The 56,951-nt window shown below is 66.2% G+C and carries 54 protein-coding genes (2 of these 54 running past the window's edge); 35 read left to right on the top strand and 19 right to left on the bottom strand.

All coding sequences use genetic code 11. From position 1 onward, the window contains the following. The 4 genes from LZC94_07130 to LZC94_07145 form a co-directional block, all read left to right on the top strand. Positions 1 to 92, top strand: partial view of a penicillin-insensitive murein endopeptidase gene (locus LZC94_07130; protein WXB17039.1) — the 3' portion only. The gene continues 955 nt to the left of window position 1, outside the view; 92 of the gene's 1,047 nt are visible here — the last part of the coding sequence; its start codon lies beyond the left edge, outside the window; it ends in the stop codon at positions 90 to 92. Between the two features lie 86 nt (positions 93 to 178). Continuing rightward, positions 179 to 2,944, top strand: a complete 2,766-nt coding sequence (locus LZC94_07135; protein ID WXB17040.1) for a tetratricopeptide repeat protein — start codon at positions 179 to 181, stop codon at positions 2,942 to 2,944. 172 nt (positions 2,945 to 3,116) lie between these two features. Continuing rightward, the gene (locus tag LZC94_07140) at positions 3,117 to 3,971 is read left to right on the top strand and encodes a DJ-1/PfpI family protein (protein ID WXB17041.1); all 855 of its coding nucleotides are present in this window, start codon (positions 3,117 to 3,119) and stop codon (positions 3,969 to 3,971) included. Positions 3,972 to 4,110: 139 nt separating this feature from the next. Then, a complete protein-coding gene (locus LZC94_07145; GenBank protein WXB17042.1) occupies positions 4,111 to 4,752 on the top strand; it encodes a peroxiredoxin in 642 nt (213 codons plus the stop codon). 153 nt (positions 4,753 to 4,905) lie between these two features. Here LZC94_07145 and LZC94_07150 read toward each other — a convergent pair whose 3' ends face one another. The 3 genes from LZC94_07150 to LZC94_07160 form a co-directional block, all read right to left on the bottom strand. Beyond that, entirely contained in the window at positions 4,906 to 5,502 is a 597-nt protein-coding gene (locus LZC94_07150; protein ID WXB17043.1) for an adenine phosphoribosyltransferase, read from the bottom strand. Between the two features lie 90 nt (positions 5,503 to 5,592). Next, positions 5,593 to 6,444 (bottom strand): 5'/3'-nucleotidase SurE, encoded by an 852-nt coding sequence (surE, locus tag LZC94_07155; protein WXB17044.1) that lies wholly within the window; start codon positions 6,442 to 6,444, stop codon positions 5,593 to 5,595. Further along, the gene (locus tag LZC94_07160; GenBank protein WXB17045.1) at positions 6,441 to 7,013 is read right to left on the bottom strand and encodes a hypothetical protein; all 573 of its coding nucleotides are present in this window, start codon (positions 7,011 to 7,013) and stop codon (positions 6,441 to 6,443) included. The genes surE and LZC94_07160 overlap by 4 nt, the downstream gene beginning before the upstream one ends. Before the next feature lie 304 nt (positions 7,014 to 7,317). On the opposite strand from LZC94_07160, the gene LZC94_07165 reads away from it, so the two are divergent. The 4 genes from LZC94_07165 (at position 7,318) to LZC94_07180 (ending at position 12,752) form a co-directional block, all read left to right on the top strand. Beyond that, a complete protein-coding gene (locus tag LZC94_07165) occupies positions 7,318 to 9,378 on the top strand; it encodes a prolyl oligopeptidase family serine peptidase (protein WXB17046.1) in 2,061 nt (686 codons plus the stop codon). Positions 9,379 to 10,030: 652 nt separating this feature from the next. Continuing rightward, positions 10,031 to 10,378 carry a hypothetical protein gene (locus LZC94_07170; protein WXB17047.1) on the top strand — a complete coding sequence of 116 codons (348 nt, stop codon included), beginning with the start codon at positions 10,031 to 10,033 and terminating at the stop codon, positions 10,376 to 10,378. A 6-nt stretch (positions 10,379 to 10,384) separates the two neighbouring features. Next, entirely contained in the window at positions 10,385 to 10,846 is a 462-nt protein-coding gene (locus LZC94_07175) for a hypothetical protein (protein ID WXB17048.1), read from the top strand. Positions 10,847 to 10,907: 61 nt separating this feature from the next. Then, entirely contained in the window at positions 10,908 to 12,752 is a 1,845-nt protein-coding gene (locus LZC94_07180) for a DNA mismatch repair protein MutS (protein ID WXB17049.1), read from the top strand. 90 nt (positions 12,753 to 12,842) lie between these two features. Here LZC94_07180 and LZC94_07185 read toward each other — a convergent pair whose 3' ends face one another. From LZC94_07185 to moaA, 4 genes are all read right to left on the bottom strand, one after another. Beyond that, a complete protein-coding gene (locus tag LZC94_07185; GenBank protein WXB17050.1) occupies positions 12,843 to 13,184 on the bottom strand; it encodes an AzlD domain-containing protein in 342 nt (113 codons plus the stop codon). Continuing rightward, a complete protein-coding gene (locus tag LZC94_07190) occupies positions 13,181 to 13,918 on the bottom strand; it encodes an AzlC family ABC transporter permease (GenBank protein ID WXB17051.1) in 738 nt (245 codons plus the stop codon). Before LZC94_07190 ends, LZC94_07185 begins: the two co-directional genes overlap by 4 nt. Before the next feature lie 217 nt (positions 13,919 to 14,135). After that, the gene (locus tag LZC94_07195; GenBank protein WXB17052.1) at positions 14,136 to 14,981 is read right to left on the bottom strand and encodes an AraC family transcriptional regulator; all 846 of its coding nucleotides are present in this window, start codon (positions 14,979 to 14,981) and stop codon (positions 14,136 to 14,138) included. Beyond that, positions 14,981 to 15,982, bottom strand: a complete 1,002-nt coding sequence (gene moaA / locus LZC94_07200; GenBank protein WXB17053.1) for a GTP 3',8-cyclase MoaA — start codon at positions 15,980 to 15,982, stop codon at positions 14,981 to 14,983. The genes LZC94_07195 and moaA overlap by 1 nt, the downstream gene beginning before the upstream one ends. A gap of 87 nt (positions 15,983 to 16,069) precedes the next feature. On the opposite strand from moaA, the gene LZC94_07205 reads away from it, so the two are divergent. From LZC94_07205 to LZC94_07220, 4 genes are read left to right on the top strand one after another with little or no spacing between them, the layout of a single operon-like run. After that, positions 16,070 to 16,576: a MogA/MoaB family molybdenum cofactor biosynthesis protein gene (locus tag LZC94_07205; protein WXB17054.1), complete on the top strand. Its 507-nt coding sequence runs from the start codon at positions 16,070 to 16,072 to the stop codon at positions 16,574 to 16,576. A 7-nt stretch (positions 16,577 to 16,583) separates the two neighbouring features. Next, the gene (moaD, locus tag LZC94_07210; protein ID WXB17055.1) at positions 16,584 to 16,835 is read left to right on the top strand and encodes a molybdopterin converting factor subunit 1; all 252 of its coding nucleotides are present in this window, start codon (positions 16,584 to 16,586) and stop codon (positions 16,833 to 16,835) included. Between the two features lie 54 nt (positions 16,836 to 16,889). Then, positions 16,890 to 17,096: a hypothetical protein gene (locus tag LZC94_07215; GenBank protein ID WXB17056.1), complete on the top strand. Its 207-nt coding sequence runs from the start codon at positions 16,890 to 16,892 to the stop codon at positions 17,094 to 17,096. Continuing rightward, complete coding sequence (locus LZC94_07220; protein WXB17057.1) at positions 17,093 to 17,320, top strand: hypothetical protein; 228 nt, start codon at positions 17,093 to 17,095, stop codon at positions 17,318 to 17,320. The genes LZC94_07215 and LZC94_07220 overlap by 4 nt, the downstream gene beginning before the upstream one ends. A 3-nt stretch (positions 17,321 to 17,323) precedes the next feature. Here the strand turns inward: LZC94_07220 and LZC94_07225 are convergent, their stop codons facing one another. From LZC94_07225 to LZC94_07255, 7 genes are all read right to left on the bottom strand, one after another. Next, the gene (locus LZC94_07225; GenBank protein ID WXB17058.1) at positions 17,324 to 17,869 is read right to left on the bottom strand and encodes a molybdenum cofactor biosynthesis protein MoaE; all 546 of its coding nucleotides are present in this window, start codon (positions 17,867 to 17,869) and stop codon (positions 17,324 to 17,326) included. Positions 17,870 to 17,871: 2 nt separating this feature from the next. Further along, positions 17,872 to 18,300 carry a cyclic pyranopterin monophosphate synthase MoaC gene (moaC, locus tag LZC94_07230; protein WXB20358.1) on the bottom strand — a complete coding sequence of 143 codons (429 nt, stop codon included), beginning with the start codon at positions 18,298 to 18,300 and terminating at the stop codon, positions 17,872 to 17,874. Positions 18,301 to 18,419: 119 nt separating this feature from the next. Beyond that, positions 18,420 to 19,631: a molybdopterin molybdotransferase MoeA gene (locus LZC94_07235; protein ID WXB17059.1), complete on the bottom strand. Its 1,212-nt coding sequence runs from the start codon at positions 19,629 to 19,631 to the stop codon at positions 18,420 to 18,422. A gap of 34 nt (positions 19,632 to 19,665) precedes the next feature. Further along, complete coding sequence (gene genX, locus LZC94_07240) at positions 19,666 to 20,628, bottom strand: EF-P lysine aminoacylase GenX (protein ID WXB17060.1); 963 nt, start codon at positions 20,626 to 20,628, stop codon at positions 19,666 to 19,668. Continuing rightward, positions 20,625 to 21,260 carry a TetR/AcrR family transcriptional regulator gene (locus tag LZC94_07245; GenBank protein ID WXB17061.1) on the bottom strand — a complete coding sequence of 212 codons (636 nt, stop codon included), beginning with the start codon at positions 21,258 to 21,260 and terminating at the stop codon, positions 20,625 to 20,627. The genes genX and LZC94_07245 overlap by 4 nt, the downstream gene beginning before the upstream one ends. A gap of 75 nt (positions 21,261 to 21,335) precedes the next feature. Further along, positions 21,336 to 21,593, bottom strand: coding sequence for a type III secretion system export apparatus subunit SctS (sctS, locus tag LZC94_07250; GenBank protein WXB17062.1), 258 nt, complete (start codon positions 21,591 to 21,593; stop codon positions 21,336 to 21,338). A 54-nt stretch (positions 21,594 to 21,647) separates the two neighbouring features. Next, positions 21,648 to 22,019 carry a hypothetical protein gene (locus tag LZC94_07255; GenBank protein WXB17063.1) on the bottom strand — a complete coding sequence of 124 codons (372 nt, stop codon included), beginning with the start codon at positions 22,017 to 22,019 and terminating at the stop codon, positions 21,648 to 21,650. 114 nt (positions 22,020 to 22,133) lie between these two features. Between LZC94_07255 and LZC94_07260 the strand changes: the two genes are divergently transcribed. Continuing rightward, on the top strand, positions 22,134 to 22,925 hold the full coding sequence (locus LZC94_07260) for an SDR family oxidoreductase (GenBank protein WXB17064.1): 792 nt from the start codon (positions 22,134 to 22,136) through the stop codon (positions 22,923 to 22,925). A gap of 3 nt (positions 22,926 to 22,928) precedes the next feature. Here LZC94_07260 and grxD read toward each other — a convergent pair whose 3' ends face one another. Then, on the bottom strand, positions 22,929 to 23,237 hold the full coding sequence (gene grxD, locus LZC94_07265; GenBank protein WXB17065.1) for a Grx4 family monothiol glutaredoxin: 309 nt from the start codon (positions 23,235 to 23,237) through the stop codon (positions 22,929 to 22,931). Between the two features lie 274 nt (positions 23,238 to 23,511). On the opposite strand from grxD, the gene LZC94_07270 reads away from it, so the two are divergent. From LZC94_07270 to LZC94_07280, 3 genes are all read left to right on the top strand, one after another. Beyond that, positions 23,512 to 24,987, top strand: a complete 1,476-nt coding sequence (locus tag LZC94_07270) for a hypothetical protein (protein ID WXB17066.1) — start codon at positions 23,512 to 23,514, stop codon at positions 24,985 to 24,987. A 31-nt stretch (positions 24,988 to 25,018) separates the two neighbouring features. Further along, positions 25,019 to 26,677, top strand: coding sequence for a class I SAM-dependent methyltransferase (locus LZC94_07275; GenBank protein WXB17067.1), 1,659 nt, complete (start codon positions 25,019 to 25,021; stop codon positions 26,675 to 26,677). Between the two features lie 146 nt (positions 26,678 to 26,823). Then, positions 26,824 to 27,771: a hypothetical protein gene (locus LZC94_07280; protein WXB17068.1), complete on the top strand. Its 948-nt coding sequence runs from the start codon at positions 26,824 to 26,826 to the stop codon at positions 27,769 to 27,771. 6 nt (positions 27,772 to 27,777) lie between these two features. On the opposite strand, the gene LZC94_07285 is transcribed toward LZC94_07280, so the two are convergent. Both LZC94_07285 and LZC94_07290 read right to left on the bottom strand, forming a co-directional pair. Continuing rightward, entirely contained in the window at positions 27,778 to 29,301 is a 1,524-nt protein-coding gene (locus LZC94_07285) for an oligopeptide:H+ symporter (GenBank protein ID WXB17069.1), read from the bottom strand. Positions 29,302 to 29,434: 133 nt separating this feature from the next. Beyond that, entirely contained in the window at positions 29,435 to 30,958 is a 1,524-nt protein-coding gene (locus LZC94_07290) for an amino acid permease (protein WXB17070.1), read from the bottom strand. A 104-nt stretch (positions 30,959 to 31,062) separates the two neighbouring features. Here LZC94_07290 and LZC94_07295 point away from each other — a divergent pair, with 104 nt between their 5' ends. After that, complete coding sequence (locus tag LZC94_07295) at positions 31,063 to 33,054, top strand: peptide MFS transporter (protein ID WXB17071.1); 1,992 nt, start codon at positions 31,063 to 31,065, stop codon at positions 33,052 to 33,054. Between the two features lie 619 nt (positions 33,055 to 33,673). On the opposite strand, the gene LZC94_07300 is transcribed toward LZC94_07295, so the two are convergent. Beyond that, entirely contained in the window at positions 33,674 to 35,221 is a 1,548-nt protein-coding gene (locus tag LZC94_07300) for a sigma-54 dependent transcriptional regulator (protein WXB17072.1), read from the bottom strand. Between the two features lie 1,154 nt (positions 35,222 to 36,375). On the opposite strand from LZC94_07300, the gene LZC94_07305 reads away from it, so the two are divergent. The 14 genes from LZC94_07305 to LZC94_07370 all read left to right on the top strand — a co-directional run bounded on the left by LZC94_07305 (position 36,376) and on the right by LZC94_07370 (position 51,042). Further along, on the top strand, positions 36,376 to 37,611 hold the full coding sequence (locus tag LZC94_07305; GenBank protein ID WXB17073.1) for an aminotransferase class I/II-fold pyridoxal phosphate-dependent enzyme: 1,236 nt from the start codon (positions 36,376 to 36,378) through the stop codon (positions 37,609 to 37,611). Beyond that, on the top strand, positions 37,608 to 38,669 hold the full coding sequence (locus tag LZC94_07310) for an NAD(P)H-quinone oxidoreductase (protein ID WXB17074.1): 1,062 nt from the start codon (positions 37,608 to 37,610) through the stop codon (positions 38,667 to 38,669). Before LZC94_07305 ends, LZC94_07310 begins: the two co-directional genes overlap by 4 nt. After that, positions 38,666 to 39,559 (top strand): hypothetical protein, encoded by an 894-nt coding sequence (locus LZC94_07315; protein ID WXB17075.1) that lies wholly within the window; start codon positions 38,666 to 38,668, stop codon positions 39,557 to 39,559. The genes LZC94_07310 and LZC94_07315 overlap by 4 nt, the downstream gene beginning before the upstream one ends. A gap of 34 nt (positions 39,560 to 39,593) precedes the next feature. Further along, positions 39,594 to 40,118 carry a MaoC family dehydratase gene (locus LZC94_07320; protein WXB17076.1) on the top strand — a complete coding sequence of 175 codons (525 nt, stop codon included), beginning with the start codon at positions 39,594 to 39,596 and terminating at the stop codon, positions 40,116 to 40,118. Between the two features lie 60 nt (positions 40,119 to 40,178). After that, entirely contained in the window at positions 40,179 to 41,054 is an 876-nt protein-coding gene (locus LZC94_07325) for a CoA ester lyase (protein ID WXB17077.1), read from the top strand. Beyond that, positions 41,051 to 42,211, top strand: coding sequence for a 2-isopropylmalate synthase (locus LZC94_07330; protein WXB17078.1), 1,161 nt, complete (start codon positions 41,051 to 41,053; stop codon positions 42,209 to 42,211). The genes LZC94_07325 and LZC94_07330 overlap by 4 nt, the downstream gene beginning before the upstream one ends. Positions 42,212 to 42,228: 17 nt before the next feature. Then, a complete protein-coding gene (locus LZC94_07335; protein ID WXB17079.1) occupies positions 42,229 to 43,164 on the top strand; it encodes an alpha/beta hydrolase in 936 nt (311 codons plus the stop codon). After that, positions 43,161 to 44,072: an isopenicillin N synthase family oxygenase gene (locus tag LZC94_07340; GenBank protein ID WXB17080.1), complete on the top strand. Its 912-nt coding sequence runs from the start codon at positions 43,161 to 43,163 to the stop codon at positions 44,070 to 44,072. The genes LZC94_07335 and LZC94_07340 overlap by 4 nt, the downstream gene beginning before the upstream one ends. Further along, a complete protein-coding gene (leuC, locus tag LZC94_07345) occupies positions 44,069 to 45,535 on the top strand; it encodes a 3-isopropylmalate dehydratase large subunit (protein ID WXB17081.1) in 1,467 nt (488 codons plus the stop codon). Before LZC94_07340 ends, leuC begins: the two co-directional genes overlap by 4 nt. Beyond that, the gene (gene leuD / locus LZC94_07350; protein WXB17082.1) at positions 45,532 to 46,152 is read left to right on the top strand and encodes a 3-isopropylmalate dehydratase small subunit; all 621 of its coding nucleotides are present in this window, start codon (positions 45,532 to 45,534) and stop codon (positions 46,150 to 46,152) included. Before leuC ends, leuD begins: the two co-directional genes overlap by 4 nt. Continuing rightward, entirely contained in the window at positions 46,149 to 46,694 is a 546-nt protein-coding gene (locus LZC94_07355; protein WXB17083.1) for a 2OG-Fe(II) oxygenase, read from the top strand. The genes leuD and LZC94_07355 overlap by 4 nt, the downstream gene beginning before the upstream one ends. A gap of 312 nt (positions 46,695 to 47,006) precedes the next feature. Next, on the top strand, positions 47,007 to 48,341 hold the full coding sequence (locus LZC94_07360) for a hypothetical protein (protein ID WXB17084.1): 1,335 nt from the start codon (positions 47,007 to 47,009) through the stop codon (positions 48,339 to 48,341). 41 nt (positions 48,342 to 48,382) lie between these two features. Beyond that, the gene (locus tag LZC94_07365; protein ID WXB17085.1) at positions 48,383 to 49,543 is read left to right on the top strand and encodes an MFS transporter; all 1,161 of its coding nucleotides are present in this window, start codon (positions 48,383 to 48,385) and stop codon (positions 49,541 to 49,543) included. A 194-nt stretch (positions 49,544 to 49,737) separates the two neighbouring features. Then, complete coding sequence (locus LZC94_07370) at positions 49,738 to 51,042, top strand: agmatine deiminase family protein (protein WXB17086.1); 1,305 nt, start codon at positions 49,738 to 49,740, stop codon at positions 51,040 to 51,042. 8 nt (positions 51,043 to 51,050) lie between these two features. Here LZC94_07370 and LZC94_07375 read toward each other — a convergent pair whose 3' ends face one another. After that, entirely contained in the window at positions 51,051 to 52,205 is a 1,155-nt protein-coding gene (locus LZC94_07375; protein ID WXB17087.1) for a hypothetical protein, read from the bottom strand. A gap of 966 nt (positions 52,206 to 53,171) precedes the next feature. On the opposite strand from LZC94_07375, the gene leuB reads away from it, so the two are divergent. The 4 genes in view from leuB to LZC94_07395 are tightly spaced (at most 12 nt apart) and all read left to right on the top strand, a layout consistent with a single transcriptional unit that may run on beyond the window. Further along, a complete protein-coding gene (gene leuB, locus LZC94_07380; protein WXB17088.1) occupies positions 53,172 to 54,284 on the top strand; it encodes a 3-isopropylmalate dehydrogenase in 1,113 nt (370 codons plus the stop codon). After that, entirely contained in the window at positions 54,281 to 54,826 is a 546-nt protein-coding gene (locus LZC94_07385; protein WXB17089.1) for a 2OG-Fe(II) oxygenase, read from the top strand. The genes leuB and LZC94_07385 overlap by 4 nt, the downstream gene beginning before the upstream one ends. A gap of 12 nt (positions 54,827 to 54,838) precedes the next feature. Further along, a complete protein-coding gene (locus LZC94_07390; protein ID WXB17090.1) occupies positions 54,839 to 56,176 on the top strand; it encodes an aldolase/citrate lyase family protein in 1,338 nt (445 codons plus the stop codon). Beyond that, positions 56,154 to 56,951: the 5' portion of a M14 family metallopeptidase gene (locus LZC94_07395; GenBank protein WXB17091.1), read on the top strand. 717 nt of this gene lie beyond the right edge of the window; 798 of the gene's 1,515 nt are visible here — the first part of the coding sequence; its start codon is at positions 56,154 to 56,156; its stop codon lies beyond the right edge, outside the window. The genes LZC94_07390 and LZC94_07395 overlap by 23 nt, the downstream gene beginning before the upstream one ends.

Below are 56,951 nucleotides of genomic sequence, written 5' to 3' on the forward strand. Positions count from 1 at the left end.
CCTGGTGGGATCCGCCCCCCGCGGTGCTCTCCACGCCGAGCGGCCCCGCCGATCCGGTCGACCCCATCGACGATGCGGACGGGGACCTTTAGCGCGAAGGTTCGGCGCCCGAGCTCCTTTCGAACCCGCTATCCCGCGCAAGCGCCGTGGTAGACTTCGCAAACCTATGGCAGAAACGTTGAGTTTTGCCTCATCCCAGAGTTTCGCGTCCAACGAGCATCGGGCCACCTTGGTCGGACGCGCAGCCGAGATGCACGAGCTGCACGACGCGCTCCGCAATGTGCGCGACAAGGGCCGCGCGCGCACGGTGACCATCCTCGGCGCCGCCGGGATCGGGAAGACCCGGCTGGTGCGCGACTTCTTGAGCAAGATGCGCGGCCCGCACGACAGGGCGCCGCGCGTGTTTCGCGGCAGCGCGCGCGCGGTCGACGCGGAGTTCGGGATCTTTGCGCGCATCCTCCGCGCGCGTTTTGGCTTGGTCGATGGGATGGACCCCGAGGCCGCGATGGCCCAGCTGCGGAGCCAGGTCACCACCGTCCTCGGCGACACGAATGTCGGCGACATCTGTTACTTCCTCGGCAAGCTGGTGGGCCTCGATTTTCCGCCCTCGCCCTTGATCCATGCCGTCGAAGCGGCGCCGGGCGAGGGCACGTCGGGCGCGAGCCTCTTGCGCCGCGCCATCGTCAAGCGCTTCCTCGAGGCCGACGCCGGCGCCAATGGCTCCTCCGGTCCGGCCTCGGGCGGTTCGTCAGGTGGCTTTTCGGGTGGGCCCGGCGGGCGCGCGCCCATCGTCTTGGTGTTCGACGATCTTCATCATGCGCACGACGCGTCGCTCGATCTGCTCAGTTACTTGATCGACCATCTGCAGGCGCCGATTCTCGTCTTGTGCATGGCGCGGCCCGAGATCCTGGCGCGCCGCGACACGTGGTTCTCGCACGGGAGCGGGCGCCATCACTGGATGGAGCTCGCGCCGCTCTCCGAGGCCGACGCGCAGTCGGCCATGAACGATCTGCTCTCGCCCTCCGGCGACGATCCGGCGCGCCCGGAGCTGGTGGAGGCCGCGTGCAACCTGGCCGGCGGCAACCCTGCGCTGCTCGATCAGATGGTCCGCATCTTCCTCGATATGGGCGTGCTCGAGGCGGAGGACGAGCTGGCGGAGGAGGAGCGCTGGCGCATCCACGTCGATAAGCTCGAGGACGTGCGCCTGCCGCTCACCGTGGAGGACGCCGTTCAAGCGCGCATCGCCGCCTTGGCGCCGGCCGAGCGCGATCTGCTCGAGCGGGCGGCCACCATGGGCGCGGTGTTCTGGCTGGGGGGGCTCTTGGCCATCCACCGGCTGGAGCAACCCACGCCGGAGTTCTGGGCGGCGGGCGACTCCGAGGAGATCCTCGCCATGCGCCAGGTCCTGCGCGATCTGACGGAGCGCGATTACATCCTCAAGCTACCCGACAGCACCTTTCCGCATGACGAGGAGTACGTCTTCAAGCACAACCTCGAGCGCGAGGCGCTGGTGAAGCTCATCCCGCCTTTGACCGCGCGCCGCTACCACGCGCAGCTGGCCGACTGGCTCTCGTTCAAGGCGCAAGTGCATGCGCACGAGGAGACCATGGGCATGCTCGCGCGCCATCGGGAGGCGGCGGGCGCGCCCTCGCAGGCCGCGGCGGCGTTTCTGGAGGCGGGGGACGTGGCCCGCGCGCAATATGCCAACTCCAAGGCGGTGGAGTACTACGCGCTCGGCCTCTCGCTCTTGAGCGGCGCGGGCATCGAGGCCAACCCCGATCAGCGCATCTTCGGGCTGCACCACTACGGCGACGTGCTCCAGGCCCTCGGCCGCAACGAGGACGCGCTCAGCGCCTTTCGCGAGATGCTCACCCGCGCCCACCGGCTCGATCTGCGCGCCCGCGGCGGCGCCGCCCACGGCCGCATCGGCCGTCTTTACCGCGACACGGGGCAGCTCGACGAGGCCAAGCGCCACCTCGACACCGCCCTCGCGCTCTTCGCCGAGTCGGAGGACGAGCGCGGCATCGCCAGCACGGTCGACGACATCGGCAAGCTCCACTTCCTGCGCGGCGACTACCACCGCGCGCTGGAGTACACGGGCCGCGCCTTGGCCATGCGCCGGCAGATCGGCGATCGGCGCTCCATCGCGCTGTCCTTGAACAACTTGGGCAAGGTCTATCAAGACTCGGGGCAGTTCACGCGCGCGCTCGAGTGCTTCGAGCAGGCGCTGCAGATCCGCCGGGAGATTGGCGACTTGGTGGGGGTCGTCATCAGCTTGAACGATCTCGGCATGGTGGCCGAGGAGCAGCACGACGATCACCGGGCGCTGCCCCTCTACCACGAGGCGTACGAGGTCGCCAAGGGCATCGCCGATCGCAACCGCATGGCGCTGGTGCTCACCAATTTGGGCAAGACGCTCAATCGGGTGGGCGAGGTCGAAAAGGCCATTTTCTATTTGAAACAAGCCGAGGAGCTGGCCGACGAGCTGGGCGACAAAGTCGGCCTGGCGGAGGCCGTCCGCGGCCTCGGTCGCGCCTATCTGGCGCGGCGCGAGTACACGAAGGCGCGCGAGTGCATGCTGCGCGCGATGGAGATGTTCACCGAAGTTCAAAACAAGGTCGAGGTGGGGATCGCGCTGCGCGCGCTGGCCGAGGTGAGCGCCGAGGGGAGCGCGGGCGGCGAGTGGCAGGAGAACGCGCGCGCCTATGTGCTGCAGTCGATCGAGGTGTTCGAGGAGATCGGCAACGACGTGGAGCTCGCGCGAAGCTGCCGCGCCTACGCCGCCATGCTGCACCTCGCCGCCAAGGCCGAGGGCGATCCGAACCTCGCCGCCGAGGCGGATTCGTATGCGCGCCGCGCCGAGGAGATCTTCGAGAAGCTCAACATCCGCGCGTTCGGCATCGATCCCGATGCGTTCTTCGCCAGCCGCCAACAGGGTTCGTGACGACCGGCGCCTGAGTCGTCACGCAAACGGCACGTGGACGTGCTTTGCGGTTTCCCACGGCGGTCGATGCAGGCGTGAACGATCCCGGCGCCGCGACGATGTGTCGCATGGTCGTGCTCGGGTCTCGCTTCTAATCATCGAGGCTCGAACCTCGCAGAAGGGAGCATGCGGCATGATCGTGGGTCGGCGTAGCTTCAGTGCAGGAATTTCGGCTTTTTTGGCAGGGTGTGCGCTCGATGCAAAGGACGGCGAGGCGCCGAAGGAGACGACGGCGCCTCTCGGCGCGCCCGACGTGGACGCGGACGCGGACGAAGGCAACGATGCGGCAGATGGGTCGAGCGGCCCGCTGCAAATTGGGATGTTGCTGTATCCCAACTTCACGGCGCAGGACTTCGTGGGCCCGCAGTTGATCTTCGCGGGCCTCGGCGATGTGAAGCTCCATGTCCTGTGGAAGGACACGAAGGTGGTGGTGAGCGACAGCGGGCTTGGCATCCAGGCCACCACCCCGCTGCACGCGTGCCCCAAGCGCCTCGATATCTTGTTCATCCCCGGCGGCCACGGCACCGCCGATGCGATGCTGGATCGGGAGCTGGTCGCGTTCGTGGCGCACCGTGGAAGGCGCGCCCGCTATGTGACCAGCGTGTGCACGGGCTCGCTCTTGCTCGGCGCCGCGGGGCTCCTCTGCGGTTACCGGGCTGCGACCCACTGGGCCTACCGTGACATCTTGCCGATCTTGGGCGCGACCCCGGTGTCCGAGCGCGTGGTTCGCGATCGCAACCGCATCACGGGCGGGGGCGTGACGGCCGGGATCGATTTTGCGCTGACCATCTCCGCCCAGCTGCGCGGCGACGACTACGCGAAGCTGCAGGAGCTGATGTTCGAGTACGCGCCCGAGCCGCCGTTCGATACGGGCACCCCCGAAGCTGCCGGCCCCGAGCTGACGAGCCGGGCGCGCACCCTCGCCGCCCCGGGGGTCGAGAGGACGCGCCGGGCGGCGTTGGCCCACGCGCCGCATTGCCGGACCTGAAGGTTTCGCGCGATGCTCCGCGGATCGGCCATCGCCGGATGGCGCATGGGGAGCGACTTTGCAAGGCCGCGCTTGTCGGCAGAGGCATCCGTTATTATAGAGGGTGCTCTAGTATAGCGGAAAGCTCAAGGAGTCAGCCATGGCCACCATTCGCATTGGAAGCATCGCGCCTGATTTCACGCAGTCGTCGACCGAGGGAGACATCTCGTTTCATCAGTGGATCGGAAGCAGCTGGGCGGTGCTCTTCTCGCACCCCAAGGACTTCACGCCCGTGTGCACCACGGAGCTGGGCACCGTGGCCAAGCTCAAGCCCGAGTTCGAAAAGCGGAACGTGAAGGTCATCGCCGTGAGCGTCGACGACGTCGATTCGCACAAGCGCTGGACGGGGGACATCGAGGAGACGCAAAAGACGAAGCTGAATTACCCGATCCTCGGGGACTCCGACCGCAAAGTCGCCACCCTCTACGACATGATTCACCCGGAGGCGAACGACACGCTCACCGTCCGCTCCGTCTTCATCATCGACCCGAACAAGAAGGTCCGCGCGACCATCACCTACCCGGCGAGCACCGGCCGCCACTTCGACGAGGTGTTGCGCGTCATCGACTCGCTGCAGCTCACCGACAGCCACTCCGTGGCCACCCCCGCCAACTGGACCCAGGGCAACGACGTGGTGATCCTGCCGTCGATTCAGGATCCCGACGTCATCAAGCAAAAGTTCCCCAAGGGCCACACGGTGCTGAAGCCGTACCTTCGCATCACGCCGCAGCCGAACAAGTAAGGTCGGCCGGGGCGGTGCTCGAAACCGCCCCTGAATCAAACCGCCAGGGCGCCAGGGTCGCAAACGCGAGAAAACAAGAGCAAACGAGAAGAGCCGAACTCACACCAAAACCCTGGCGCTCCTCGGGTCCTGGCGGTTGGCGCTCTCTCTCTTTCAATACTGAATTACGCTCTCGACTTTGACGGGCATGAGCCGATCGCGGCCGCCGAGGAACGACAGCTCCACGACGAAGGCGTATGCCACCACATAACCGCCTTGCTTGCGCACCAAATCGGCCGCCGCTTTGGCGGTGCCGCCGGTGGCGAGCAGATCGTCCACCACGATGACGCGCGCTTCTTCGGTCACCGACCCTTTGTGCATCTCGAGGGTCGCCACGCTGTACTCGGTCTCGTAGGTGACCTCGTCGCACGCGGCGGGGAGCTTGCCGGGTTTGCGCGCGGGCACGAAGCTCGCGTTCAGGCGCGCGGCGAGGGCGCCGCCGAAGATGAATCCGCGCGCTTCCACGCCCACGATGGCGTCGATGTGCTCTCCGATGAAGCGCTCCGCGATGGCGTCGAGCACGATGTGGAAGGCGCGCGGGCTCGCGAGCAGCGGGGTGATGTCCTTGAACAGGATCCCAGGCTTTGGAAAGTCCGCGATGTTGCGGATTTTGGAGGCCGCGAAGCTGAGTGCATCGCGCGGCACGGTAAGCTCCGCAGCTTCCCCCTCACGCCGAGGAAAATCCGAAGGCGTCTTTTTCTTGGCTCCCATCGTTCCCGCTCCCTTCGATATCGACCTACGACGGGCTGCTCGTGCGCGGCGGCCCGACCGTCGATGATGGCATGAACGCCGCGCGGTCGATCAAGAATCGACTTGGTCTTCGCCGGCGCTCCCCGTGGTCCGATCGGCGCCGGCGTCGCGCGCCAACGTGCTCGTCAGCGTGCCGCGCGTGGTGTCGGTCAGATCGAGCATCAACGCGGTCAGGGTAGCGTAGCCGCGATCGAAGGCGTCGGTGTCGGTACCCGGGCTCTGCTCGTGGGTGACCCCCGGACCACCCAGCCAGAAGTACTCACGGCCCCGCGGATCCTGACGAAAATCGACCAGCTCCTCGTAGATGCGCATCCCCAGCCGCGCCGGTTCCACCTTGCCGTTCCAGTCGCGCGGAACGTTGACCGAAAGCAGCGGCGCGGGCTCCGCGACCTGCCGCGCGCCGCTCGTCATGACCGCCTTCGACGCGTGTTTTCGGCCGGAACAGGCCTGATGCAAGCCGAGCGCGAGCCGCGCGCACAGCCGCGACGCGGCGGCGAAATCCGCCTGGGTATGGGCGCTGGTGGCCAGGGCCGGGATGCCCTGCAGGGCGCCCTCGCGTGCGGCGGCCACCGTGCCGGAGTAAAAGACGTCTTGGCCCAGGTTCAGCCCGTGATTGAGCCCCGAGACGACCAAGTCCGGCCGGCGCGGGAGCACGCGCCCGCCCGCGTGCAGCGCCACGTAAATACAGTCCGCCGGTGTGCCATCGACGGCGAAGATGCCTTCTTCGACCATGCGCAGCCGCAGCGGGCGATGCAACGTGAGCGCATGGCTCGACGCACTTTGTTCGCTCTCGGGCGCGATGAGGACCACGTCCCCGATTTCCAGGAGCGCATCGCGCATCGTTCGGATGCCGCGGCTCGAATATCCATCGTCGTTGGCCAGCACGATCAGAGGTCGCGTCACTTTTCGCCTTTCTTGTGGGAGGAGCGGCCCTCGTGGCTTCGATGCCGGTGCTCTTTCGACTTCGACTCGGCATCCGAGCTGCCCGATCCGGCCGGTGCCGCGTCGGCCGATGCATCCGGCGCGCCGCTCTGCGGGCTGGGAAGAGGGAGCTTGGCGAGGGTGTCGCGCGCCCGCGTCTTGTAGGGAGGGTCGACCACGTTGGAAGCCACCACCTCTTCCAACACTTTTCGGCGCGCGGCAAGGTCGGGATCCGTCTGCGCCCCCGCAATGGCGGCCTCGGCCCAACGATTCTCGAGGCTCTTGAACTCCGCGGACTGCCGAAAGGGCGCGCTGGGTGGGAGGGCCATTTGGATGCGATCGTGCGCCGTCAGGCAGTCGCCGGCCGCGCAAAGCTTGGTCGCTTCGTCGATGGACACCTGCTCGGCGGACACGGGCGCCGCCGGGGTGGCCGCGTTGGCGTGCCCCGGTGCGTCTTTGGCGCTTTCGTCGGCCCGAATCCCGAGCTTGCTGCAGGGATCGAGCAAGGTCCCCAGGGCCAGAAAAATGGCTCCGCGAAGTACGAAGGACATGGACGGAATCTTCGTTGAGAAGCCAGCAAAGGTCTACACTTGCATCGAAGAGGTCGCTGCCACCACCGGCCTAACGCGCCAGGAGGTGCCTGCTGGGGTCGACAAACGCGAGCGGGGTGGGCGAGGATGGCAGGCCATGCGTTTTTGGGATCTGGTCTCGCGCCTGTCATTCAAGCCGAGCCACCTTCAAGTCGCGCTCCTTCTCGGTTGTGCTGTCATGGGTTGCGGCGGTGAGTCGCACCCGACGCGCCACCCGATGGGCGTCGCGGAGCGTGGAGACGCATCCACGGAAAGGAATGTTCGCTTGCCGAAACCTGGAGCTGTGACCGAGACCCTGCACGGCGTGACCGTCGAAGATCCCTTTCGCTGGCTCGAAGACGGCGACGCCCCCGACGTGAAAGCGTGGACGGATCAACAGAACGAGAAGACGCGCAAATTCCTCGAGCTCGCCCCGTCGCACGAGGTGCTCCGGCGTGAAATCTCCGAGCTGCTCCATGTGGGCGTGGTCGGCGCGCCGTTCGTGGCCACACCGGCCCCCGGGCAGCGCCGCTACTTCCATATGAAGCGCGAGGGCGAGCAGAACCAGCCAACCCTGTACGTTCGCGACAAGGTGGACGGTCCGGACCGGGTGCTCATCGACGCATCGGCCCTCTCGGCCGACGGTACGAGCGCCATCGACTGGTGGTACCCGTCACGCGACGGCAAGTTCGTCGCCTGGGGCCGCAGCGAGGACGGCAGCGAGGACAGCACCCTCTTCATCCGCGACGTCAAGACGGGCAAAGACCTGCCCGATCGCATCCCGTACGCCCGCTACGCGTCGGTGGCGTGGGAGCCTGGAAACAAGGCCTTCTACTACACGCGCCACCCCGAGCCGGGCTCCGTGCCGCCGGGCGACGAGAAGTACTACTCCAAGGTGTTCCGCCACGTGGTGGGCGCCGATCCCAAAGACGACGTGCTCGTCTTCGGCTCGGGCCGCGAGAAGACCGACACGCCCGGCGTGGTGCTGTCCCCGAACGGGCGCTGGCTGGTGGTGTCCGTGCACCAGGGGTGGGCCAAGAGCGAAGTGTACATGCAGGATTTGCACGCGAAGGGCGCGGGCACGAACGCGAACAAGTGGACGGAGGTGGCGGTGAGGACCGAGGCCCTCTTCGATCCCATCGTGCGCGACGATCGCATGTACATCCTCACCAACGACGGCGCGCCGCACTACCGTCTCTTTGCGGTCGACTACAAGCAGCCGGATCGCACGCACTGGAAGGAGCTGATCGTCGAAGGGCCCGACGTGCTCACCGGGGTGGACATCATCGGCAAGACCATCGTGGCGACGTACCTGCACGAGGCCTCCACCCGCATCGAGCGCTTCGATCTGCAGGGCAAGGCCAAGGGGCCGATTCCGCTGCCCGGCATCGGCACGGCCATGGTGAGCGGCGCGCACGACGGGGACGAGGCGTTCGTCGAGTTCTTCTCGTACGCCACGCCGCCCACGGTGTCGCGCGTCGACCTGAAGAACAGCGCCAGCAAGCCCGAAATTTGGGATCGGGTGGGCGAGAAGTTCGCGAACGAGAAGATCAACGTGAACCTCCTGCACGCCACCTCGAAGGACGGCACGAAGATCCCGATGTTCGTCGTCTCCGGCGAGGGCTTCACCAAGAACGGCGAGACGCCCACCGTCCTCTGGGGCTACGGGGGCTTCAACCAACTGATGACCCCCACCTTCAGCGCCCGCACCCTGGCGACCGTGCGCCACGGCGGCGTATGGGTGTTCACCATTTTGCGCGGGGGCGGGGAGTTCGGCGAAGAGTGGCACAAGGCGGGGATGCTCGCGAACAAGCAAAACGTGTTCGACGACTTCATCGCGTGCGCGGAAGAGGTGATCGCGCAGAAAATCACCAACCCGTCCCGTCTCGCCATCGGGGGCGGCTCCAACGGCGGCCTCCTCACCTCGGTGGCGGCCACCCAGCGGCCCGAGCTCTTTCGGGCAGGGCTCTCGCTGGTGCCGCTCACCGACATGGTGCGCTACACGCACTTCCGCATCGCCCAAGCGTGGATCCCGGAGTACGGCGATCCGGCCAACCCGGAGCAGTTCAAGGTGCTCTACGCATACTCGCCCTACCACCACGTGAAGGACGGTGTGCGCTACCCCGCCATGCTGTTCACCAGCGCCGAGAGCGATGCGCGCGTCGATCCCATGCACGCGCGCAAGATGGCGGCGCGCATGCAGGAGGCGCAGGGAGCGCCGGATCGGCCCATTCTGCTTCGGCTCGAGACCAAGGCGGGGCATGGGGCGGGGAAGCCGACGCACAAGTTGGTCGACGAGGTGACCGACGAGTTGAGCTTCTTGTTTCACGAGCTCGGGGTGAAGTGATTCGTGCTTTGCGCGGTGCGGGGGCTTTGTGGAGGGAAAGCGCCGGTGCGCCGGGTGAAGAGGCGGTGCTTCGCGGAGTGTGCCGAGCGGTACGAGAGGCGGTGCTTTGCGCCGGGTGAAAGAGGCGCTACTTCGCGGAGGGTGCCGAGGCGGTGCTTTGCGGAGGGTGTCGAGGCGGTGCTTCGCGGAGGGGGGAAGCGCTGGTGCGCCGGGTGAAGAGGCGGTGCTTCGCGGAGGGTGCCGAGGCGGTGCTTTGCGGAGGGGGGCGGGGCGGTGCCTTGCGGAGGGGGAAAGCGCCGGTGCGCCGGATGAAGAGGCGGTGCTCCCGCGGAGCGCGCAGAGCGGTGCGAGAGGCGGTGCTTTGCGCCGGGTGAAAGAGGCGCTGCTTCGCGGAGGGTGCCGAGGCGGTGCTTCGCGGAGGGGGCCGAGCGGTGCTTTGCGGAGGGGGAAAGCGCCGGTGGGACGGGTGAAAGGAGTCGTCATTTTGCCCGGTTTGGGGGAACCGTGCTTTGGTCGAGGGGACGGGATCCGTTTCGGGAGGGCACGTGGTTCTCGAGGTGAAAAGACGTAGAAATTAGGGGGAAAACGGCGGGTTGAAAAAAAGGAGGTGGGTTACTGGACAGGTGTTCAGGGTATCGATAATGTCGGGCCCATGGATATTCGAGCTCCGTTTGCGACCCACGTTTTGCGTGTCTTGTTCGAATCCGCCCGCGATCGCGCCCCCGTCGATGCGGACGAAATCATCGTCCGCGTCGTCGAGCAACTTCCCCCCCGCGGGGATCGGAGCGATCTCGTCCCCGTCCTTCGCATCGCCCTTCGTATGCTCGAGCGCTCCCGGCTCGTGGAGTTCGAAGACCACGACCGCATCCGGCTCACGATGACCGGCTTGGCGCTCGCCGTTTCGCTTCCCCCGGTGTCGGCCCCCACCCCCGTGGCTCCTCCCGGCCCCTCGTCCAAACCCCCGACCCGAACGAGCGGCCACCCCGCGGCCGCGGCATAACCGACGATGGATCTTCGCGCTTGGCTCACCGATTGGCGCGTGCTCGCCGTCGCGCTGATCCTGGCCGGGATCGCCGTTCATGTCGTATTTCGTTCGTTCGAAGCATGGCTGCGGCGCGTTCGCATGCGCGCGCGGCTGGCGCGTGCCGCCGAAGGTGAGGCGGGCGCTGCCGAGTGGCTCGAAGGGCTCGGTTACGAGATCCTGGGGGCCCAAATCGTTGCAAATTACGTCATCTGGATCGACCGAGAGCCGTTCACCGTAGGGCTTCGCGCCGACTACCTCGTGCAGAAACGCGGCGCACGCTATGTGGCCGAGGTGAAGACCGGCAAGCTGGCCCCCCGCATCGACACGGCGGCGACCCGCCGGCAGCTCTTGGAATACCGCGTGGCGTTCGACGTCGACGGCGTTTTGCTGGTCGACGCGGACGCACGCCGGGTGCAGTCCGTCACGTTCTCGATGCTCGAGTAGCTGTACGCGAGCCGTACCGGGCGATGTGAGGCGACATCGGTGCTAGCCTCGCGTTCCCAAAATGCAGGCACGGCAACCACGAGAGCGGTACGAGGCGGGAAAAGCAGCACGAACGAGTGAAGCGCAGGCCCTCGACGCGCGTTCGCGCACGGTTGGTCTTCTGCGTCTCGTCGTCGCCCTGGGCGCGATTGCGCTGCTCGGCGCCATCGTGTGGGTGCCCCTTCCCGGGGGCGCGTGGGCCGCCGAAGCCGTTCTCTTCGTCGTCTTCGCGGCGCTGGTGGTGGTGCATGCCCGCATCCACGCGAAGAAAGATCTGGCCGAGTCGGCGCTGCGCTTCCACGAGCGCGGGCTCGCGCGCCTCGATGGTCGATGGCAGGAGTCGGGCCCCACGGGCGAAGGCTTCGCCACGCCCAACCACCCGTACGCGGGCGATCTCGATCTGTTCGGTCCGAGCTCGCTCTTTCGCTTCCTCGATCGCACCGAGACCCTCTTCGGCGCCGCGCACCTGGCCTCGTGGCTCAAAGGCGCCATCGGCGACTTTCCGAACGGCGTGCGCGAGCGCCAAGAGGCCGCGCGCGAGCTCGCCGAGCACCACGCGTTCCGCGAAGGGCTCTCCGCCACCGGCGCGCTGGTCGGCGAAGACAAGCCCGATCCGGAGCCGTTCCTCACGTGGGCCGAGGGCTCCGCGCCGCTCGAGGCCGGCCCTCTCCTGATCGCGGCGGCGAGGATCCTGCCGATCCTGACCACCACCGCGCTGGTCCTCGCGTCCTATCTTCCGACGGGCGTCTGGATCGGGCTCCTCTTGTTGCAGCTCGCGGTCACATGGCCCAAGTGGGCGGTGGTCTCGCGCATCGTCGCGTCGGTATCCACCATGGAGGGGGGCTTTTCGCGCTTCTCCGAGATGCTGGCCGCCGTGGAGGCCGAGCGCCTCGAGTCGCGGCTGCTCCAGCAGCACAAGGCGCGCATGTTGTCCACCGGTACCAGCGCCACGCATGAAATGTCGCGGCTCGCGCGCGTCCTCTCCTTCGTGGGCGCGCGCGAAAATGCCGTGTTCCGGCTGATCATCGGGCCGCTGCTCCTCTGGGACATCAACTGCGCCATCTCGCTCGAGAAATGGCGGCTCCGCGCGGGCTCGAGCGCGCGCGCGTGGCTCTCCACCTTGGGCGAGGTGGAAGCCCTTTCGAGCTTGGCCGCGCTAGCGCACGACTACCCCGAGTACACCTGGCCCGTCCTCGCCGACTCCCCGCGCTTGATCGCCAAAGAGCTGGGGCACCCCCTGATCCTCGCCTCCAAGCGGGTCGCCAACGACGTGGAGCTGAGAGGTCCGACCGCCGTGCTCTTGGTGACCGGCTCGAACATGTCGGGCAAGTCGACCCTCCTGCGCGCGGTCGGCATCAACGCGGTGCTCGCCCTGGCCGGCGCGCCCGTCTGCGCCAAGGAGCTCACCATCGGCGAGGTGCGCGTGGCCACCAGCATGCGCGTTCGCGACTCCCTCGCCGAGGGCGTCTCGCACTTCTACGCCGAGCTGCAGCGCCTCAAGATGGTGCTCGACATGGCCCGTGGCGAGCGCACCGTGCTCTTTCTCCTCGACGAGATCCTCCACGGCACCAACACGCGCGAGCGCCTCATCGGCGCCCGCGCCATCGTGCGCAAGCTGGTGGCGCAAAAGGCGATGGGCGCGGTCTCCACGCACGATCTCGGCATCGCCGATCTGGAGGCCGAGCTCCCGCACGCGGTGAAGAACGTCCACTTCCAGGAACAAGTCACCGACGACAAAATGACCTTCGACTACAAGCTCCGCGAAGGCGTCGTGCAGAGCTCGAACGCGCTCATGCTGATGAAATTGGTCGGCCTCGACGTCGTCGACGTGACCCAACCCAAGGCCGCGACGGCCGAGCCGAGCTAGAGGTCGAGCGCGCAGTCGCGCATCATCCGGGTCGACCCACTCGAGCACGTTGGCGATGACGGCCCGCGCCAGCGCTACGTAGCAAGGTTGCTACGGGCCGAGCCCTCCAAAGAGCAGGGGAACGACGTGCAGCGCGACCATGCCGGACACCAAGGTGACGAGCACGTTGCGCGTGACCAGCGCGGCAGCCAGCGCGACCAGGGCGGCGAGGAGCCGCGGATCGGTGGGATGGGTGATGAGGGCGCCGTCGCGCAGGAGCACGGCCGGGGCCACGAGGGCCGCAAAGGCGGCAGGGGGGACGAACCGCAAGAGGCGGCGGATGGCCGGTCGCGCCAGCCAGGCGGAGGCGCTGGCGCTGAACTCGATACAGGAGAGCCGGTAGCCCAAGGTGGCGGCGCCGACGGCGAACAGGGTCAACCAGGTGCCATTCATGCTCGTGTTCCTTCCGCGTTGGGGGCCGGCTTGCCGCCGCCCGTGAAGACCTCCCACGCGGCGCCCGCGGCGATGCCGACGAGCATCGCGCAGAACAGCCCGAGCTTCAGCGGCATGGCGAAGAGCAGCACCGACGCCACCGCGCCCGTGAGCGCCGCCACCCGGCTCGCGCCGTCGGCCAGCGAAGGCACCAGGAGCGCGATGAAGGTGAGGGGGATGGCGAAATCCAGCCCCCACGCCGGCGACAGCTGCGCGCCGAACAGCACGCCCATCAGGGTGGACAGCTGCCACGTCGTCCAGAGCGTGAGGCCCGCGCCGAGGTAGTGCCAATGACGGTAGTCGGGCCCCGAGAGGTCTCGGCTCTCCGCATAGCGGCCGATGGCCACGGCGTAGGCCTCATCGGTCAAGAGATACGCGAGCGGCACCCGCCAGCGGCGCGGCAGGTGCGCGACATTGGGGGCCATCGATGCGCTGTAGAGCACGTGGCGGACGTTGAGGACCACCGCGGTGAGCGCGACCACCAGCGGGTTGCCGCCGGCGCCGAGCATCTGCGCGATCACCAGCTGCGCGGAGCCCGCAAAGACGATGCTCGACGAGAGCTGGGCGGCCAGGGGGGACATGCCGGCGTGAACCGCCAAAACACCGTAAATCATGCCGAAGGGCGCGACGCCGAGCTGCAGAGGCAGCTCCCTGCGCACGCCGCGAAAAAACTCGTTCGAACGCGAATTCGCCATTGCGCCGAACATGCCAACCCGCGCGCGGCAGGTCTTGAACGATCTTGCGCAGCCTTGCGCCGCCGCCCGTGGTGACGAGGAGCACGACCCCCGCCGCACCCGCGATGGGCGCGAGCTCCAGGTCGAACGGGGCCGGGCCGCCCCCATGCTCCGCCGCTCGCCGCGCCGGGCGGCGAACCGTTCGCGGCCGCGCCCGACGTCGACTTCCGACCTCGACTCAGGGACGGAGGGCGAAGCGGGCGGGGGTTACCCCGGTGATGCGCTTGAAATGCCGCGTGAGGTGCGCCTGATCGGCGAAGCCGACGGTGGCTGCCACGTCGGCCAAGGCCATGGGCCCCCGCGATCCGCGCAAGAGACGGCACGCTTGCGTGACCCGCCGCTGGACGACGTAGCGGTGGGGGCTCATGCCGGTGGTGCGCGCGAACAAGCGCGCGAAGTGGAAGTCGGACATGCCGGCGCACTGCGCGAGATCGCCCAAGGTGAGCGGCTCCGCGAAATCGGCTTCTACTCGGTCGATCGCGCGAAGGATGCCGGCGGGGGCATCGGGGCGCGGGCGCGGCAGCACCAGGGTGCCCTCCGCGTGGCGCTCGACCAAGGTGGTGAGCAAGCCCGCGAAGCGCGACTCGCGTTCGAGCTGCGACTCGCCGCGCTCGGAGGCCACGTGCATCGCGCGCATGGCAAAGGCGAGCGCCGGATCGCGAAGCACGGTCTGACGAAAGTGCGGGAGGCCCTTCACCCCGGCGGCCTCCGCGGCTTCGGCGAACACGCGCGCCGGGATGTAGAACATGCGGTACTGCCAGCCTTCTTCGGTGCCGCGCTCGCCGGTGTGCGCTTCGCCCGGCTCGACGATGACGACCTCGCCCGCGGTCGCCACCCGATCGTGGCCGCGGTAGCGGTAGGCCTCCACCCCGTTTTCGATCAGGCCGATCGCGTATTCATCGTGCACGTGCGGCGAAAAGTGGTGCGAGACGAACCGCGCGAGCAAAAACTCGGTGCCATCGAGCTCCGGGTCCCGCCAAAAGCGGGCTTGCTCGGCGCCGCAGCTCGCGTCGTGGCCTGCCATCAGCCGCCGATGGCGCGGATCGAGACCGAGGCGGCGCTCTCCTCTGTGCAGCCGCGAAAGGTCTCGCCGTCGGGTTTCATCGTCCACGCCTCTTGAAGAAGCGCATCGATGCCGACGACGTCCCCCGCGCGCGCGGCCTGCTCGGCGGCCACGCCGTCGTTCGTCGCCAGGCACGGGCGCAGCACGCCGTCGCTGGAGACGCGCAGCCGGTCGCACCCTTTGCAGTACGTGTCGGTGGTGCCGCTGATGAAGCCGACCTTGCGCCGCGGATCGTGGCGCGCGCGCACGTAGCGCGCGGGGCCTCGATCGTGCTCCCGCTCGGGGGGCTCGTCGACCAGCAGATCGGCCAGGCGCGCGCGCATCTCGGCCGCGGGCACCACCCGGTCGCGCATCTTGGCGCCTTCGCCGATGAGCATCACCTCGAGGAAGCGCGGTACGATCCGGCGCTCCCACGCGTAGTGGACCAAGGCCGGGAGCTCGTCGTCGTTCTCGCCGCGCAGCACCACGGCATTGAGCTTCACCTCGTCGAAGCCGGCCGCGCACGCCGCCTCGATGCCCTCGAGCACCGGGGCGAGCTCCCCGCCGCGCGTGAGCCGCGCGAAGCGCTGGGGGTCGAGCGTGTCGAGCGAAATGGTGATGCGCCGGAGGCCCGCGTCTTTGAGCGGACGCGCCAGCTTGGTGAGGCGGGTGGCGTTGGTGGTGAGCGCCAGATCGTCCAGGGAAAGGGCCCCGAGGCGGCGTACGACCTCCACCACGTCGCGGTGCAGGAGGGGCTCACCCCCCGTCAAACGAACGCGCCGGACGCCTGCCCGAACGAGCCCGGCCGCCATGGTGGACCAGGCCTCGAGATCGAGCCTGCGCTCCAGATAGCCCTCGCTGCGATTCGGGCGACAATAAACACATGCCAGATCGCAGCGATCGGTCAGCGAAAGACGAACCGATCGCGGCTGGGCGCGGCCTTCGCGGCCGCTTTCGGTTTTTGCAATCGGGAGATGGAACAACGTGGTCTCGGCCCCTTGCTTCGTCTACGTACGAAGCTCAAACGCGTATCATGCGTCCACAACTCAGTTGTGGGAAGGGGCTCTCTCATGCCAAGCGCGATTCGTATCGTCACCGTCACGGTGAGTGATACACGAACGGAAGATACGGACGAGTCTGGTAAAATCCTGCGGGAACGCCTCGAGTCCGCGGGGTTTGGGGTGGCGGGACACCGCATCGTCCGCGACGAGCCCGACGTGATCGTCGAGCTCGTGCGGGGCTTTGCCAGCGAGCCCCCGATGGACGCCGTGATCCTCACCGGTGGCACCGGCATCGCACCGCGCGATCGCACCTACGAGGCGCTCGAATCCTTGTTCGACAAGCGCCTCGATGGCTTTGGCGAAGCCTTCCGCCGCCTCTCGTGGGACGCCATCGGGCCGCGTGCGATCCTCTCGCGCGCGACCTCGGGCGTGGTGGGACGCACCGTGGTCTTCTCACTTCCCGGGAGCACCAACGCCGTGCGTCTAGGGGTCGACGCGCTCATCGCACCGACCTTGGAGCACGCCGTCGCACTCGCGTCGGGAAAAGGTGGGCACCATCACCATGGGGCCAAGTAGAGGCCCCATGCGCATCCGCGTTCTCTACTTCGCCGCCGTGCGCGAGCTCGTCGCGCTCGACGAAGAGTCCTTGGACCTGCCCGAGGAGGTCACCACAGTAGGTGCATTCTACACGTACATCGCGCAGAAGCACCCGGAGCTCGCCGGTCGCTTGGCGCACGTCCGCGTCGCGCGCAACGAGGTGTTTGCGACGGCCCGCGAGTCGATCGCGCCGGGCGATGTGCTGGCGCTGATTCCCCCGGTGTCGGGGGGGGCCTGAGCTGAGCAATAAAAAGCCCTGTTGGGTGCGGTGGGGGGTGCTACCTTGTCGAGCATGAAGTCAAGCGCAAAGATGAAGGCGAGCGCGCCCTCCCGGGAGGAGCATCCGGCCCTTCGCGCCTTGCATCACGCGCCGAAGGGCGAGGCGCTGACTGTCGAGGAGCGCGCCCGCCGAGAGATGGTGCGACGCGATCCGCGGCCCGCTATTGCGCACGAGCAGATCAAGAGGGAGCTCGAAGAACGCCGCCAGCGTGGTGAATGAATATCGCATGGGGGGCGGACGCCTATGCGGATTGGCGTCGCCTGAGATTCGCGGACGCCGAGGCGGTGGCCACCGCCGTCGAACGCTGGGCGTCGACCGGTGAAGGGCTCGTCTATGCCGCCGGCGGCGGTGAATTCCGGCTCTTCGTCGGCCGGCACGTGGTCGTGTTCTTCGTGACCGAACGCGAGCCCACGATGCATGTCTGGCACGTGCACCGCGCCTGAACTCTACGCCTCGTGGTCCGCGTGCTCGTGCGGTGCATGCTCGTGCGCCGCGTGGTCGTGGTCTGCGTGCTCGTGCGCCGCGTGGTCGTGGTCTGCGTGCTCGTGCGCCGCGTGGTCGTGATCGGGGCTGCAGCGGGCATCGACCCAGCCCACCCACCATGCGCCGTGGGGGCCGTATTCGCGTTTCCAGATGGGGACGCGCTCTTTGATGCGATCAATGAGGAGGCGGCAGGCGCGGAAGGCTTCGTCGCGGTGGGGGGCGCTGGCGGCGCAGACGACGGCGATGTCGCTGACGGAGAGGGCGCCGACCCGGTGGAGGGCGGCGAGCTGGACGCCGGGGATTTCGCCCTCGATTTCGGCGGCGATGCGCGCGAGCTCGGCGCGGGCCATCGGCAGGTACGCTTGGTATTCGAGCTTGACGACGGCGCGGCCCTCGTTCTGCTCGCGCACGACGCCGAGGAAGGTGGTGACGGCCCCTGCGCCTGCGTGGGATACGTGCGCGACGGCTTCTTCGGATGCGATGGGGTCCTGCCGGATGTCGAGCAGCATGGTTAGATCTTCCGTGAGTAGTCGCCGGTTTTTCCGCCCGACTTTTCGAGCAGCGCGACGTCGTAGGTGATGGCGCGGTCCACGGCCTTGAGCATGTCATAAAGCGTCAGCGCCGCGAGGCTCGCGCCGACCATCGCCTCCATTTCGACCCCCGTGCGATCGCGCGCCTCCGTGGTGCACTCGATGTCGACCCCATCGGCGACCGGGGTCAGCTCGACGGTGACCCGCGTGAGCGCGATGCCATGGCAGAGCGGGATGAGCTCCGGTGTGCGCTTGGCCGCCATGATGCCGGCGATGCGCGCTGCAGCGAGCACATCCCCCTTTGGCGCCGTGCCCGACTGAACCAGGCGCGCCGTTTCGGGCTTCATGCGCACGCGCGCCCGCGCCCGCGCGCGGCGCACCGTGATGTCTTTGGCACCAACGTCGACCATGTGCGCTTCGCCGCGATCGGACAAATGCGTGAGCTTCGGCTCGGCGGAGTCGTTCGGTACCGTGTCGCGTGCGCCATCGCTCGACCCTTCGTCGCGCTCCTCGTTCTTCGATTGTTCGTTCACGCTCCCAGCTCCTCGAGCAAGTAGACCTCGACGTCGTCGCCCACGCGAAGCTCCGCGCAGTCGGCAGGAATGGCGAGGAGCGCATCGGCGCGGGCGAGCGCCGCCATCGCGCCGCTGGCTTGGTTGTCCAGCGGGGTGGCGATCCAGCTGGCGCCGTCGCGGACGAGCGCGGCGCGCGCGAACTCGAGCCGCCCGGGCTCGCGCGACACCGATCGACCGGCGCGCGCCCAAAAGGCGCGGGGAAGGGGATCGCCGTCGCCTTGCATGGCGCGCAGAAGGGGAAGGCCGAAGAAGGCGAAGGTCACCATGGCCGAGACGGGGTTGCCGGGGAGCCCCAGCACGATGCCGTTGCCGCGCGTGCCGACCGCCAGCGGCTTTCCGGGCTTCATGGCCACCCGGTAGAAATTCAAATCGACCCCAATCGCCTCGAGCGCCGGACGAACGCGATCGTGATCGCCCACGCTCACCCCGCCCACCGAGATCACCACGTCGGCGCCGGCCAGCGCGGCCTCGAAGGCTTGCTTGGTCGCCTCTAGATCGTCGCGCACGAACGGGGCCACCGCCACCATCGCCCCCGCGCGGCGCGCCATGGTCGCGAGGCCCACGGTGTTCGAGTCGGCGATGGAGCCCGGCGGGCCCGCCGTTCCCGGGGAGCGCAGCTCGTCGCCCGTGGCCAGCAGCACCACGCGCGGCCGGCGGAACACCGTGAGCCACGCGCGATCGACGGTGGCCGCGAGCGACACGTGCGCCGCGCGCAGCCGCGTACCGCGCGCGATGGCCACGGCGCCCGCGCGAAGATCGTCGCCGCGCCGGCGCAGGAATTGTCCTTCCTTCACCGGGCGCACGAACCGCGCGCGATCCCCCGCGCGCTCCACGTGCTCTTGCATCACCACCGCGTCGGCCTCGAGAGGGAGGCTCGCCCCCGTGAAGATGCGCGTCACCGCCCGGGGCTCGAGCCGCGCGGGGGCGCTGCCTCCCGCCCGGCTCTCCCCGAGGACCGGAAATTCCCAGGGACCGTCGCCCGCGAAGTCGGCCGCGCGGACCGCGTACCCGTCCATCGTGCTGGCATCGAACGCCGGGACGTCGACCGGGCAGAGCACATCTTCGGCGAGCACTCGCCCATGAGCTCCATCGAGCCCCACCCGCTCGGCCCCCATGCGCGGCGCGAGCCCGAGCACCCGTTCTTGTGCATCGCGAAAGTTCAACATGCGGGAACTGTATCGCGTGTTCGGCGCGTGTTCGTCAAAGCTCGTCGTCGGCGAACGCCATGACCTCGCGGATCGCGGTCGTCCCCGATGCGACCGCGATGAGCCGGTCGAGCCCCACGGCGTTTCCGCCCGAATCGGGCATCCCGCGCTCGAGCGCCTGGAGAAACCGCTCGTCGATGGGGTAAACCGGCAGCCCGCGCTCCCGGCGATCGCGCTGATCTTGCTCGAAACGCGCGCGCTGCTCGACCGGATCGGTGAGCTCGCCGAAGCCGTTGCAGAGCTCGACCCCTGCCACATACAGCTCGAAGCGCTCCGCCACCCGCGGATCGGCGGGCTTTTTTCGAGCGAGCGAGGCTTGCGGTGCCGGGTACTCGGTGAGGAACAGCGCGTGGTCGAGCTCGGCGATGCGCGGCTCCACCTCGTCGACCAGCACCCGGAAGAACCGATCTTCGTCGGACGTGGCCATGGCGAGCGTCTCGTCCGGCGCGATCTTCGCGAACCGCTCGTACGCCTCGCACAGCGTCATGCGCGCAAAGGGCGCGCGGGTGGCGATGCGGCGGGCGCCCAGGCGAACTTCGCCGCCGGTGACCGCTTCGACGAGCTCCTCGGTGTCCCGCATCACCTCCGGGACCCCGGCGTTCGCCCGGTAAAACTCGAGGATCGTAAACTCGGGGTTGTGGCGCGAGCCGAGCTCCCCCTGCCGAAACGCCCGCGTGATCTGAAAGATGCGCGCGTAGCCATCGGCCAAAAGGCGCTTCATTTGATACTCGGGCGACGTGCTCAGATAACGCCCGCCCACCTGAAACGCCTGCAGGTGCAGATCGAGCCCCGGCGACGGGATCAAGAGCGGCGTATCCACCTCGAGAAAGTCCCGCTGCTCGAAGAACGCGCGCACCTGCCGCACGATCTCCGCGCGCCTCCGGAGCAGCTTCGCTCCCGCGTTCGACCCTGCGGGCCCCGCGTTCGGTCCGGCCGACCCCGCGTTCGCCGAGCTCACGGCTGCAGCCCGCGCAGGAGCACGTCGGAGAGCTGCCGGGCGGAGCGCGCCAGCGCCCCTTGCTCGGCGCGGCCAAGGGCCCAGAGCAGCGCGATTCCATCGAGCGCACCGAACGTGGCGCGCGCCACCAGGTGCGGCGAGATATCCTTTCGGAAGTCGCCGGCGGCTTGCCCCTCGGTGACCACCTGCGCGATGGCGTCGAGGTAGGCCCCGAACTTGGGCGCGGCGTACTCCTTGATGAGCTTGGACGACTGCCGGATGATCACGGTGATGACCTCCGCCAGATCGCGCTCCCCCTCGAGGAGACCGAGCTGCATCTCGATGACCCGACGCAGCTTCGCGGGCGCATCGGGGAGGTTGGTGAGCTCCACGTTCATGTGGGCCAGGAGCTTCTCGACCCGGTCCTCGAACAGCGACACCAAGAGCTCGTCCTTGGATCGGAAGTACAGGTAGATGGTGCCGTCGGCCACGCCCGCAGCTTTGGCCACCTCGCTGACGCGCGTGCCGTGAAAGCCGCTCTTGGCGAACACTTTGACGGCGGCCGCGAGGATGCGCTCGCGTTTGTCGCCACCGCGTGTTCGCGCGGGCTTCGCATTGGGCTTCGGCCCGGGAGGGGGAACGGGTCGTCGCATTCGACTGACTGACGATTCAGTCACTTCGCCGACGTAGCAAAACGTATGCTAGAGGTCAATGAGCCAACGTGGGAATCAACGTGCGGCGAGGAAGACATGCTCCGCATAAGCAGCGAGCTGATGCGCCATCCATGGGCCTAAAACCGCCAAAACGGCCACCACGGCCAGCAATCGGGGTAGGTGGGACAAGGTGGGGTCTTGAATCTGCGACGCGGCTTGAAAGGCGGCGACCAGAAGCCCCACGATGGCCGCCACCGCGACCACGGGCAGCGACAGCACCACGGTGAGCATCAGCGCCTCCTGGGCGTGCTGAATCAAAGACCCAATCGGCATCGGCTCACCCGTCCCACCCTTTCCACCTACGGTTCAATGCGTCGATAAAATTGCTCAACCGGCGCTGTCGGCGGCGTCGGCGTCGCTACCCGAGTCGACGGGGGCATCCGTTTGGGCGTCGGTTCCCGTGTCCGCGGCGTCCGCCCCGGTGTCGGCGCTGCCGTCGGGCGGTGAGGGATCGCTCGGGTTGGCGCTGCGGATGCACTCGGAGACGGTGCTGGGGCGATCCGTGGGGCAGCAGCGGAAGTTGAAGCGGTCCGTCTCGCCGGCGTTTACGCGGATGCACTGCAGGCCCGCCGCACAGTCGCTGTCGCCATTTCGGCTGTCGCAGCGCTCTCCTTCGGCTTGATCCGAGCAGCCGGGGGCGAAAAGGGCTCCGAGAGCTCCAAAGGCGCAAAGGGCGAGGACGAAGAAGCGGGTACGCACGGGCAGGAGGTGTACCCGAAGTTGTTCCGCTTGAATAGAAAGCAGTAGCGGCCGATGCGCGCACAATCGCTATGGGACCCCGCCAGCGATCACGCTACAAGCGAGGGCAACACCATGAAACTAAGCGAGCTGAAGGTCATTGTTACGGGCGGAGCGCAGGGAATGGGGCGTCACTTTGCGGCGCGGCTCGCGGAGGGGGGCGCTCAGGTCGCGATCGCCGACGTGCTCGAGGTCGATCGCAAGGCCGTCGCCGACGAGGCGAGCGCGCTCGGGGGCGGCAACGCGGGCGAGCTTTTGGGCCGGCTGCACGCGCGCAAGGTCAATGTGGCGGACGAGAAGGAGGTGGGCGAGCTCGTGGAGTGGGCGCACGCGGAGATGGGCGGCTTGAACGCCGTCATCAACAACGCGGGCATCCTGCGCGATGGGCTCCTCGTGAAGAAGGACAAGGAGACCGGCAAGGTCAAGACCCTCAGCCTGGAGAACTGGAACGCCGTCATCGGCGTCAACCTCACGGGCGCCACCTTGGTCGTGCGCGACGCGGTGAAGAAAATGGTCGAGACGGGCACCCGCCCCGGCGTCATCGTGAACATGTCGAGCATCGCGCGCCACGGCAACCGCGGGCAATCGAACTACTCGGCCGCCAAGGCCGCCTTGGCCGCCAACACCCGCACGTGGTCGGCGGAGTTCGCCCCGTTCGGCGTTCGCGTCGGCGCGATCGCGCCCGGCATGATCGAAACGCCGATGACCCAAGGGATGAACCAGAAAGCGCGCGACGCCTTGGTCGCGGCCATCCCGGTCGGGCGCATCGGCGTGCCGGAGGACATCTGGGTCGCCGTCAAATTCGTGCTCGAGTGCGACTACTTCAACGGCCGCACCATCGACGTCGACGGCGGTTTGAGCTTTTAGCCCTTACGACTTGAGCACCTTCGCGAGCTCACCGGCGGTGTGCATTTCCGTGACGATATCGCACCCGCCGATGAACTTTCCGCCCACGTAGAGCTGGGGGATGGTCGGCCAATTGGAGAAATCCTTGATTCCCTGGCGAATCGCGGGATCGGCCAGCACATTGACCGTTTCGAAGGCGATCCCTTCTTTCTTGAGAATTTGCACGACGGCGTTGGAAAAGCCGCACTGTGGGAAGTTCTTCGTCCCCTTCATGAAGAGGACGACATGATTGGTTTGAACGAGCTCCTGGATGCGCGCGGATACGTCACTCATGGGGCCATCATCATATGTCCGATTGCTGGCGGGAAAAGGGTGGACTGTTTCGGACATCTTCCCCGAATTTCGCTTGCACGCATGGTGCTCGTCACTCATGCAGTAAGCAGCGGCCGCTCGAAGCGCCCGCCGAGAATCGGAGTCGATGGCAGCAACGCAGGCGAGCACATTTGCTCGGACATACAGCGCCGCGGTAGAGCTTGAAGCAACGAGCCCCGACGTGGAGGTCCGCCTCGGGGTCCATGACGCAAGTCGTCTGGAGTGGAGCGTCGCAGTGCCACTCCCTGTACGGGGCGACGTCCACTATGCCATCGACGTCGAGCTCGATATTCCGTCCAATGCCTTTGCGCGCCACGCGCCATGGGACCAGCTGCAGTCGTTTACCCGCTTGGACGGGCCGGAGTTTGGCTGCGGGCGCCCTTCGACCTTCGACCCCGCCGAAGGATCGCGCGCGCACCGCCCGCGCGAAACCCGCCGGGGCCCCGAGGTGGTCACCATCGACTCCCTGCGACGCGACGCTGTGGCCCTCGCGAATCGCCTGGCGCGCGCGAGCGACGGCTTTGCGCGCCATTGCCGGTTCGCCGCTTCGCAGGTCGAACGCGCCACCGTGCAAGACATGGAGGGCGCCCTCGTCATCTGGATCGACGCCGCCATCGCCATGGCCAAAGACGCCCGCTCCAAGCTGGTGCACCGCGAGCTGGAGGAGGAGGCGCAGGAGCTCCGGTGCGAGCGCGCGCTGGTGGACGAGTACGCGAGCGTGCGGCTGCTCGATATGCTCTCGGGGGCCACGCGATCCTTGGAGCTCCTGCTCGACTCGGAGTCACCCGAGGCCGAGGACTTTCCCGCGGTGGTGAACGCGGTGGCCACCAGGGTGGCCGAGGCGCTCGAACGCGAGCTGTCGTACCGCGCCAGCAAGGGCTACGTGAACGCCGACCCCCACGCGCCGGCCACCTCGGAGAAGTACCTGGATCGCGCCAGCCAGCTGAAAAAGCACTTCCAGGAGGTGCTCTTTCTGGAGGCGGAGGTTCACCAGGTCGCGGAGCGGATTCACCACTGGGTGGCGGCGTTCGTGGCGGTGGTGGCCTCCACGTGGGCCTTCGCCTGGCAGGTCGCGCTTTTGAACCACCGGCCCACGACCGGCACCACCGTCGGCTCGGGCCTCGTGCTCTTGGCGGTGATCGCTGGGCTGGTCTACGCGGCCAAGGATCGCATCAAGGAGCTGGGCCGGACCTGGATCGCCGGCAATGTGCACCGCTTTTATGCGCAGCGCGTGGCGCGCTACCGGGCGCCGGCGCGGCGGCTGCCGAAGCGGGACGTGATCGTCAGCGCCCGCGAGTCGTTCGACCAAGAGACCCGCCGCAGGCCCGATCCGCTCAACCCGGTGAGCGGCGCGTCGCGGGAGGGGACGCTCCTGCGCTACATGCACAAGGGCACCGTGTCGCCGCAGCGCGAGCTGGCAGCCTCCGGGGTGCGGCGCATCAAGCACGTCTTCCGCTACGACTTTTCGCCCTTGTTTGCCCGCTTGGACGACGCGGTCAAGCAGGTGCCGGTGCTCGATGGCAACCCGCGCCGCGTGCGGTTCATCGATGCCGCGCGCGTCTACCGGCTCCCGGTGTCCGTACGCGTTCAGTGCGGGGCCACGACGTCGGTCGAGAAGGCCACCCTCGTTTTGCACAAGCGCGGCCTCGATCGCCTGGAACGCTCGGGATCGCTGGACGGAAAAGAGAGCGGCATCGAGCCGGAGCATTGACGAGCAGGCCCAGAGCGTCGAGAAGGGGCGTGTGACGTCCGTCGACCGAGGCCAGCGCGAAGCCATTTTCCCCGATTTTCGTGATGCGTGGATCGTACACCGCGATCCGGCGCTGCTCGTGATCGACAAACCGGCGGGGATCCCCAGCCAAGCGGCCGACCCGGCGCACGCGGACGATGTGGTCTCGCGGCTCAAGGCCTTTGGCGAGTCCTACCTCGGGGTGCATCAACGGCTCGATCAGGACACGTCGGGGGTGATGGTCTTCACCCGCGCGCGCGAGCACAACGCGGCCCTCGCCGCGCAGTTCGAGGGCCGCAAGGTGGAGAAGCGCTACCTCGCGTGCGTCGAGGGGTGGCCGAAGAACAAGGACCGGGTCACCTTGCGCGAGCGCCTGGTGTCGGAGAAGGACAAAAAACCGAAGCTGGCCGTGACCCACGTGGAGGTGCGCAAGCGGCAGGGCACGCGCGCGCTGCTCGAGCTGGTGCTCGAGACGGGGCGCATGCACCAGGCGCGCGTGCAGCTCGCGCACGCCGGGGCGCCCATCGCGGGCGATACGATGTACGGCGGGGTCTATGCGCCGCGCCTCTTGCTCCACGCGCGGCAGATCGCCTTCGCGCATCCGGTGTCGAAGCAGCGCGTGATCTTTTCGGCCCCGGTGCCGTACGAGTTCGAAACATGGCTCCGCGGGGGGGCCTCGCCCGACGAAATGCCGCGCGACGATCGCGGCCTGGGCGAGGCGCTGGAGCGCGCGGTGCTGCGGCGCTACACCCTGGGGCGCAGCGCCGGCGATACGGCCTTTCGATTGGTGCATGGCGAGGGCGATGGGCTCTCCGGGCTGGTCGTGGACGTGTACGGCGATCATCTGGTGGCGGAGTTCCCCTTGGAGTCGGAGGCCGCGCAGCGCGAGCGGGTGCTCGATCGGCTGGCCGCCCTGGGGTTCGCGGGCATCTACTTGAAGCTCCGGCCGCGCCAGTCGAACACCTTGGTCGACACGCGCCGCGACGATCTGGCCCCGCGCGAGCCGGTGCGCGGGGTGGCTGCGCCCGAGGCGTTGGGCGTTCTGGAGGGCGGGATCCCGTACGAGGTTCGTCTGGGCGACGGTCTGTCGACCGGCATCTTCCTCGATCAGCGCGAGAACCGCGCCCGGGTGCGCGCGCTCGCCGGGGGCCTGCGGGTCGCCAATCTCTTCGCGTACACGTGCGCCTTCAGCGTGGCGGCAGCGACCGGGGGTGCCAAGGCTACGGCCAGCGTCGATGCGTCCATGGTGGCGCTCGAGCGCGGTCGCGCCAACCTGCAGCGCGCGGGGCTCTTGAGCGACGCACACACGTTCCACGCCGAGGACGCGTTCGCGTGGCTCGGGCGCGCCGCGCGCCGCGGGCAAAAGTTCGACCTGGTGATCCTCGATCCGCCGAGCTACTCGAAGACGCGGACCCGCCGCTTCGTCGCGGCCGACGACTATCCGGAGCTCTTGGCCAACGCCTTGGCCGTGCTCGATCGCGGCGGTCGGGTCTTGGCGTGCACCAACCACCGCGGCATCTTGCGCGGCAAGTTTCGCAAGCTGCTGGCCAAGGGGGCCGAAATGGCCGGGCGTGAGGTGTGGCAAATGAAGGATCTACCTCTGCCGCGGGAGTTTCCGGTCGCCGCCGGGGGTGAGCCGCACATGAAGAGCGTGCTCCTGACGGTTGCGTAGGGCGCGCCGCCGATCGCGTCCTCGACCTGTAAGGTCGCCGCCCTCCGCCCGTTCAAGCCCTGTCCACGACGCCAGTCGAAGCAGGTTTGGAGAGGTTTGGAGAGGGAGGAGCGCCCATGCGGGTCCTTTTGTGCTTCGTTCTCATAGTGCTCACCGCGTGCGCCGGAGAAAACGCCCGCACGAACGCGCCCAAAGGCCCGGACTACCGCGGATCGGAGTCGATCCACGCCTACGTGTCCACGGCGGAGGAGGCGCCAGCCTCGCCATCGATGGCGCCCCCGCCCGCCGCGCCGCGGTTGACCGCCAAGGCGCCGTCGTCCGACGCCGAGTCCTCCTCCGGAGGTTGGCAAGCGCCGCCCCCGCCCGCCCCCGCGCCGCTCTCCCCCAACGACTCCCCCCGCAACGCGCCAAAGCCCAGCGCCGAGGCGCACACCCGCCCGGGCCTCGGCACCGAGTGGGGCGAGACGCGCTCGTCGTACGTGCGCGACGTCCGCTTCGTGCGCGCCGATCGCGATCGGCCCTTTGCGGTCGCGACCATGAACTACAACGACCGCCGCGGCGTCGACGCGCTGGCCGCGCACGTGGCGGGCCGCGCCCCCATTCGCGACTTCGTGGCCGGCGGCGGCGCCATCACCGTGTCCATCCGCGACGAGAACGGCGAGCCGCTCGACGCCGTGAAGCTCGGCGACCGAACCTTGGTCATCGGCCACCCGGGCGATCGCTACAGCATCGTGCTGATGAACCACACCGACCACCGCTTCGAGGCGGTGGCCACCGTGGACGGGCTCGACGTCATCAACGGCCGCCCCGGCACCCTCGAGAACCGCGGCTATGTGCTCATGCCCTTCGCCACCCTGACCATCGACGGCTTCCGTCAAAGCCACGATGTCGTCGCAGCTTTTCGCTTTGCGAGGGTCGCCGAATCCTACGCCGCCCGCACGGGCAGCGCCCGCAATGTCGGCGTCATCGGCGTCGCCTTCTTCACGGAGGCCGGCGACTCGTTCGAGCCGTACACCGGCCGTGAGCTGTACCTGCGCGACACCGCCATCCCGTTTCCGGCATCCGATCCCCGCTTCGCCCAGCCTCCGCGCTGATCCGCGCTATTCGGCGGCCGCCTCGGCCGAGGCGGGCGCCGTGGCCGTCTTGGCCTGGCTATGCTCGCTATGGGTGGCCGACAAGCGCTTCATCATCGGCAGCAAGATGATGGCGAGCACCGTGCCGCCGACGGCCACGAAGCCCAGCTTGTTGAACAAGTCCGTGTAGAGCGCCAGGCTCTCCATTGGATTGGTCATGTCCTTCGGAATGCTGGCGAGGTTGGCGATGACGCTGCCGAGGTACTGCGAGATGCCCGTGGCCACGTAGTACGCACCCATCATGAAGCCGCCCATGCGCTCGGGCACGTAGCGGGCAATCATCGCCAGACCGAGGCCGCTGACGAGCAGCTCACCCAGCGAGTAGGAGCCGTAGCCCCAAATCATGATCCAGGATGAGACGCGCCCCTCCACCGCGAAGCGACCGCCCACGCCGTAGATGAAGAAGCCGATGGCCACCACCGCAAAGCCCAGCGCGAACTTCCCGGCGATGGGCAGATCCTTGCCGCGTTTTCCAAAGTACGTGTACGACCAGGCCAAGATCGGGCTCAGGACCATGATCCAGAGAGGGTTCAAGGCTTGATACTGCGCCGGCAGCCAGTCGAAGAGGTGGATGCCGAAAATCGAAAACTCCGCGCTCACGTTGCGCAGCGCGAACAGGGCCAGCGACGTGGACATCTGCTGGTAGAAAATGAAGAACAAGAGGGTCTGAACGGTGAGCACCAGCGCCGCGATCAGGCCCGAGCGCTCGCTGCGCGTGCTCTTCGCGATCAGGTAGGCGAAGATGGCGAGGATGACGACGCCTGCAAAATACACACAACCCTTCGCCACGGCGTCGTGTTGCAGGATGAAGGCGACCACGAACAAGGTCACCACGCCCGTTCCCAGCACCGCCGCCAGCTTGCCTTTGTGCACGGGGTGTTTGTCCGGCGGCGAGCCGATATGGGACAGCGTCCGGAACATGAAGGCGTAGTTGATCAAGCCCGTGATGAGCCCGCCCATGCACACGGCGAACGCCACGTTCCAACCCCAGTGGTCCTTGATCCACGGGGTGAGCAGGATCGACACGGTCGAGCCGATGTTGACCGCCATGTAATAAAGGGTGAAGGCGCTATCGATTTTGGAGTCGTCGCCCTCGTAGATCTTGCGCACCAGGTTTCCGGCGTTGGGCTTGAACAAGCCATTGCCGACCACGACCACACCCAGCGCGCAGTACAGGAAGTACTGGCTATCCGTGGGGACCGACAGCAACCCGTAGCCGAGGGCGAGGATGCAGGCGCCAATCATCATCGTGCGGCGCGTGCCGAGCAGCTGGTCGCCGACCCATCCGCCAATGGCCGGCGCCGCGTACACCAGGGCGGTAAACGCGCCCCAGGTCAGGTTGGCCTTGTCATCGTCGAAGCCGAGACGCTCTACCATGAAGTAGATCATCAAGGCCTGCATGCCGTAGTAGCCAAAGCGCTCCCACAGCTCGATGAGGAACACGGTGCTGAACGATCGGGTCTGGGAGACGGGCGGATTCATAGTGGCCATGAATCGCGCCAGAGTAGCGCACTCGGATTGCATTTGGGATACCCGATCCCTTGCCACTGTGCGTCACGAACGCCTTTTCTGTGCCACTTCGAGTTGCGGCCCACCGCGTCGGTGGTATGGCGCAGCGGCTGGCTCAGTCGGAGAACTGCGACTCGATCCCCACGATGGTCACCTTGGGCCCCGCGAACCGCCCGCGGGCAAAGGCGAAGTAGAGCACGAGGATCACCACCACCACCGAGGCGAGCATCACGGCCGCGTTCCAGTTCGGCGGGAGACAGCAGATGACGAGCACCGCCAACGACCAAAGCACCGCGCCCAGCGCCAAGGGGATGCCGAGCCGCCCCAGGTTCCACGGCCCGCGATGCCGCCACTTTCCTACCGCGCGCGCGTGCACGCCGAGCGCGATGGGCATCGCGTACGACAGGTAGAGGCCCGTGGTGGCGAGCGAAGCGACCGCTAGGAAGACCGCGTCGCTGAAGGGCAACGTGATGAGCACCAAGGTGAGCGGCCCGAGGGTCGAGGCGAGAATGGCAAACAGTGGCGTTTGATGCGATGGGCTCACCCGACGCAATACGGAGGCGCCGGGAAGCCCGCCATCGCGGCAGAACGCGAACAGCATGCGCGAGGCGCTGGTGACGCTCGACAAGCCGCAGAACCACATGGCGATGACGGCGAGCCCCATGGTCGCGTTGCCCGCGCGCTCGCCAAAGGCATGACGCAGCACGTGCAGCGCCGGCTCTTTGTCGCCGGCGGTGGCCGGCAGATCGACGATGGCCAAGGTCAGCGCCGCGACCAGCGCATAGCCTGCGATGGCGCTGACGGCCACCGACGAGACGATGCCCCAAGGCGCGCGCCGCGCGGGATCGTGCGTCTCCTCGCTCACGTGGGCCGATGCGTCATAGCCGGTGAAGGTCCACATGCCCAGCACCAAGGCGTTGAGGAATCCAAAGCCGTAGTTGCCGTCCTCGCGTGTCGTAAAGCCGGTTTGCCCGAGGAACGCGAGGGGCTCCGCGCGGCCCCAGAGCAGCAGCACCCCCACGATGACGATGACCCCCACCACGTGCACGGTGGCCGAAAAGTTGTTGAGCCACGCCACGAGCTTCACCGAGAACGCGTTGATGAGCCCATGCGACGTCAGGATCGCGATCAGCAAGGGGACGTGCGCGCTCGACGGCAGGTGCAACGTCCCGGCGATGGCTTGCGCGCAGCCGAGATCGATGGCGGCCACGATGGCGCACTGGCCGGCGAGGTTCATCATGGCCGTGAACCAGCCCCACCCGGGCCCCCCGAGCAGCGCCGACCAGTGGTAGAGCGCGCCCGCGGTGGGAAACGCGCTCGCCAGCTCCCCCATGGCCATCGCGACGATCAATGTGCCGATGCTCACGATCGGCCAGCCGTAGCCGAGCGCGGCCGGGCCTCCGCCGCCGAGCGCCACGCCGTACGTGGTCATCACGCCGGTGAGGATGCTGATGATCGAAAAGCTGATGGCGAAGCTCGAGAAGCCCCCCATCGCGCGAAGGAGCTCCTGCGCGTATCCAAGCCGCGAGAGCAGGCGCGCATCGTCATCGTCGCGGGGCGGACGTTGGGACGGCGGAATGGGGCTCTGCGTCACGTTCGAGCTCGACGTCTCGTCGGTATGGGAGGTGTCGGAGGTCACGCTGCATTCAAGCTTACGCCCAGATCGACCTTGACAGACCAGTCTCGTCGGTTTCTCGTTCGCGCCGCCGTATGAGTACAGCATCACCGCTTGTAGACCCCCCGTTGCCTCCTCGAAATCCCCCTGAATCGTCCGGAGTTACCCAGACCTCGCCGCAAAATGCGCCGACCACGGGGCACCCGCGCGGCCTCTATGTGCTGTTCGGCACGGAGATGTGGGAGCGCTTTTGTTATTACGGGATGCGCGCGCTGCTCGTCCTCTACTTCGTCGAGCACCACGGCTGGCAACCGTCGCGGGCCAGCTCCGTCTTCAAGTGGTACACGAGCCTCATCTACCTCTCGCCGCTCCTCGGAGGCTTCCTCGCCGATCGGTACTTGGGCCTGCGCCCGTCGATCGTGGCGGGCGCGGTGTTCATGGGCATCGGCTCCTTCTTCCTGACCCAGGACGCCCTCCCGGTCTTCTACACGGGGCTCGTGCTCTTGGTGATCGGCAATGGGTTCTTCAAGCCGAACGTCACCACGTTGGTCGGGCGCATGTACCGGCCCGGCGATGCCCGGCGCGATCGCGCGTTCACGATCTTCTACATGGGCATCAACCTGGGCGGCATGCTGGGGCCCCTCGTGTGCGGCCAATGGCTGCGCGCGCACTACGGCTTCAACTACGGATTCGGCGCCACGGGCGTGGCGATGATTTTCAGCCTGCTCCTGTTCGTCGGCTTTCGCAAACAGGTGGAGCGCGACGTGCTCGCGGCAGGCAATACCTTGGCCGTCGGCGCCTTGGTCGGGCAGGAGTCGGCGGCCAAGCGCCAAGGTGAGATGGACGAGGCCAAGCCCGCGGCCAAAGGGTTCGCGCCCATGGCCGGACGCGGGTTCATCATGCTCATGGGCGTGCTCTTCGGCGCGCTGATTCCCGTGTACTTCGTGTCGCAATACATCCAGGGGCACGTCCCGCTCTCGGCCGTGTTCATGCCGGTGGCCGTGGCGGGCATCGCCATTTGGATGACCGCGAGCCTCCTGTCGGTGAAGGGGGCAGGGAGGGACAAGAGCCTCGTCATCTTCATTTTGTTCGTGTTCCAGCTCCTGTTCTGGATGGCCTTCGAGCAGGCGGGCAACTCCCTCAGCTTCTGGGCGGAGTTCAACACCGTGCGCAAAATGGTCTTCTTCGATATGGAGGCCGAGGCGTACCAGGCGGTCAACGGCCTGGGCATCGTGCTGGTTGCTCCGATCTTCGCGTGGATCTGGCTCCGCCTGCACCGGGTCGGGCGCGAGCCTTCGACCGGGATGAAGATGGCGATTTCCATGGTGTTCTTGGCCCTGTCGCTCCTCGCCATGGTGGGCGCGGCCGTGGCCGAGAACGCCACCGAGTCGCGGGTCGCGCTGGAGAGGGTGCCGGAGGCGATCGATCTGTCGACGTTCGACGCGGGGCGCTTCCAGTTCGACGCGGCCAAGCGCGAGCTCGTCGTTCGCGGCACGCTCCCGTCCTTCGTCGTCCACGATGTGCTCAAGCAGAGCGCCGATCCCAAGTACGTGGAGTCGGTGGAGGCGTTCGTGCGCGAATCGGCGCAGGCGTCGCCCGAGCACCCCGCATCGGGCAAGCTGCAAGGCGTGCCAGCCGAATACGATCCCACGGGCGCCATCGCCAAGACGAAGCCGTCGTGGGACGCGGCGTCCGCCACGCTCACCGTGAACGAGCCCATCGATCCGCCTTCGCGGACCGCGCTCCTCAGCGAAGGCGCACCCGCCGAGTGGCGCAACCCGGTGCGCGAGCTGGCGAAGAAAAGCGACGCCGCGCGGGTGACCGGCTTCTGGCTCGTTCTCAGCTACCTCCTGGCCACGTTCGGAGAGCTCTGCATCTCGCCCGTCGGTTACTCCATGGTGACCAAGCTGGCGCCCACGCGCTTTGCGTCGCTCTTCATGGGGGTGTGGCTCCTGTCGAACTCCGTGGCGCAGTACATCGGCGGGAGCATCAGCGAGTCGTGGGGGAAGGTGACACCCACTCATTACTTCACGCTCTTCGTCGCGAGCTCGGCGGTCGGCGCCCTCCTCCTCTTCTTGTTGGTGCGTCCCGTTCGAAAGTTGATGCACGATGTGCATTGAGCCTCATCGCGATCCGTCCGAATAAAATATGAATATCGAATGATGGCAAATGCACATCGGTAATCCCGGAGCATCGCGAGCACGGAATACTGCGCGTTGGGCTCGTGCGGGAGGGAGGCCTCCCGACGGAGAGCCGGTGAGACGGTCATGCGATCGACAACGCGCAGTCGGTGAGGTTTCTCTCGCGGTCGAATTACGCAAGAAGTTCACGATCCGTCCTCGGATTAGCCTTTCTACGAGCGTGAAGTGTATACCTCGGTAACCCCGTTTGGAGCCGTCGCCGGCGGCATTACCAGGGTGCGCGGGCTGTCCGAGGCATAGGACCGACACCACTTGCAAGGGGTGACGAACATCCAATTCCGCCAAACGTGCGATTCGCGGAGCGCGGGGCGTCCTCTTCGCCGGCGGGCCCAATTTCGTAGTATGGACGAGTGTGGGCAGCTCGGTCGGTGCATTCAGCACGGGGTGGGCGCGCCGGATTCCCGCCTTCGTCCCCGGGCTCGTTCGGCGCGTCGACTCGACGTGGCTGCGCACCCCGGAATCGACTTGGCTGCTCCAGACCGGACTCCGTCAATCTTTTGACCCTCCCGGGATCGTGCGGAGAACCGCACGATCCCACTCACTCCGGCGGCGCGGTCAGCGAGCGCTCCAAAGAGGAGTCCTGGCGGAGTTTGTAATATAGAGTAGCTGGCCGTATCCCGAGGAGCGCGGCGGCGCGCGCACGATTGCCGTGGGCGACGCGCAACGCTTCTTCGATGGCGCGGCGTTCGAGCCACTCCAGTTGCGCCGGTAACTGAATCACCGACGGCTGCTCGTCCTGCGCGCTGTGATCCCGTGTGCGACGGATGCCGATTGGAAAGTCCCTCGGTAGAACGAGGGGGCCGTCGCCGAGAACGAGGGCGTGCTCGATGGCATTGCGCAGCTCGCGCACGTTGCCCGGCCACGAATAACCACGAATGATCTCGAGCGACTCGGGGGAAAAACCGTCCACCCGCCGCCCGCTGTTCGCCGACAGGTCGGAGAGGAGCTGCTTCGCGAGCATCACCAGGTCTTGCCCGCGCTCTCGAAGCGGCGGGACCAACGCCTTGACCACGGAGATACGAAAGAACAAGTCGCTGCGAAACGTTCCAGCGGCGATCATGGCTTCCAGGTCACGATTCGTTGCCACCAGGATTCGCGCCTCCAAAGGCAGTGAACGGTTCGAGCCCAGTCGCTCGAAGCGCCTGTCCTCGAGCACGCGAAGCAGCTTGGCCTGACTCGCCAGTGGGAGCTCGCCAATCTCGTCGAGTAGGACCGTCCCTCGCCCGGCGGCTTCGAACGCGCCGGCTTGATCGGAGACCGCGCCCGTAAAGGCGCCCCGCGTATGCCCGAACAATTCGCTTTCGACCAGATTCTCCGGAATGGACGCACAATTGATGACACGAAGTGGTTCGCCTTTTCGTACACCGGATTCGTGAATCAGTCGCGCCACGAAGGTTTTGCCGACGCCGGTTTCGCCCATCAAAAGCACGGTGGCGTTGGAGGCGGCCAGCTTTGGAATCAGGCGAGCGAGCTCTTGGGCCGCCGCCGATGACCCCAAATAGAGATGTGTCCCCTCGGCCCCCTCGGCTCGCTCGGGGTCGCGTTCCTTCTCGGGGGCCGCCCGCATCGTGACCTGGGCCAGCCGCGACGCGTAGATGCGAGCGGCCACGAGAATGAGCCGCCGCAATGAATCGGTGATACGGCTTGGATGGATCGCGGTGGTAAATGTGACCCATCCCGCCGGCGTCCCCTGGACGGCGACCGCGAGCTTTCCATGCCCTTCTTCCGTTACCGTCTCCACCAGGGGCGGCCTATTCCCCGGGCCGTGCGGATATTCACTGTGGGGGACGAACTCGGCGGTCGTGCACTCGGCCCGCGCCCGCGCCCAGGCCGCGAGCGCGGTCTCGACGGCCGCTATGTCGTGGGCCGCGCATAGCGCCTCGTCCAGGGCGCACGCGGCCACCAAGCCGTGGACATCGGCGCCAGTCTCCGCGAGCAGGGTGCGGATAGCGGCCGATCCACCACGCTCGGGTCGGGGCCCGGGCTCGCTACCCGCGAACCCTGCGTCGGGATGTGTTGCGCTCCGAGGCGTCGACTCGTTGCTGATCGTACTGGATTTCTGCACGTCGGTCGCGCGCGAATTCATTGCGCCTTTCTCCTTCCGCGATGCTCGTGTAGCCGTGGCCAATTTGTCGTGACGTCGCGAAGCCCATTGCAAGCCCACATCCCCGTCCCCTCATCCACTTGCTCATCAGCTATCCGTTGGATCGGTATATGCGTCCGACTTCGACCCAGAAAAGTTCCTCACGGACATTGGGGCGGCTTCGATGTGTGTGCCCGACACCGAAAACGAGTGGTTCTCTATCCGACTTCTAGTCAAAATTTTCGAACTACGAGTTTCCCCGGGCGGTCCCGAGGTTCACGGCCCCGAGGTTCACGGGTCGGGGCCGGGTCGACAGGACACATCTCGAACACGCGCGGGTTCATTGGGCCTTCCGCGAAGCTCGTGGGGAGGACGCTGGAAGTATCCTGTCATACTCGTTCTCTCGGCTATCGGTAAGCCGACGATCGAATTGAAAATGGAAATACGTCGGTCCTGTACCTCGTATTCCCTACGAGGCCTGCGAGCATTGGTGCGAGTTCGATGTCCCGCCAACGTACCAGAGAGCGATGATTGGTTGAGCTTCGGCCCGGTCACTCCCATCCAAATTTCGAAATACATCCCTTTGTAGGTGGCTCTCGATGGTGTCGTGTGTACAACGATACCGCGTTGGACACGGCCAACGTCGCGCGTCGTTTTGCGACCCGCGTGTCGCCGAAGTGCGAAGGGGGAAGGGATGACGGCGGATTGCGCCATGGGCCACGCCTTGTCAGGTTTCGTTTTCGAATATTGAAATTTCGAATGCAAGAGGTTCGCCGTCCGGTTCACGTTTGTAAGGGAGTCGGTTGTGGCGTGGATGTTGCTTGTGCGTACAGTAGCGCGTAGTCGGTAATCGCCGTGGAATATATAAAACAACTACGATTGGTGGCAATGGATCCATATCGAGGCGGGCTCGAGTCCAAATGGGATTTGGTCGGCCCCGTCGTGCCGAGACAACGTCTACCGTCTTGTGACGGATTCGGGGCAGAATAAAACATTCCCGCCTCCAAATCATATTCGTATCCAGAATGTCCAACGGTGTCGCCTAAGTCGGGCGACCGTGTCCATCGCACGGCGGCCGGCGAGGCATCCCTCGTTGCGGTGGGCTCGTGCATTCTGTTGAGCTCGCAGTATCGAAGAGCACGAAAGAGAGGTTAGGCTTGAGCGCAGAGACAGCGACTGCATCCGACAACATCCATCGTTTTCGCAACAACGGAACCGCCATCAAAGATGGAAATCAAGCGTGGAATGCCGCGCTCGAAGGCGGCCTAATCGATATACGTGTCGACTATGACGCAAATGGCCGTTTGCGTCGTCTCGATGGCCATCGCTTCGTCAACTTGTGTTCCTGCTCGTACTTGGGTCTAGCCAGCCACCCGGCCATTCTCGAAGGGGCGATCGACGCCTTGCGCTCGCAGGGCGCCATGGATCTGCCGATCACGCGGATCCGGCTCCGACTCAATCTGCTCGAGGAGTTCGAGGACGAGCTCACGAAGCTGATGGGAGCGCGCACCGTATGCGCCGTCACCTGCAGCTCGGCTACCGCCGGTGTGCTGCCCTTGGTGGCGTCGGGGCACATGACGGAGGACGGCCGCCCGCGCGTCATGGTGTTCGACAAGTTCGCGCATTTTTCGATGAACCTCATCAAACCGATCTGCGCGGACGAGACCGAGGTGCTCACGGCGCGGCACAACGATCTCAACTTCCTCGAGGACGTGTGCAAGAAGAAGGAGCGGGTCGCTTACGTCTGCGACGGCGTGTACTCGACGGGCGGCTCGGCCCCCATCAAAGAGCTGCTAACCCTGCAGGATCGCTACGGCCTCTATCTCTTCATCGACGACTCGCACTCGCTCTCCTTGTGGGGCGAGCATGGTCAGGGCTACGCGCGCTCGCAGATGGCGGAGGTCAACCCCCTCACGACCATCGTGGCCTCGCTGGGCAAAGGGTGGGGCACCAGCGGCGGGATCATCATGCTGGGTGCGCCGCAGTTCGAGGCGGTGCTGGCGCGCTTCGGTGGGCCGCTCGCCTGGTCGCAGGGGCTCAACGTGCCGTCCATCGGCGCGAGCATGGCGTCGCTCAAGCTCCATCGGACCCCCGAGCTCGGACGTTTGCAGCGCTCCCTGCGCGACAACATTCTCCTCTTCGACGAGCTGGTCACCACCCCCGAGCGCGGCGATGGCTTCCCGCTCAAGGTGATCCGCGTGGGCGAGGCCGAGGACGCGGTGCGGGCTTCGGCCGGCATCCTGGAGCGAGGCTTTTACACGTCGGCCGTCTTCTTCCCCATCGTCAAGAAGGGCGAGGCCGGTCTTCGGATCATGCTGCGCGCCGATCTCACCCCCGACGACATTCGCGCGTTCGCGGCCGCGGTGCACGAGTTCGTGCCCCACAGGAAATGACCCGCCGTATGCGCGCCGTCGTAACGGAAAAACCAGGCGGGCCGTCCGTGCTCGCCATCGGGGAAGTGCCGACCCCCGCGCCGGGGCCCGGCCAGATCTTGGTGCGGGTGAGGGCGGCCGCGCTCAACCACGCCGACATTTACCAGCGCGAGGGGGAGTTCCCTCCTTCGCCGGGCGAGTCCGAGATCCTCGGGGTCGAGATCGCCGGAGACGTGGTGGCCCTCGGGCCGGGCGCGCAAACCGCGATCGGCACGCCGGTGTTCGGGCTGGTGGGGGGCGGCGCATATGCCGACTATTGCGTCATCGACGAGCGGATGTCCTTCGAGGTCCCGCCCGGCTATTCCTACGCCGAGGCCGCGTCCCTTCCGGAGGTCTACTTCACGGCCGACACCACCATGTTCCGGCTCGGCGGGCTCTCCTCCGGGCAGGCCGTCCTCGTTCACGGCGGCGCCAGCGGTCTCGGCACCGCGTGCATTCAAATGGCCAAGAGCGCGGGCGCGCGGGTGGTGTGCACGGTGGGGTCGAACGCAAAGGCGGCGCGGGCGTTGGCGCTCGGCGCCGATCGCGTCGTCAATTACCGTGAGCAGGATTTCGTCGAGGAAGTGCGCGCCTTTACGGGGGGCGAGGGCGTCGATCTGATCGAGGACATCGTCGGCGCCGACTACTTCACGCGCAACCTCTCGGCGTTGAAGGACGGCGGCCGTTTGCTGCAAGTGGGGGTGATGAGCGGCACGATGTGTGCGCTCGATCTCGACACCATCGTGCTGCGCCGGCTCCAGCTGATCGGGTCGGTCATGCGCCCCTTGGGCATCGAGGACAAGCGCCGCATCGCGCAGCGGTTCCGCGAACGCTGGCTGCCCTTGCTCGCGGCGCGGAGCCTCGTGCCCGTGATCGATTCACTGTTCGACGTGGCCGACGTGGTGCAAGCCCACGAGCGCCTCCAGCGCAGTGATCACTTCGGAAAGATCATCCTCGACCTCCATCGAGCCAATGACCTCGCGGCAGCAGCTCTGCACCTCGAGGCCACGAACGTTCACTACACGAGGACAGCGTCATGAAACGTATCGATATGCAGCAAGTGAAGAGCGCTCTCATCGACATCAGCCCCTACGATCTCACATTGGGCGGCATCGACACCGTGCAGACGGGCGAATTGCCCAGGCGCATTGCTCGGGAGATCCTCGGTGGATTCTGCGTATGCCACGGCACCGCCAAAGTTTTGGCCCGGCATGGTCTGGACGTGCGCGCCGACCGCGTGAAGGGATACGAGCTGCTCGAGTCCCTGTTCCAGAGCGCGCTCGCGCTCATCGACCAGAGGCCGTTCAGCGTCACCCCGCGGTCGTCGAGCTTGAACCGCATGGACGTGGACGGGTTCAACCTCAATGGCGGTTTCTCCCACGACGGGCAGATCACGGCCCGAGCGTTCATGACCGCGAAGTGCATCCACTTCGACGCCGCCACCCCCTTCATCGCCAACATCTACGGCCCCAACAAGAACGTCAAAGACGGCCTCCCGCTCATCTGCGACGTCAAGCGCTACTGCAAGGACAAGGGCGTGAGCGCGGCCAGCATGGTCGACAACCTCCCCAACAATTACAACATCGCGCTCCGGAGCGAGTACTACGAAGATCTCCTGTACGATTACTCGTTCTGCTACGATCTCGATCTGGAGAACGACATCATCGTCGTCATGCTCCTGAACGAGATCGAATACGGCGTAGCGCACGGCGCCACCGATCCGAGCCCGCGCGTCAAAGGGCAGCCCGTGGAGCGGCCCATTCGCCATATCGAGCTCCAGTACGCGGAGGAGCACCACTATCAAGAGTGGTACGATTACTACAAGCTCAAGCTGACTCCGGCCGAGGACTACAAGGGCGAGAACCTCTCGCTCCCGTACCACGGACCGCTGGAGCGCCCCTTCACCAACATCGTTCCGGTACGCGCGTGAGCGCGCCAACTCGAGAGGCGTGTGGGTAAAAGCAATGGAGAATACGCGGGCCTACGTCAAAGTCGGCGAGAACCGGTATCGGGAGTCGCCGGGGCTGTACTTCGAAGAGTTCACGGTGGGGACCGTCATCGAGCACCGCCCGGGCCGCACGTTGACCGAAGCGGACAACGTTTGGCAGTCGCTCATCAACATGAATCATTCTCCATTGCACATCGACGCCGCGTACTGCGAGAAGACGGAGTTTCGTAAGCCGCTCATCTCCAGCCTCGTGACGTTCTCGGTCATCAACGGCATGAGCGTGAACAGCCTGACCGCCAAGGGCATTGCCAACTTGGGGTGGGACAAGGTCAGGCTGCTCGCGCCGTGCTTCGCGGGGGATACGGTCTACGCCGAAAGCAAGGTGCTGTCCGCGCGTTTGTCCCAGAGCCGGCCGCACCAAGGGATCGTGACGTGCGAGACGCGGGGGGTGAAGGCCGATGGCACGGTCATCCTCACCTGCGAGCGCACGTTCATCATCCCGACTCGAGATCATACGAGCCATCGCGACGCACGCTACTGAGCCGCGCCGCGCGCCATCGTGCACGTTCGTGCCCCCCGACTCGGAAGGGAAGCTTTTGCCATGCATGTGAGTTATCTTTATACCCCCGCTTTGCGGTTCGATTCCTTGATTGCCAATCGACGAAGCCTCATCGCGGATGCGGTGGTCGTCGACATCGAAGACTCCATTCATATCAACGCCAAGGCCGACGCGCGGGCCAAGGTCGCGACCATCGACGTGTCGCCGCTGGTCGAGCTCGGGGTCCGCGTCGGGCTTCGGATGAACAGCTTGGCCTCGCCCGAGGGGCTCAAGGACATGGATGTCCTGCTCCGTCTGGGGGCAGAGCGGGGGCGGCTGCCATTCGAATTCGTTTTGGTCCCCAAGGTGGGCCACGCGAACGACGTCAAGATGTACAGGTCTCTGTTCAACACCTTGCGCGAGCCGCCGGAGCTTTATCCCTTCATCGAGACGGTGCAGGCGGTAGAGAACGCCGATGGCATCGCCGCCGTGAGCGACGGGCTGGCCTTCGGGCAGGCGGACTTGATCGCCGAGCTGTATAGCCCGAACGAGAACTACATCAACCATGCGCGCGCGCAGATGTGCGTGGCGGCGGCCAAGTACAAGCTCCAGGCCATCGACACCAACTCGTTCGAGATCGAAGATCTGACGCGCTTCGAGGCGGAGTGCGTTGCAGCCAAGGGGTACGGATTCACGGCCAAAGCCGCGATCCACCCGAGGCAAGTGCCGGCGATCAACTCGGTCTTCTCGGTCACGCCGGCGACGATCGCGAAGTATCAAAAGCTCATCGAGACGTACCAGCGCTCCGACGTCGGCTTCGTTTTGGTCGATGGTCAAGCCGTCGCGCCGCCCTTCGTGGCCAAGGCGCGTCGCATGCTCGAGCTCTACGACCGTTATCAGAAGCACGTTCAGAAGAAGCACGGCAAGGAGGCCTCATGAGCCGCGATACCATCACCATCCTCGATACGACGTTGCGGGACGGAGAGCAGAGTCCCGGTATCAATCTGAATCTGCAGGACAAGGTCGATATTGCCCGCATCCTCGAGCAGCTGAAGGTGGATGTCATCGAGGCCGGCTTCGCGGCCTCGAGCGACGGTGATTTCGAGGCCATCAAGGCGGTGGCGCGCACGGTCAAAGACAGCACCGTTTGCAGTTTGAGCCGGGCGGTGGAGCGCGACATCGAGCGGACGGCGGAGGCGGTGCGCCCCGCGAAGTCGGGCCGGATTCATATCGTGCTCTCGACCTCGCCCGTGCACATGAAGTACAAGCTGCAGCAGCAGCCGGAGGCGGTGCTCGAGCAAGGCGTCGCGGCCGTGAAGTACGCGCGGAAGTTCGGGAGCGATATCGAATTTTCGTGCGAGGACGCCAGCCGCTCGGAGTTCGAATTTTTGAAGCGGATGGTGGAGGCGGTGATCAAGGCCGGTGTCACCACCATCAGCCTGCCCGACACCGTCGGCTTTTCCATGCCGCCCGAGTACGGAGGGCTCATCGGCCGGCTCCTCAACGAGGTGCCCAACGCCGACAAGGCGACCTTCTCCGCCCATTGCCACGACGATTTGGGGCTCGCCGTCGCCAATTCGCTGGCGGCGGTCGCCGCGGGGGCGCGTCAGGTCGAGTGCACGGTCAACGGCATCGGCGAGCGGGCCGGAAATGCGTCGCTCGAAGAGGTCGTGATGGCGATCAAAACGCGGCACGATCTCCTCAAGGTACGCACCGGGGTCGAGACCCGATTTCTCGTTCCCGCGTCGCGCTTGGTGGCGGAGCGCACGGGGTTCGAAGTGCAGCGGAACAAAGCCATCGTCGGCAAGAATGCCTTTGCGCACGAGTCGGGCATTCACCAGGACGGGATGCTGAAGAATCCGCTCACATACCAGATCATGGCCCCCGAGACGGTGGGCGGGGAAGATTACCAATTGGTGCTCGGTAAGCACTCGGGGCGCGCCGGATACCGATCGGAGATGGAGCGGCTCGGGGTGAAGTTCTCGTCCGATGCTGCGCTGAGCGAGGCGTTCCGCCGCTTCAAAAAGATTGCCGACCAAAAGACACACCTGGACGACAGAGATCTGCTCGCCACGGTGAATTCTCCCACGGTGTAGGAAAGAGAGTGAGCCGCATGTCTACTGCAGAAGCCAAAGAAGAAATTGCGCGTCGCGAAATAGCCGCAGTGCTCGCCGACATCGATGCCCACCCGTGGCCGACGGAGATCGCGGAGGCGAGGGTCCTGTACGACCAAATGGGGCCGCCGGTCGCAGCGGATATCCGGATCGACACGTTCGAGATCGCGGGCAGGCGCGCGTCGTTCTCGATACCGCCGGTCGCCGAGTCGGACCGTGCCGTGTTCTTCTTGCATGGCGGAGGTTACGCCTACGGTTCGCTGGAGAGCCATGCGGGCATGGCCGCGGAGCTCGCGCGCGCCTCGAAGTGCGTGGTGCTGTCGCTGCAGTACCGGCTCGCGCCGGAGCATCCGTTTCCGGCCGCGCTCGATGACGCGACGGCCGCCTACGAGTGGCTCTTGAACCGCGGCTTCAAGCCCGAAAAGATCGCGTTCGTCGGGGACTCCGCGGGCGGCGGTCTCGTCATGTCCACCCTCGTGACCTTGAAGGCCAAGAATCGTCCGTTGCCAGGTGCCACGGTCGCCATCTCGCCGTGGGTCGACCTCGAGCACGAGGGCGAGAGCTGGACGACCCGCCAGAAGCTCGATCCGATGCTCGATCGACCGCTGGTCGATCTTCTGTCGGCGAATTATCTGAAAGGGCAGCCGCGCCCCCATCCCGTGGTCACCACGGTCAACGCCGATCTCCGTGGGATGCCGCCCATGCTGATTCAGGTCGGCGAGCGCGAGGTCCTCTTCAGCGACGCCGATCGACTCGCCAAGAAAGCGCGCGCCGATGGCGTGGAGGTGATCTTCGAGGAGTGGCCCGAAATGGTCCACGTGTGGCACCTCTACTTCCACATGCTGGGCGCGGGGCGCGAGGCGATCACGCGGGTCGGTGATTTCATTTATGCGAAGACGGGCTCGGGGGCCAAAGCGAACGGGAACGGCGGATGAACGACATACCCCTCATCGACATCTCCGGCGCCAAGGTCAAGGGCAGCCGGGAGGAGCAAGAGGTTGCTCGTCAGCTCGATCAGGCGTGCCGTGAGATTGGTTTCTTCACCTTGCATGGCCACGGCATTCCGCGATCGGTGTTCGAAGACGCTTTTACGGGGTTGCATACCTTCTTCAAGCGGCCGCTCGCGGACAAGCTCCCATGCAGGCTCGGCGGCGGCGGTACCTTGGCCGCCGACCCGTACACGCCTTATGGCTACAGCGGTCTTCTGGAGGAGAACGCGTTTGCGCATATGGGGTTGTTGGGCAAACCGAGCGACTATGTCGAGAAGTTCAGCGCCGGGCGCCTCATCCTCTCGGACGAGACGCCGCTCCCCTTCACCGATGACGATCCGGGGCGCGATTTGAGGCGGAAGCTCAAGGTCTATTACCGGGCGTGCGAGCAGCTCGCCGCCCGGGTGACCGAGCTGTTCACCCTGTCGCTCGGCCTGCCGAGGGATTACTTCGCCGTTCGCATCGACAGATCGAACGACTCCATGCGCGGGCATTACTACCCTGGGTTCTCCGGCGAGCTGGCCAACGATCAAGGGATGGGTGAGCACTGCGACAGTACGCTCATCAGCCTCTTGACGCACACCGCCCCCGGGATCGAGGTGAAGACGCGGGATGGAAAGTGGATCACGCCGCAGTTCCGCGAGGTGGATCACTTCATCGTGAACATCGGTGATTTGATGGCCCATTGGACGAAGAACGCTTATGTGTCGACGCCGCATCGGGTGGTTCTGCACCCCGAGCCGCGGTACTCCATCGCGTTCTTCAAGCTCACCAACGAGGACGAGATGGTGCAGTTCGGGAACAAGCAAATGGACGCGCTGCTCCAACGGGACCGTCCCGGGGTCTCGCCATGACGGTCGAGACGGGTGTGCCGCGCACCTTGTTCGACAAGGTGTGGGACGATCATGTGGTGGCCATACCGGAGGACGCGCCGGCGGTGCTCTATGTCGATTTGCACCTGCTGCACGAGGTGACGTCGCCGCAGGCCTTCGCCGGGCTGCGCGCGCGCGGTCTTCGCGTGCGGCGTCCGGACAGATCGGTGGGCACCATGGATCACTCGACGCCGACCCGCCCCGGCGGGCTCGCGCTCGCCGACGACATGGCGCGCGCGCAGCTGCGGCAGCTGGAGGCCAACTGCGCCGCGCATGGCATCGTCCTGCACGCGCTCGGATCGGCGGGGCACGGCATCGTGCACGTGATCGGCCCCGAGCAAGGGCTGACCCAGCCCGGCATGGTCATCGTATGCGGCGACTCGCACACGGCGACCCACGGGGCATTCGGCGCGCTGGCCTTCGGCATCGGCACCAGCGAGGTCGAGCACGTGCTGGCGACGCAGTGCCTCTTGCAGCGCCGGCCCAAAACGTTGCGCGTCACCTTCGACGGGCGGCCGCCCCCGGGGGTCACGGCCAAAGATCTGATCCTCGCTTTGATCGCCAAGATTGGAACGGGCGGCGCGACCGGGCACGTGATCGAGTACGCGGGTGAAGCGATTCGCGCGCTCGACATGGAAGGGCGCATGACCATCTGCAACATGTCGATCGAGGCGGGGGCGCGGGCCGGGATGATCGCGCCCGACGACGTCACCTTCGAGTACCTCCGGGGTCGGGCGCACGCCCCGCGCGGCCGCGACTTCGAGGACGCGGTGCGAAGGTGGCGCTCCTTGCCCACCGACGACGGCGCGTCGTTCGATCGCGAGCTTCGCATCGACGTGACCGCGCTCGAGCCGATGATCACCTGGGGTACCAACCCCGGGCAGGGGATCGGCATTTCGCAGCCGGTCCCCGATCCGGCGCACGCCTCCGATCCGGAGGCGCGGGCATCGCTCGAGAGCGCGCTGCGCTACACGCGCGCCACGCCGGGCCAGCCCTTGCTCGGGGTCAAGGTCGACGTGGTGTTCGTGGGCTCGTGCACCAACTCGCGCATCGGCGATCTGCGCGCGGCCGCCCAGATCCTTCGTGGCCGCCGGGTGGCGCCGAACGTGCGCATGCTGGTGGTCCCCGGCAGCGCCGCGGTGAAGGCGCAGGCCCAATCCGAGGGGCTCGATCGCGTGTTTCGCGACGCCGGGGCCGAGTGGCGCGAGCCGGGTTGCTCGATGTGCATTGCCATGAATGGCGATCAGCTGCAGCCCGGTCAGCTGGCGGTGTCGACGTCGAATCGCAACTTCGAGGGGCGTCAGGGCAAGGGCGGCCGCACGTTGCTGGCTTCGCCGATCACGGCGGCGGCGGCAGCGGTGGCGGGTCATGTGACCGATCCACGGTTACTGCTGCCCGAGGTGAACGGTCTTTCGCATGATTTGCGCGAGAGGAGCTCGGCATGAGCGTTCCGCAGTTCACGCGGCTGGTGTCGCGGGTGGTCGTATTGCTCGACACGGACGTCGATACGGACCAAATCATTCCGGCGCGTTACCTCAAGGTCACCGACAAGGCCGGCCTGGGCGACGCGCTCTTTGCCGACTGGCGCGCGCGCCCCGGCTTTCCCATCGGAGCCCCCGAGAGCGCGGGCGCTCACATTCTGCTGGCGGGCAACAACTTCGGGTGCGGCTCGTCGCGCGAGCACGCCCCGTGGGCGCTGGTGGCCGGCGGCTTCCGCGCCATCGTGTCCACCTCGTTTGCCGATATCTTTCGCGGCAATGCGCTGAAGAACGGCTTGGTCCCGGTGGTCGTGCCGCCCGCTGTTCACGCGAAGCTGGTGGCGGCGCGCACCGCGCAGCCCGGGCTGCAGGTCACGATCGATCTCGAAGCGCAAGAGCTCCGCGCCGAGGGCGTGCCGGTCACCCCCTTCACCATCGATGGGTTTGCCCGTCGCTGCTTGCTCGATGGTGTCGACGAGCTTGGCTTCCTTCTTCGTTATGTCCCGGATATCGTTCGTCACGAAGAGCGGCGCGCGCTTCCCGGGACGATCCTGAGCGCCGTCGTCGAAGAGGAGAGCGCATGAGCGAGGCCTATTGCCCTTGGACCGTTTACAAGAGAGCGGTCGACCCGAAGCTGCTCCATCGTCACAAGCACCAGGCATTGGGCGAGGGACTTGCGGCGCTGATCGACACGGAGGTAGGGGTGCGTGTGTCGGAGGGTCGGTTCTTCGACGACGAGCCGCTGAGCGCCCTTTTGGGGGACATCGTAAAGAAGGCGGAGAACGATCTGACCATCCACTTCGATTGGTCGACGATGGGCCGGTTGCAAATGACGCGCTACCGGCCCGGTGGGAAATACGAGTGGCACGTGGACAACGATTTTCTGCTGGAGCCAACGGGTTTGCAGCGGAAGTGGACGGTGGTGGTGGGGATTAGCCGACCTGGGATTGATTTTACCGGCGGTGGATTGGAGCTGATGTGGACGAACGCCACGCGCCACGCGGTGTACCTGGACGAGGGGGACGCGGTGGTGTTCCCGTCGACCCTCTTGCACCGAGGCGGTCCGGTGCATGAAGGGGAGCGGTGGATTCTGGTGGCCTGGGCTCAGGGCCAAGCGCTGCGTTGAGCGAGCGATTGCATGCCGACCACCTGCCCGCCGAGGCCTCGCAGGAGCTCTCTTCCGCCTGGGTGACGCGAACCGCACCTTGGCGCGTCGTTACCCGGGCGAGAGCCTCGCTTGCCGGCCCGTGCACACCGGCGCCCGTCAACGGTACACGCCGATATGTGCTTATAACATCTGTTCAGTGTGGGAGTGTGGTTGGCGCATACGAACGATTTGAATTCCAATTGTGAACATTTGAATTTTGCGGATCCGCTGCAGAGGGCGGCTCTGGCGGATACTCACTGTGGTATGACTTTCGCTCACCGAGGCCCGATCATGAATTTTGCCACGTACAATCGACCCTGGCTCGAGGAGATGCAGGCCCAAGTGCCGTATATTCGTCGCAGCGGTGCCCTCGAGCGACTGCAGTCGTTGCTGGTTGAACAAGGGGCGCACAAAACGCCATTGCTGCCGATCCCCTTGTCGATCGACAAGCGCACATTCGATGCGCTGGCCACGGCAGGCCTGAACCTCTTATCGGCACAGACGAAGATCTTGCGGTACCTGCACGGGCGGTGCTCGCGGGCCGAGATGCTTCGCCGCTTCGATATGCCCGAGACGATGGAGCCCGTCGTCGACTGGGACGAGCTCCTCGTTGGCGCGCACACCATCTGTCGTGCCGACGTGCTCCCATCCAATGATGGATATTACTTCTGCGAGCTCAATCCCGATTCGTCCGTGGGAGGTACGGAGGTCTCCGATTGCCTGCAAGTGCTGTGCAACGGCTTGCGGTGGCCGCTGACGGAGACCATGGAGTCGCCGCAGCAGGCGACCGTGCAGTTGCTCCGCCGCGTCGTGGAGCAAAAGGGACTGCAGCGCATCGTCTTGTGCGATTGGACGGCGAATCGAGGCAGTGGCTACTTCAGCTTCGACCTGCTCCGCAAGCACCTGGCGCGAGCGCTGCCGGAGCTCGAAATCCACCTCGTCTACCATACCGAGTACCCCGAAGCCTGGCTCACCCCCGAAGAAGGGCGGCGCACCTTGGTGCACCGCGGCTTCATGTACAACGATATGGATGATGGAGGCGCCTTCGTTCACCGCCTCGTAAACAGCGGGGCCACCATCATCAATACGTTGGAAACCGAGATGCGGATGCACAAGAGCTGGTTTTCGATGTTCTGCGACCCCGCCTACCACCACCTGCTCACCGCCGGCGAGGTCGAATCGATCGCTCGATACGTGCCGCATACCGTGGCCGTCAACCGCGACAACCTCGAGGAGCTGCTGCGCCGGAAGGCGGATCTGGTGTTCAAGCTCGGCGCGTCGTACGGGGGCGAGGCCGTTTTGATCGGGGCCAATCACTCCGCCGATGCGCTCCGCGAGGCGATCGCGGCCAAAGGTCTGAAGCTCTGGATTGCCCAGAAGGCGATTGTGTTCGACGGCATCGATCTGCCCTACACCTCCGATTTCCAGTTCACCCGGCACAATGTCGTGCTCGGCCTTTTCCTGATCGATGGGCGCGCCAGCGGGGTGACCGTGGGCGCGAGCCACGGCAGCAAAGTCGTCAATATTCACACTGGAAAGGCGGGCTATTCATGGGCCGTCCCCATGACCGCCGAGGAGCAAGCTCGGTACCTTACCGCGATGCGCCACGGGAACGCGCAGCCTTAGCAAGGGCGGCGCGGCTGGTGCGCCCGTCGCGGTGAGGTGACATGATCGAGTCCCGTCCATCGTTGGTCCGAAATCTCCGCGGCCTACCCGGAGTGTTGTGGTTTTTGCTCGTCGGCGCCTTCATCAATCGTTTCGGCACCTTCTTGCTGCCGTTTCTGGTGCTCTATTTGACGAGTCGAGGCTTCTCGGAGGCGCAAGCAGGTTTGGCCCTCAGCGCGTACGGCATCGGCAACTTCGCCGCCTCGTTCATCGGCGGGCATCTGAGCGATCACATCGGCCGTCGCAACACGATTGTGATCTCGATGCTCGCCTCGGCCGTGGTGGTGCTCGCGCTGTCGCAGGCTCAAAGCTTGGCCCTGCTGATCGTGCTCACGCTGTGCGCGGGGGCCGCCGCCGATACGTTCCGACCCGCCGCGGAGGCGCTGGTCGTCGACCTGTGTACCCCCGAGCAGCAGCTCACCGCCGCGGCGCTGTACCGGTTCGCGGCCCACCTCGGCTTCGCGCTCGGCCCCATCGCGGCGGGCCTCCTCGTCAATCGCTCGTACAACTTGTTGTTCGCCGCCGACGCCGCGAGCTCGGTGCTGTTCGGCTTGATCGCCCTCGCGTTCTTACCATGGGGGGCGCGCCACCCTGCGCCCGAAGGCAAGCAAGGGCGCTGGCTGACCACCGCGCTCTCCGACTGGCGCTTCGTGCGCTTTCTCGTTGCGTCGCTGGCGATCACCACGGTGACCGTGCAGATGGACGCCACCTTGGGGCTGCACATCCTGCGGGTCGGGCACTCCGCCTCCACCTACGGAATGCTGATGTCGGTCAACGGCGCGTTGATCGTTTTGTTCGAGGTCAGCATGACGGTGGTGACCCAGCGCTTTCCCCAGCGCACGGTGATGGCCGTCGGTTACGTGATGACCGCGGCCGGCTTCGCGTTGACCGCGGTGGCCATGAGCAAGCTCGCCATCGGATTGACCATCGCCCTGTGGACATTTGGCGAGATGGCCTTCTCCCCCGTCGCGAACGTGCACGTCGCCCAGCTCGCACCACCCCACCTGCGGGGCCGCTATATGGGCCTCTTCAACGCGAGCCTCGCCATTTCGCTGATCCTCGGCCCCGTGATCGGCACGATGACGTTCGCCTACAGCGAATCGCTGGTGTGGTCGGGCTGCGGCATCTTGGGGGTCGCGGCGGCGGTCTTGATCTTAATCTAGACGAGCGCCGCGCACGCGAGCGCCGTCGTATCGTGCTGAATATCATCGAGCGCCTTGGCCGAAGCGACTCCGCGGCCTCGCCTCGAACGAGCTCGCGACGAATGCTCTCGAACAATCGTGAATCCCGAATTTTTGTTTTGCGTAAAACATATTTACTCTCGATGCTTTCAGAATCGTCCCTAGATGCGTAAGGTATGGAAAAGCTGATAAGGATCGTGCGTGGTATCTCGGCGCGGGTGCGGTTCGGTGCGCGAGCGGCGCTGCCGCTCGCGCTCGTCGTCGTTGCATGCTCCGGCCCTCCGGCGCTGCGTCCGGCCGCCGAGACGCCCGCGGCCCAAAGGGCGTCGGCGCCCCAAAGGTCGTCGGCGCCACGGGCGCACCGTTTGGTCGCCGAGTGGGAGCCGGCGCTCGGCGCGATGTTGGCGTGGCCGCTCTCCGTGCCCCACGACCTGGTGATCAAGATCGCGAAGGACGCTCGGCTCTACACCCTATGCGCGGATCGAGCCGGTTGCGACGAGGCCAAGAGCTGGTACGAGCGCTGGGGGATCGATCTTGCGCGGGTCGAATTCCTCGTGGTGCCGCAATCCTCCGACGCGTCGTGGATCCGCGACTACGGTCCCCACACCCTGGTGGACGATGCCGGCCGAGTCGAGCTCGCCGATGCCCGCTACGATCTGGGATCGCCGACCTCGGGGTTGCCGTGCGACGCGCCGCTGGGCACCGTCCAGAACGGCGGCCAGCCGGTGTCGGCCGCGCACGCGGGTCCGGCCGGTTACAGCGTCGCGGCCGAGGACGCGGCCCCGGCGGCGATCGCCCGCGCGCTCGGCCTGGCCCATCGCCCGCTCGGGTTCGCGCTGACCGGCGGCAACCTCGCCACGGACGGTCATGGCCTCGCCCTTTCGACGTGCATCCAGGCCAACGAGAACCGGGCGATGGGTCTCGCGGACGATCAGTTTCGGACCCTGGTGCGCGAGCAGCTGGGGGTCGCGCGCTATGTCTTGGTCTCGAACTACGAGAGCACCGGCATCCAGCACATCGACTGTCTGCTCAAGATCCTCGACTCGAAGCGGATCCTGGTCGCGCGCCCGCCGGTCGATCATCCGGCGAGCGCGCTCATCGAGCGGATCGTCACCCAGGAGCTCATGCCCCTCACCACCTTCGAGGGCAAGCCGTTCGAGATCCTGCGGATCGACACCGCGCGCTTCCGAGGCGACGAGCTCGCGGCCTACGCCAACGCGCTCATTCTGAACGACCGGGTCTACGTGCCGCTCTTCGGCATCGCCGAGGACCAGCGCGCGCTCGCGACCTGGCGGGCGGCGATGCCGGGATCGAAGGTCGAGGGGTTTCCGTTCGTGCTCGCCGACGAGCCGATCCTCGCGCCCTCGACGAAGATGTATCGGGATATCGGCTGGAACGGGGGGGACGCTCTCCATTGCCGGGTGCGGGCCGTGTTCGATCCCGCCCGCCTCGCGCGCGCCGCAAAAGGCGCCCCTCGTTGAGCGAACCGCTAGAAATACTGACTGAGCCCGGTCTGCAATAGCCAAGTCGACTCCGGCGCGCGCAGCCACGCCGAGTCGACGCGCAGAACGAGGCCGGCAAGAAAGGTCGGAATCAGGCGCGCCCCCACCCCCGCGCTGAATGCACCGACCCAATCGCTGAGGCGCCCGTATTCGTCCATGCTTCGAAATTGGGCCCCGTCGGCGAAGAGGACGCCCTGGAGAGCCCAGCGCTCCGCGAATCGCCACGCTTGGCGGAATTCGATGTTCGCCACCCCCTGCAGGTGGTCTCGATAATAAGCGTCCGACAACCCGCGCACCCCGGTGACGCTGCCGACGCTCGCGCTCCAATTGGGATCGCCGCGGTTGTACACCTCACCGGTGGCTTGAATCATGATGACCGTCGTCGGGCTCAGGCCAATCGCCTGAACGTACTGGAGAAGTGCGTAATGCCCCTTCTCGGCGGGACCAATCCGTGCACCGAGTTGCCCTCGGAAGGTGATCCGAAATCCCGCGGGCACGAGATCGTGAAACTTGTATCGATCCCATGCTGCCTCGAGCCATTGCCCGACATAGACCGAGGGCCGAAGATGGACCGGGCCCTCGACGTCGGCATAACTCTCCCCGTGAACTTGGACGCCGATTTCGATGCGCAACGGAGACGAATACGCATAGGGCAAAGTGAAACCGGTGAGCCCCCCGACACGGCGGCGCAGCCACGATACCTTGGAGGGGAAACGCAATTCCGATGTCTGGTAATAGAGCGCTACGAACGGCGCCAGCTGATGGGGGTCGTAGGGATGATCGGAGTACGACACGCGCGCGCTGGGCGCCCTCTCGGCGTAACTGGCATATCCCCAGATCTTCTTCGCCTGCCCAAATGCGTTGTACTCGTCGGCGCCGAGGAGAAGATACGTGTCGGCGAGGGTGCGCCCCGTGGAGAGGCTGATTCGCGGACTGATCGTGAACTTCTTGCGTAATTCGACGACGAGCACCTGCGACGCGAAGCGAACGTCGACGCGATCGAAGATCCCGAGGTTGGTGATGCGCCGTTGGTACTCGTCGATTTCGTCGTCGGTATACGTCGCTGGAGCGGGGCGCGGCAGGATGGCAAGGAGGGTATCGTTCGAGATTCCATCGGCCCCATGGAATTCGACCTGGGTCACTCGGTGGAGCCCCGATGCCGCTGCACGCGCACTCGCAAGGAATACGAGTAGGAACGCGAACCGTCTCACCCCATTGGGCCAGATACGCCACAGCGACATTGTAGGATAGTGCTCGCGAAGCTAGGGAATATTGGCGCGCCGGAGAGAGGCCGAACCGCGCGGATCGGCAGCATGAAACCGTACCGACTGCGCATTGTCAATGGCTCGACCATGGGCCACGCACCATGTTCTTCGATTCGAGGCGTTCCACGAAATGTCGAAACGAATACATTTTGTCGATGGTGTCGCATGTACAGCAATGCGGCCTTTGGATACGAGGCGTGGACCGCGCTTGGACCGGACCGCGCGCCGACGAACGGCGGTGGCGCGGTGGGATGCACGTTCCGATGTTTGTTTTCGAATATTGAAACTTCGAATGCTTGAGGTTCGCGTTGGTTTCACCTTGTCAGGGAGTCGGCGTCAGAGAGTCGGCTCTGGCGTGGATGTTGCTTACCCGCTTACCGTGGACGTAGCTTACGATGGTACGCAGGGTCGAGTGTGGTTGGTAATCGCTGGAAAATAAGCGACTACGATGGATGCGGGTGAACCCATATCGAGGCGGCGAATCGAAATGGGTTTTCGTGGGCTCCGTCGTGTCGGCGATCGCGTTTACCGTCTCGTGACGGGTTCGGGCGAGAGGAAACATTCTTGTTTCAAATACGACGCCCGCCCCGGCACTAAGAGCACGAAAGAGAGGCTAGGCTTGAGCGCAGACAGAGCGACGACACCCGGCAGCATGCATCGTTTTCGAAGCACTGGAATCGCTATCGAAGATGGAAATCGAGCATGGGAAGCCGCGCTCGAAGGCGGGCTGTTCGATAGTTGCGCCGACGATCGCGTAAATGGTCGTTCCTTACTCGGCGATGTCTTGGAGATCGTTCGTCACGAAGAGCGGCGCGCGCAAATGGCGCCTATGGGAGGCATGGCATGAACGCAACGATCGTCTTGCTCCCTGGCGACGGCATCGGCCCCGAGGTCGTGCGCGAGGCGCGCTCGGTTCTCGAGGTGGTCGCCCGGCGTTTCGGTCACCGTTTCACCTTTACGGAGCACTTGATCGGCGGCGCGTCGATCGATGCGCACGGCACGGCGCTGGCCGACGATGCGCTCGCCGCGTGCCGCGCCTCGGACGCGGTGTTGCTCGGTGCGGTGGGCGGTCCGGCCTGGAGCGATCCCAACGCGAAGGTGCGCCCCGAACAAGGATTGCTCGGCCTGCGCAAGGCCCTCGGCCTTTGGGCGAACCTTCGGCCCGTGCGACCGATCCCCGAGCTCGCGGATTGCTCACCGCTCCGGCCCGAGCGGCTCGCGGGGGTCGACTTGCTCGTCGTTCGGGAGCTCACAGGCGGCTTGTATTTCGGCCCGCGCGTGAGCGATGTGGTCGACGGCCGGCGCCGCGCCTTCGATACGCTCGAATATACGGAGCACGAGATCGCGCGGGTGGTCACCCTGGCGTTCGAGCTGGCGCGCGAGCGGCAGGGAAGGGTGACCTCGATCGACAAGGCCAATGTGCTCGAGTCATCGCGGCTATGGCGCCAGATTGCCATCGAAGTTGGCCAGCGCCACCCCGATGTCGCCCTCGATCACCAGCTGGTGGACTCCGCGGCCATGCGGCTCATCACCGCGCCCGCGTCGTTCGACGTCATCGTGACGGAGAACATGTTCGGCGATATCCTCACCGACGAAGCGGCCATCCTGGCTGGCTCGCTCGGCCTGTGCCCGAGCGCCTCGCTCGGCCATGGTCCGCGCGGACTGTACGAGCCGATTCATGGCTCGGCGCCCGACATTGCGGGCAAGGGGATCGCCAACCCGATTGGAACGATCCTCAGCGCCGCCATGCTCTTGCGCCACTCGCTCCGGCTCGAGGCCGAGGCGCGGGCGATCGAGTACGCGGTGGCCGCCACCATCGCGAGCGGAGCTCGAACCGCGGACATTGCAGCACCGGGGTCCAAGGACGCCGTGGCTTCGACGGCGGAGATGGGGGCACGGATCCGCGATTACCTCGGCAAAGTCGAGGTCGAAGCCGTCGAAGAGGAGAGCGCATGAGCGAGGCGTATTGCCCGTGGACCGTTTACAAGAGAGCGGTCGATCCGAAGCTGCTCCATCGCCACAAGCACCAGGCATTGGGCGAGGGACTTGCGTCGCTGATCGACACGGAGGTAGGGGTGCGTGTGTCGGAGGGTCGGTTCTTCGACGACGAGCCGCTGAGCGCCCTTTTGGGCGATATCGTAAAGAAGGCGGAGAACGAGCTGACCATCCACTTCGATTGGTCGACGATGGGCCGGTTGCAAATGACGCGCTACCGGCCCGGTGGGAAATACGAGTGGCACGTGGACAACGATTTTCTGCTGGAGCCAACGGGTTTGCAGCGGAAGTGGACGGTGGTGGTGGGGATTAGCCGACCTGGGATTGATTTTACCGGCGGTGGGTTGGAGCTGATGTGGACGAACGCCACGCGCCACGCGGTGTACCTGGACGAGGGGGACGCGGTGGTGTTCCCGTCGACCCTCTTGCACCGAGGCGGTCCGGTGCATGAAGGGGAGCGGTGGATTCTGGTGGCCTGGGCTCAGGGCCAAGCGCTGCGTTGAGCGAGCGATTGCATGTCCACGACTTTGCCCGCCGAAGGGTTGCAGGCGGTCCTCTCCCGCCTGGGTGACGCGAACCGCACCTTGGCGCGCCGTTACCCGGGCGAGAGCCTCGCCCGCCAGCCCGTGCACACCGTCTATGGCGGTGCCCACTTGTTTCGCGCCGAGACCGCCGGGCGCCTGGGCACCCTCGCCCTGCAGTCGCTCGAACGGCATGCGCCCGACGCCGCCGCCTTGGCGCGCGTCCTGGAGCTCCCGGAGGCGCTCGCCGACGCGGTCTACGAGCGCGTGGTGGCCAAGTTGCACCGGGAGCCGGTGGAGGACTACCGCCTCGATTTCGAAGATGGCTTCGGCGATCGACCCCACGCCGAAGAAGACGCCACGGCTTTGTCCGCGGCGGGCGAGGTCGCGCGCGGGCTCCGCGAGGGAACCTTGCCGGCCTCGATTGGCATTCGCATCAAGTCCTTGTCCGACGAGACCAAAGCGCGCTCGGCCCGCACCTTGGACATGTTCGTATCGACGGTGCTCGCGCAGGGCGGCGCGCTGCCGCCGGGCTTCGTGGTCACCTTGCCCAAGGTCATGCTCCCCGAGCAGGTCACGGCCTTGGTGGAGCTGCTCCGGCTTCTGGAGCGCGCCAACGGGCTGCCGGAGGGCGCGATCGCCGTCGAGCTCATGATCGAGTCGACCCAGGCGCTGCTGACGGCCGACGGGCGCACCAACCTGCCTGCGATGCTGGCCGCGGCCCAAGGACGCTGCCGAGGCGTTCACTTGGGCGTCTTCGATTACACGGCCTCCGCCAACATCACCGCGCAGCACCAAGGGCCGGAGCACCCCGCCTGCGATTTTGCGCGGCACTTGATGCAGGTGGCGGTGACCGGAACCGGCGCGTGCGTGGCGGACGGTCCCACCACGGTGATCCCCGTGGGGCCGACGGCCGACGTGCACCGCGCATGGCGGCTCTCGTACCGTGCCATTCAGCGCGCCCTGATAAGCGGCTTCTACCAGGGCTGGGACTTGCACCCTGCGCAGATTCCGGTGCGTTACGCGGCGTGCTACGCGTTCTTTTTGGGCGGGGTGGTGGTGGCGGCCGAGCGGCTGGGGAACTTCATCCGCAAGGCGGGCCAGGCGACCATGGTCGGAAACGTCTTCGATGACGCGGCCACCGGTCAAGGGCTGCTGAACTTTTTCCTGCGCGCGCGGAACTGCGGGGCGGTGACCTTGGACGAGGTGCAGGCCACCGGTCTCACCTTGGAAGAGCTCGAAGGGCGCTCGTTTCTACGCATCGTCGAGGCGCGACGTCATGTGATAGGAAGCAAGGAACGGAGCACGCATGCCTCTTCAGACCATCGCTGAGAAGTCCGGTTACCGCGCGACCAGCACCCACGCCGAGGTCATGGCGTTCATCCAGGAGCTCCAGCAGCTCGGGAGCCCCTACCTGCGCGTCTCGAACTTTGGCCATACGCCCCAAGGGCGGGAGCTTCCGCTCTTGGTTCTGTCCTCCACGGGGGTGTCGGATCCGGCGGCGGCGCGCGCGCTGGGGCGACCGGTGGTGCTGCTTCAGAATTGCATCCACGCGGGCGAGGTGGAGGGAAAAGAGTCGGTGCTGATGCTCGTTCGGGATCTGCTCACCCGGGGCGACGAAGGCCTGCTCGAGAAGCTGACGGTGGTGGTGCTGCCCATTTTCAATGCGGATGGCAACGACGCCATGGATCCCGAGAACCGGGCGCTCCACATCGAGCGGCTCATCGGGCAAGACGGGCCTCCGCGGGTGGGCACCCGGGTCAACGCCAAGGGCATCAACCTCAATCGCGATTACATTCGCCAAGAGGCCCCCGAGATGCGCCTGCTCCAGACCCGCGTCTGCCACACCTGGGAGCCCGATCTCTCCGTCGATTCGCACGCGACCAACGGCTCCGTGCACCGCTTCGCCATGACGCACGACATTCCGCACACCGTGGAGTCGGGGCGCAGGGAGCCCATCGACTTCATGCGGCACACGCTCGTTCCCGAGATATCGCAGGGGGTGCGCCGCAACTTTGGTCTGGAGTCGGGCTGGTACGGCAACTTCGTCGAGGACGAGCGCACCCTCGATGAACGCGGAACGGCCGATCCGAACGCGCCGGTCGGC

Source organism: Sorangiineae bacterium MSr11954 (genome assembly GCA_037157815.1).
GTDB classification, from domain to species: domain Bacteria; phylum Myxococcota_A; class Polyangia; order Polyangiales; family Polyangiaceae; genus Pendulispora; species Pendulispora albinea.

What these genes read in the sequence shown, in the direction of transcription:
- LZC94_07140 (WXB17041.1), top strand. Translation starts at nt 3,117, where the DNA reads ATGATCGTGGGTCGGCGTAGCTTCAGTGCAGGAATTTCGGCTTTTTTG.
- LZC94_07145 (WXB17042.1), top strand. Translation starts at nt 4,111, where the DNA reads ATGGCCACCATTCGCATTGGAAGCATCGCGCCTGATTTCACGCAGTCG.
- LZC94_07150 (WXB17043.1), bottom strand. Translation starts at nt 5,502, where the DNA reads ATGGGAGCCAAGAAAAAGACGCCTTCGGATTTTCCTCGGCGTGAGGGG.
- LZC94_07160 (WXB17045.1), bottom strand. Translation starts at nt 7,013, where the DNA reads ATGTCCTTCGTACTTCGCGGAGCCATTTTTCTGGCCCTGGGGACCTTG.
- LZC94_07170 (WXB17047.1), top strand. Translation starts at nt 10,031, where the DNA reads ATGGATATTCGAGCTCCGTTTGCGACCCACGTTTTGCGTGTCTTGTTC.
- LZC94_07175 (WXB17048.1), top strand. Translation starts at nt 10,385, where the DNA reads ATGGATCTTCGCGCTTGGCTCACCGATTGGCGCGTGCTCGCCGTCGCG.
- LZC94_07180 (WXB17049.1), top strand. Translation starts at nt 10,908, where the DNA reads ATGCAGGCACGGCAACCACGAGAGCGGTACGAGGCGGGAAAAGCAGCA.
- LZC94_07185 (WXB17050.1), bottom strand. Translation starts at nt 13,184, where the DNA reads ATGAATGGCACCTGGTTGACCCTGTTCGCCGTCGGCGCCGCCACCTTG.
- LZC94_07190 (WXB17051.1), bottom strand. Translation starts at nt 13,918, where the DNA reads ATGGCGAATTCGCGTTCGAACGAGTTTTTTCGCGGCGTGCGCAGGGAG.
- LZC94_07195 (WXB17052.1), bottom strand. Translation starts at nt 14,981, where the DNA reads ATGGCAGGCCACGACGCGAGCTGCGGCGCCGAGCAAGCCCGCTTTTGG.
- LZC94_07205 (WXB17054.1), top strand. Translation starts at nt 16,070, where the DNA reads ATGCCAAGCGCGATTCGTATCGTCACCGTCACGGTGAGTGATACACGA.
- moaD (WXB17055.1), top strand. Translation starts at nt 16,584, where the DNA reads ATGCGCATCCGCGTTCTCTACTTCGCCGCCGTGCGCGAGCTCGTCGCG.
- LZC94_07215 (WXB17056.1), top strand. Translation starts at nt 16,890, where the DNA reads ATGAAGTCAAGCGCAAAGATGAAGGCGAGCGCGCCCTCCCGGGAGGAG.
- LZC94_07220 (WXB17057.1), top strand. Translation starts at nt 17,093, where the DNA reads ATGAATATCGCATGGGGGGCGGACGCCTATGCGGATTGGCGTCGCCTG.
- LZC94_07225 (WXB17058.1), bottom strand. Translation starts at nt 17,869, where the DNA reads ATGCTGCTCGACATCCGGCAGGACCCCATCGCATCCGAAGAAGCCGTC.
- moaC (WXB20358.1), bottom strand. Translation starts at nt 18,300, where the DNA reads ATGGTCGACGTTGGTGCCAAAGACATCACGGTGCGCCGCGCGCGGGCG.
- LZC94_07235 (WXB17059.1), bottom strand. Translation starts at nt 19,631, where the DNA reads ATGTTGAACTTTCGCGATGCACAAGAACGGGTGCTCGGGCTCGCGCCG.
- LZC94_07245 (WXB17061.1), bottom strand. Translation starts at nt 21,260, where the DNA reads ATGCGACGACCCGTTCCCCCTCCCGGGCCGAAGCCCAATGCGAAGCCC.
- sctS (WXB17062.1), bottom strand. Translation starts at nt 21,593, where the DNA reads ATGCCGATTGGGTCTTTGATTCAGCACGCCCAGGAGGCGCTGATGCTC.
- LZC94_07260 (WXB17064.1), top strand. Translation starts at nt 22,134, where the DNA reads ATGAAACTAAGCGAGCTGAAGGTCATTGTTACGGGCGGAGCGCAGGGA.
- grxD (WXB17065.1), bottom strand. Translation starts at nt 23,237, where the DNA reads ATGAGTGACGTATCCGCGCGCATCCAGGAGCTCGTTCAAACCAATCAT.
- LZC94_07285 (WXB17069.1), bottom strand. Translation starts at nt 29,301, where the DNA reads ATGGCCACTATGAATCCGCCCGTCTCCCAGACCCGATCGTTCAGCACC.
- LZC94_07300 (WXB17072.1), bottom strand. Translation starts at nt 35,221, where the DNA reads ATGAATTCGCGCGCGACCGACGTGCAGAAATCCAGTACGATCAGCAAC.
- LZC94_07310 (WXB17074.1), top strand. Translation starts at nt 37,608, where the DNA reads ATGACCCGCCGTATGCGCGCCGTCGTAACGGAAAAACCAGGCGGGCCG.
- LZC94_07315 (WXB17075.1), top strand. Translation starts at nt 38,666, where the DNA reads ATGAAACGTATCGATATGCAGCAAGTGAAGAGCGCTCTCATCGACATC.
- LZC94_07320 (WXB17076.1), top strand. Translation starts at nt 39,594, where the DNA reads ATGGAGAATACGCGGGCCTACGTCAAAGTCGGCGAGAACCGGTATCGG.
- LZC94_07325 (WXB17077.1), top strand. Translation starts at nt 40,179, where the DNA reads ATGCATGTGAGTTATCTTTATACCCCCGCTTTGCGGTTCGATTCCTTG.
- LZC94_07330 (WXB17078.1), top strand. Translation starts at nt 41,051, where the DNA reads ATGAGCCGCGATACCATCACCATCCTCGATACGACGTTGCGGGACGGA.
- LZC94_07335 (WXB17079.1), top strand. Translation starts at nt 42,229, where the DNA reads ATGTCTACTGCAGAAGCCAAAGAAGAAATTGCGCGTCGCGAAATAGCC.
- LZC94_07340 (WXB17080.1), top strand. Translation starts at nt 43,161, where the DNA reads ATGAACGACATACCCCTCATCGACATCTCCGGCGCCAAGGTCAAGGGC.
- leuC (WXB17081.1), top strand. Translation starts at nt 44,069, where the DNA reads ATGACGGTCGAGACGGGTGTGCCGCGCACCTTGTTCGACAAGGTGTGG.
- leuD (WXB17082.1), top strand. Translation starts at nt 45,532, where the DNA reads ATGAGCGTTCCGCAGTTCACGCGGCTGGTGTCGCGGGTGGTCGTATTG.
- LZC94_07355 (WXB17083.1), top strand. Translation starts at nt 46,149, where the DNA reads ATGAGCGAGGCCTATTGCCCTTGGACCGTTTACAAGAGAGCGGTCGAC.
- LZC94_07360 (WXB17084.1), top strand. Translation starts at nt 47,007, where the DNA reads ATGAATTTTGCCACGTACAATCGACCCTGGCTCGAGGAGATGCAGGCC.
- LZC94_07365 (WXB17085.1), top strand. Translation starts at nt 48,383, where the DNA reads ATGATCGAGTCCCGTCCATCGTTGGTCCGAAATCTCCGCGGCCTACCC.
- LZC94_07370 (WXB17086.1), top strand. Translation starts at nt 49,738, where the DNA reads ATGGAAAAGCTGATAAGGATCGTGCGTGGTATCTCGGCGCGGGTGCGG.
- leuB (WXB17088.1), top strand. Translation starts at nt 53,172, where the DNA reads ATGAACGCAACGATCGTCTTGCTCCCTGGCGACGGCATCGGCCCCGAG.
- LZC94_07385 (WXB17089.1), top strand. Translation starts at nt 54,281, where the DNA reads ATGAGCGAGGCGTATTGCCCGTGGACCGTTTACAAGAGAGCGGTCGAT.
- LZC94_07390 (WXB17090.1), top strand. Translation starts at nt 54,839, where the DNA reads ATGTCCACGACTTTGCCCGCCGAAGGGTTGCAGGCGGTCCTCTCCCGC.